This window comes from Lolliginicoccus lacisalsi, from assembly GCF_014841105.1.
GTDB classification, from domain to species: Bacteria; Actinomycetota; Actinomycetes; order Mycobacteriales; family Mycobacteriaceae; genus Lolliginicoccus; species Lolliginicoccus lacisalsi.
Map to the genome: position 1 here is coordinate 503,036 of NZ_JACYWE010000001.1, position 56,960 is coordinate 559,995.

A 56,960-nucleotide genomic window follows, 5' to 3' on the forward strand; every position below is an offset into this window, starting at 1 on the left:
CCCGTGTAGAGGCGGTGGAAAAAGCCATGCCGGGGCGCCTGCTCACTGGTGGCCTGCGAGGTTGTCATGCTGTGGCACCTTCCACGTTCGTGCGGGATCCGGCCCGGGCCTGCTCCTGCTGGGCGCGCTCGCGGGCGACATCGGTGATCGCGCCGAGGCCGTTGAGCCGCGGGTTCGACAATATCCGCGATCGGATCGCGAGGCTGAGCATGGGATAGGTGAACAGGAACACCACGAAGAGGTCGAGCACCGTGGTGAGGCCGAGCGCGAACGCGAAGCCCTTGACCTGCCCGACCGCGAGCAAGTAGAGGATCGCTGCGGCCAGGAAGCTGACCGCGTTGCCGGTCATGATGGTCCGCCGGGCACGTTGCCAGCCCCGCTCGACCGCGCTGCGGAAGCTGCGCCCCTCGCGCATCTCATCCTTGATGCGCTCGAAGTAGACGATGAACGAGTCAGCGGTCATGCCGATGCCGATGATGAACCCGGCGATGGCCGCGAGGTCCAGCGTGAAGTTGATGTACCGGCCAAGCAGCACGAGCACCCCATAGACCAGCCCGACCGCGATGGCCAGGGACAGGCCCGCGATGACGCCGAGCAGCCGGTAGTACGCGAGCGCGTAGAGAAGGACCGCGAGCAGCCCGATCGCGCCCGCGATGAGCCCGGCCTCGAGCGAGGCGAGCCCGAGCGTGGCCGAGACCGTCTGGGCCTGCGATGCCTCGAAGGACAGGGGAAGCGCGCCGTAGCGCAGCTGGTTCGCGAGGTCGCGGACCTCTTCCTCGGTGAAGTTTCCTGAGATCGAGGTGGCACTGCCTGCTGGCGTTGGATCGCGGATGACGGGAGCGCTCACGACGGCGGTATCGAGCACGAACGCCGCTTGCTGGCCGACGCTCTGGCGGGTGAAGGCCGCCCAGTCATCGCTGGCCTGTCCCTGGAAGCGGAACGACACTTCCCATCGCGCCTGCTGCTGGTTGTAGCCGCCGCTGACGCTACCGCTGTCGATCGCCTCGCCCTCGATGAGCACGGGCCCGAGCAGGTAGACGACCTGGCCGTCGTTGCTGCACGTGATCAGCGGCTTGTCGGGCAGGTCGTTGCCAGCGAGGGGGTCGAGCGGGCTGCACTCGTGCTCGGCCAGCGTCGCTGCCTGCGTCTCGGGGTCCTCGGACTGCCTGGTGCCGCGGGCCTCCTCGATCAGCGCGGCGGCCTCGTCCGCGTCTCCGGGCAGAGTGGCACGGGGCTCGTCCTCCGTGGCGGTGCCCTCGTCAGGGCTGCTCTGCTCGGCATTGGGGGCTGGTTGCGCGTTCAGGACGGGCCGGACGTACATCCGGGCAGTCTGGCCGAGCGTGCGCGCTTGGGCACCGTCCTGGCCCGGCACGGTGATGACGAGGGTCTCGCCGTCGATGAGGACCTCGGAGCCGGCGACGCCAAGTCCGTTGATGCGGGTGGCGATGATCTCCTGGGCCTGCTCGAGGGCGTCAGGGCTGGGGCTCGAGCCATCCGGCGTGATCGCGGAGAGCACGACTCGCGTGCCGCCCTGGAGGTCGACACCGAGGCGCGGCGTGTTGCCGCGGTCCCCGGTGAACATTACGAGGGTGAAGCACAGGACGACGAGCATGAGCACGAAGCTGAGTGCCCGCAGCGGATACTTCCGCCGACTGGTTGATGCCACGAGACGATCTCCTTGACGACAACTGGCCCGACAGCCAGTCACGAGGGCTGACTCTACTGGACTCCGCTATCGCGGCCGTGCGCCTCCGCGCCGCCGTTGTCGTGGTCCCGGAACTCGCCGCCCTCCTCCTCGGTGTCCTCGCGGACCACATCGCGGATGGCCAGGCGCATCCAGGTGGCGACCACGCCGGGAGCGATCTCGCGCTCCACGGTGGTGTCCTCGACCGCGAGGATCGTGGCGTACAGCCCAGAAGTGGTCATGATGCGATCACCGACGGAGAGCGAGTCCTGAAGTGCCGCTTGGCGGTCCATTTCTTTCTTCTGGCGCCGCACCGACAGGAACATTGGTACGAGCAGGAGCAGGATGAGCAGCGGCAGGAGCAGTTCCATCGGGGCGTGATTCCTCGTTGTTCGATGTGCGCGTGTGGGGCGAGCCGGCAACGGAATGCCGACCGGTACACCAGTGTGCCATCCCTGGCTCGGCTTGCCGAGTTGCCCGCGCCGCCACCGCCCGGCCAGCGGGCGATCCGGACCGGCCGGGGCCGTGCTATTCGTCGTCGTGGGGCTCGCGCGCGCGGACCGTGATGCCGCTCGCCACGGTATCCGCCGGCGGCACGAGGCCCAGGTGCTCCCACGCCGCCGCGGTGGCGATTCGCCCGCGTGGCGTGCGGGCCAGCATGCCGGCCCGCACCAGGTAGGGCTCGCACACCTCCTCCACGGTGGCCGGCTCCTCGCCCACGGCCACCGCCAGCGTGGCCGCACCGACAGGACCACCGTTGAAGCTCCGGACGAGCGATTGCAGCACGGCCCGGTCGAGCCGGTCGAGCCCGAGCTGATCGACGTCATAGACACGCAGGGCAGCGCGCGCGATATCCATGGTGACGATGCCATCGGAGCGGACCTCCGCGTAGTCACGCACGCGGCGCAGCAGCCGGTTGGCGATGCGTGGCGTACCGCGGGACCGCCGGGCGATCTCGTGGCTCGCGTCATTCTCGAGCTCCACGCCGAGGATGCGCGCGGAGCGCATCAGGATTCGCTGCAGCTCCCCGGGCTCGTAGAAGTCCATGTGCGCGGTGAACCCGAAGCGATCGCGCAACGGACCAGTCAGGGCGCCGGAGCGTGTCGTCGCGCCGACCAAGGTGAAGGGCGACACCTCGAGCGGGATGGAGGTGGCTCCGGGGCCCTTGCCGACGACGACATCCACGCGGAAGTCCTCCATGGCGAGGTACAGCATTTCCTCCGCGGGCCGGGAGATCCGATGGATCTCATCGATGAACAGGACATCGCCCTCGACGAGATTGCTGAGCATCGCGGCGAGGTCGCCGGCCCGCTCCAGCGCTGGCCCCGAGGTCAGCCGCAGCGACGTGCCCATCTCGGCCGCGATGATCATCGCGAGGCTGGTCTTGCCGAGCCCGGGCGGCCCGGAGAGCAGGATGTGGTCGGGAGCAGCGCCGCGCTGCTTGGCGCCCGAGAGGACGAGCTCGAGCTGCTCGCGAACGCGCGGCTGTCCAATGAAGTCGTAGAGGTTCTTGGGCCGAAGGCTGACCTCGATGTCACCGTCGCCGTCGACGAGGCTCGGTGACATGGGCGGCATGGATTGGTCCCGGTCTGTCATCGCGGCCCACCCAGGCTAGCGAGAGCGGAGCGCAGCAACACCGACGAGGTCGCGGCAGGCTCGGCCTCCAGCGCCACGGCAGTGGCCTGCTCGGCCTGCCCCGCAGTGAAGCCAAGGCCGGTGAGCGCCTCGACGACGGTGTCGGCAATCGTCGTTGCCGGGGCGCTGCCATTGAGCCCACCGCCAGCATCCCCGGGCATGCCCTCGACCACTCCGACCTTGTCGCGCAGGTCAACGATGAGGCGATCGGCGACGCGCTTGCCCACCCCGGGCACTCGCATCAGCGCCTTGGCGTCACCGTTGGCCAGCGCGAGCCGCAGCGCGCTCGGCTCCAGGACCGCCAGCACCGCCATGGCGAGCCGCGGGCCCACGCCTGTCACGGTTTGCAGGATCGCGAAGAGCTCGCGCGAATCATCCTCCGAGAACCCGTAGAGGGTCATCGAGTCCTCCCGCACCACCATGGTGGTGAGCAGGAGCGCCTCGGTGCCCCGGTGCAAGCCAGCCAGAGTGCCGGGCGTCGCATGGACCTTGTAGCCCACGCCCCCGGCCTCGACGACGGCGTGGTCCAGGCCGATGTGCAGGACTGGTCCGCGCACTGCTGCGATCATGATGCCTGTCCCCCGATCGAGTGGCGGCCCGTGCCGCGATCATCCTGTGCGTTCCTGCTCGCCGGGCCCCGCGATTCCGCTCTTGCGGCCGCCGCTTTCCCTGCCGCCGCTTTCCCTGCCGCCGCCTTCCGGGCATCGGCCGCCTGGGCGCGCCGGACCGCCGCGAGCCGCGCCGTGTACTTGCGCCGCGCGGCCTGCGCGGCCGCCTCGGCCTCGGCCATGCGATCGAGCATCGGGGCACGCCAGCAGTGGCAGATCGCGAGCGCGAGCGCATCGGCGGCGTCCGCTGGACGAGGCGCCTCGGCCATCTTGAGAATGCGCGTCACCATCGCGGTGACCTGCTCCTTCCCCGCGGAACCATCACCGGTCACCGCGGACTTGACCTGGCTCGGGGTGTGGAACGAAACGGGAATGCCCCGCCTCGCGGCCGCGAGCGCGACCACCCCGCCGGCCTGCGCGGTGCCCATCACCGAGCGGACGTTCTGCTGCGAGAACACCCGCTCGATGGCAACGACATCGGGGCGGTGCTTGTCCATCCATTCCTCCGCCACGGTGGCGATGCGCAGCAGGCGCGCGGACAGCTCGAGGTCGGGAGGCGTGCGGACCACATCGACCGCGATCGCAATGACACTGCGTCCCGATCCCGAATCAACGATGCCGAGCCCGCACCGGGTGAGCCCCGGGTCAACGCCCATTACCCTCACGCGCACCTCCACCCCATGCGAACAGTTGTTCGATAGTGTAGTGGATATCGCTCGCTCGGGTCGTCCGCGAGCGGCGGGCGAGTCGCGGCGACCGATCGAGCTGAATCGTCATTCGTCGAGCTGGGCAAGGACCTCGTCGGAGATGTCGATGTTCGAGTAGACGTTCTGCACGTCATCGCAATCCTCGAGGGCATCGATGAGCCGCAGCACCTTGCGGGCAGCGTCGGCATCGACGGCCACGCTCATCGAGGGCTGGAAGCTCGGCTCGGCCGAGTCGTAGTCGATCCCGGCCTCGACGAGCGCGGTGCGGACCGCCACGAGGTCGGTGGGCTCGGAGACGATCTCGAAGCTCTCGCCGAGATCGTTGACCTCCTCAGCGCCCGCCTCGAGCACCGCGAGCAGGATGTCGTCCTCCGAGAGGCCGTGCTTCTCCAGCACGACCACGCCCTTGCGGGAGAACATGTAGGCCACCGAGCCGGCGTCGGCCATGTTGCCGCCGTTGCGGCTCATCGCGGTGCGAACCTCGCCCGCGGCGCGGTTGCGATTGTCGGTGAGGCACTCGATGAGCAGCGCCACGCCATTGGGCCCATAGCCCTCGTACATGATGGTCTGCCAGTCCGCGCCGCCGGCCTCCTCGCCGGAACCGCGCTTGCGCGCCCGCTCGATGTTGTCGTTGGGCACCGAGGCCTTCTTCGCCTTCTGGATGGCGTCGTAGAGCGTGGGATTGCCCGTAGGATCACCACCGCCGGTGCGAGCCGCGACCTCGACGTTCTTGACCAGCTTGGCGAAGAGCTTGCCGCGCTTGGCGTCGATGGCCGCCTTCTTGTGCTTGGTGGTGGCCCATTTGGAGTGGCCGCTCATAAGGTCCGGTTCCTTCCGACGTCACCGATCGTTCACTGCGAGGACTTGGCTGGCGTGGGGAATGTTACCCCGGCCGACCCGCATTGTTCCGCACGCTGTCGACGAACAAGCCATGCACGCGACGGTCACCCGTCACCTCCGGATGGAACGAGGTGGCCATCACCGGCCCCTGGCGGACCGCGACCACCCGTCCCGCGGCCGGTCCGGTCTGCACGGTGGCGAGCACCTCCACGCCGGGACCGCACTCCTCGACCCACGGGGCCCGGATGAACACCGCCCGCAATGGCTCACCCTCGATGCCGTTCATTGCCAGGTCCTCCTCGAAGGAATCCACCTGGCGGCCAAAGGCATTGCGGCGAACCGTGATATCGATCGCCCCCAGGCTCACCGCGTCCGGGCGCGTGTCGAGAACGGTCGAGGCCAGCATGATCATCCCGGCGCAGGAGCCATACGCGGGAAGCCCCTCGGCCAGCGCCGCGCGCAACGGATCGAACAGGTCGAACACGGTGAGCAGGCGGCTCATCGTCGTCGACTCGCCGCCGGGGATGACCAGTCCATCAACGCTATCGATCTCCGTCGCGCGTCGCACCCGCACTGGCTCCGCCCCCACCGCTTCGAGCGCATGCATGTGCTCGCGGACATCGCCCTGCAGCGACAGGACACCTATGACGAGTCGGGATTCCACTCGCGACAGAGTAGGTCGTTGCCCGGCGAATGTCGAAACAGCGGTCAGCCAGGTAGTCAGTCCCGCGGCAGCCTGGTCAGGCCCTCCTGGACCACGGCGGCCACGAGCCTGCCTTCCGCGTCCCAGATGCGCCCTTGCGTCAGGGCGCGCCCGTGGCCGGCATACGGCGACGTCTGGTCATAGAGGAGCCACTGATCGGCCCGGAATGGCTGCATGAACCACATGGCGTGGTCCAGCGAGGCGAGCTGCACCCGCGAGCGCTCCTTGGGGTGCGGCCCCAGCGACGAGCCGAGCAGCAGCATGTCGCTCATGTAGGCGAGCGCGCAGACATGCGCCGTGGGGTCGTCCGCGATCTTGCCCCGGTAGCGCATCCACACCCGCTGCTGCGACGCGAGCCTCGGGTGCAGCTCGGTCTGGTCCGGCGGCACGATCCGCAGGTCCCAGTTGGACCACTCCCGGAGCTCCCAGCGGTCCTTCAGCTCCGGCACGTCCGCGGGATCGGGCAGGTCCTCCGCGTTGGGCACCGGCGGCACCACATCGCTGTGCTCGATGCCGGGATCACCGACGTGGAAGGACGCCGACATGACAAAGATCGCCTCGCCATCCTGCACGGCCTGGATGCGCCGGGTGCAGAACGAGCGTCCCTCGCGAATCCGGTCCACGAGGTACACCGTGGGCATCTTCGGCTTGCCCGGGCGCAGGAAGTAGGCATGCATCGAGTGCACCGTGAACGCGGGGTCCACCGTGCGCACCGCCGCGATCAGCGACTGGCAGGCAACCTGGCCACCGAAGGTCCGGTGCAGCAGGGTCTCCACGGGCTCGCCGCGAAAGATGTCCTTCTCGATCTGCTCGACATCCAGGACTTCCTCGATGGTGGCCATGATGCCCTCTCCTATTGGATCGTGATCAGTGGTGCTGGGTCACCAGCCGCGGTCAGAAAGGCGGTGCGAGACAGGGATGTCATCGACGTTGATGCCGACCATCGCCTCGCCGAGACCACGCGAGACCGAGGCCAACATATCCGGATCGTCGAAGTAGGTGGTGGCTTTCACGATAGCCGCCGCGCGCTTGACCGGATCACCGGACTTGAAGATCCCCGAGCCCACGAACACGCCCTCCGCCCCGAGCTGCATCATCATCGCCGCGTCCGCCGGGGTCGCGATGCCGCCCGCGGTGAACATCACGACGGGCAGCTTGCCCGTGGTGGCGACCTCGGCGACCAGCTCATACGGCGCCTGCAGCTCCTTCGCCGCGACGAACAGCTCGTCCTGGCTCAGCGCGCCCAGGCGCCGGATCGCGCCGCCGATCTCGCGCATATGGGTGGTGGCATTGGACACGTCTCCCGTGCCGGCCTCGCCCTTGGACCGGATCATCGCCGCGCCCTCGGTGATGCGCCGCAGCGCCTCGCCCAGGTTCGTCGCGCCACACACGAACGGCACGGTGAACTGCCACTTGTCGATGTGGTTGGCGTAGTCGGCAGGGGTAAGCACCTCGGACTCGTCGATGTAGTCCACGCCGAGGCTCTGCAGGATCTGCGCCTCCACGAAGTGGCCGATGCGCGCCTTCGCCATCACCGGGATCGACACGGCGTCGATGATCCCTTGGATCATGTCGGGATCGCTCATGCGCACCACGCCGCCCTGGGCACGGATATCGGCGGGCACCCGCTCGAGCGCCATGACCGCGACGGCACCCGCGTCCTCGGCGATCTTCGCCTGATCGGGGGTGACGACATCCATGATCACCCCGCCCTTGAGCATTTCCGCCATGCCGCGCTTGACGCGCGCGGTGCCGGTCGCATGCTCGGCGGAGTTAGTGGGACTTGAAGGGGATGCGCTCACGAAAGTCACTCCTGCATATAAGGCCATCAAGGGGTGGTCTGTTAACCCCACCATCCTAGGAGGGAGCGGCCCGTGGCGCGAAGCCGGACCCTCCCCCGCTACTGGATGGTGCGCGGCGGCTGCAGCGGCACCCGCCCGGACGCGACGCCCTCTGCCTCGGCGATGAGACCGGCGAGCTCCCGCGGGTACACCTGTTCCCCCTCCGCGCACAGCTCGCGGATCGCGGCCGCGTCGCACCAGCGGAACCCCAGCAATGCTCGTGTCTCCAGCTCGGTGAGCCCGGAGGGCACGGGCTCGAAGCGGCCCGTCAGGGACACGAAGATCTTCTCCTCGCTGCGCATCGCCGATCCATTGAACGTGAACTCCTCGGTGCGATCCCAGACCGGGCCGATCAGTTCCTCCTCGGCGAGCGCCCGGCCCGTCTCCTCAGCGACCTCCCGGCGCGCGGCGGCCCGCACATCCTCGTCGGCCTCGATCCCACCGCCAGGGGTGAACCAGAATGCTGGACCCGGATCCTCGGGATCGGTACCGCGGACGAGAAGAACGCTGCCCGCGCCATCGAGCAGCAGGACGCGCGCGGATTCCCGCCGCGGCGGCGCGGATGCCTGCGCTCCGCTGCCGGTGATGGCGCCATCGGGGCCGTGCTCGGGCGCGACGCCCCGAGCCACGGTGGCGCGCAGATGCTCCACCGGCTGCACGAACTCACGCTCGATGATGTCGAAGAACCGCGGCTGGGGGGCGGTGCCGGCCAGCCGGAGCCAGCGCACCGGCCTGCGCTGCCTCAGTGCCCGCGTGTCGCCGACGGCATCATTGTGGAAGCGCCGCGCGATCATCACGCGGGCCTCGGCATCGGCAAGCTCAGCAACGAGCGGCGAGGACAGGTCCTCGATCATCACCTGCGACAAAGCCCCGGACAGCTGGTTCTCCGCATCCTCGCGGGCATCCCTGCCTGCTCGCTCCGCGCGGTCGGCGAGGCGGGCTATGCGGGGCTCGTCGAGCGCCTGGGCGATCGCCCGCGCCCCCACGGCACGGCGAGCGAGCGAGGCGTCGAGGGACTGTCACGCCTTGTCGTACCGGATGTGGAGCCGATCGAGCCTGTTTGCAGTGGATAGTAGCCACGCCACGACCAGCACGACCACGATGGCCAGCGCGAGCGCGAGCAGCAGCACCCAGATTGGCAGCACGGCTCCCCCTTAGCTCTTCCGCGCCAGCGAGCGCGGCACCGGAGTGCCCGTACCGATGACGGCCTCGTACACGCGCAGGACCTGGCGGGAGACGACGCTCCAGTCGTAGTGCAGGACAGCGACGCTCGCCTCGGCGACGAGCTGGTCCCGATAGTCCCGATCAGTGAGCACGCGGTCGATGCCGTGCGCGAGGCTCGCACCATCATCGAGCTTGGTGAGGCATCCCGCTCGGCCGTCGCGCAGCACGCGCCGGAACGCATCGAGCTCGCTCGCCACCACCGGGGTGCCCGCCGCCATCGCCTCGACGAGCACGATGCCGAAGCTCTCGCCGCCAAGGTTCGGTGCGCAATACACGTCCGCGCTGCGCAACGCCGACGCCTTCTCCTCGTCGCTGACCTGTCCCAGGAACCGGAAGTGGCTGGCCAGTGGCCCGAGCTCGGCGCGCAAGGCAGCCTCGTCGCCGCGACCGACCACGATGACCTCGAGGTCAGGGTGGCGCTCCACGATCGAGGGCAGCGCGGAGACGAGCACCGACATGCCCTTGCGCGGCTCGTCGTAGCGACCGAGGAAGAGCAAGGTCTTGCCGGGGCGCGGATATCCCTCGAAGGGCCGGGCGGTGGCGAAGAAGCCCACCCGCACCCCGTTGGGAATCTCCACCGCATCGGAGCCGAGCGATTCGATCTGCCATCGCCGCGCGAGCTCGGACACGGCGATCTTGCCGTTGATCTTCTCGAGCAGGGGCTGCAGCACGGGCTGGACGGTGCTCAGCATCAAGGACTTGGTGGTGGAGGTATGGAACGTGGCCACCACCGGCACCTCGGCGAGGCTGAGCGCGAGCATCGACAGGCTGGGCGCGTTCGGCTCGTGCAGGTGCACGACGTCGAACTGGCCGTCCTGCAACCACTTGCGCACGCGCTGGTAGGTGACCGGACCGAAGCGCAGGCGCGCGACCGAGCCGTTGTACGGGATGGGCACCGCCCGGCCTGCCGACACCACGTACGGAGGGAGGTCCGTTCCCGGGGTGGCGGGAGCAAGGACGCTCACCTCATGGCCCATCTCGATGAGCACGCCCGCGAGCTCGACGACGTGCGCTTGCACGCCGCCGGGAACATCGAATGAGTACGGACATACCATGCCGATCCGCATCAGTGGGCCACCCCCATCCGCTCGAGGCGCGAGGCCGAGAGGTCCTCCCACCACAGCGGCTGCAGCATGTGCCAGTCCGCGGGGTGGCGCACGATGTTCAGCGAGAACGCATCGGCGAGCTGCTGGGTCGCTCGGGCCGTTCCGGCTGCCATGTCGATCTCGGGCTCGACCTTGAAGCCCCACCCCTTGCTGGTGAACCAGCAGTGCGCGGGCAGCAGCGCGGCCCCGGTCTCCGCGGCGAGCCGGGCGGGGCCGGCGGGAAAACTGGTGCGCTGGCCGAAGAAGTCCACCGGTATGCCGCTGGCAGTGAGGTCCCGATCGGCCATCAAGCACACGATTCCACCACTGGCGAGGCGTTCGCGGAGAACCTGATAGGGCGGCACCTCGCCCCCCGTGGCTGGAACGATCTCGAAGCCGAGCGATTCCCGGAAGGCCACGAACCGCTCGTAAAGCGACTCGGGCTTGAGCCGCTCAGCGACGGTGGTGAACCGGCCGTGGGTCTGCGCCAGCCAGACTCCAGCAAGGTCCCAGTTGCCGCTATGCGGAAGTGCCGCGACCACTCCCTTGCCCCGCGCGAGAGCCGTGTCGAGATTCTCCCGGCCCATCACGCTGGCATCGATGGCCCGCGCGGTCGCGGCGAGATCCATCGACGGCAGGCGAAAGGCCTCCTGCCAGTACCGGGCGTACGAGCGCATGGCGGAGCGCATCAGCACATGGGGCACGGCGATCGGGGGTACCCCCATGACGCGAGCGAGGTTGCGGCGCAGCTGTGCCGGGCCGCCGTTGCGGTTCGCGTAGTCAGCGCCGGCGTTGAACAGGCCGTCGGCCACCGCACCAGGCAGGGAGCGGACGAGCCGCCACCCGGAGGCGTAGGCGAGGTCGGCGGTCGTCTCGGAGAACGTCACGTGGCATCCCCTCCGTCGGTGAACGGGACGACGGTTGTCGCCCCCGGGGAGCGCCGGACCACCAGCACTCGCTGGACCACGGTGATGATGCTGCCCACGACGAGCAGCCACATCGCGAGATGAATGGCGAACCCGACACCAATACCGGTGAACCCGGCGCCCAGCAGCACGATCACGAGCCGGTCCGAGCGCTCCACGAGGCCCCCGTCGGCCCGTAGTCCGCTAGCCTCGGCCCGCGCCTTCGCGTAGGAGACGACCTGCGAGGCGACCAGGCAGATCAACGTCGCGATCACCAAAGTAGGCGACTCCGCGTGATAGGCGGCCCACCAGGCCAGCGACCCGAAGATCGCGCCGTCGGCGATCCGATCACCGGTCGCGTCGAGCACCGCGCCGAACGCGGTGCCACCGCCTCGCGCGCGCGCCATGGCCCCGTCGACAAGATCGAGCAGGACGAACAAGGAAATGATGATCGCGCCCCAGAACAGCTGGTCACGCGCGAACAGGATGATCGCGGCCGCGACGCTCAGCGCGGTACCGGCGATGGTGACGACATCCGGGCTCAGGCCAGCCCGGATCAGGGCGCGCCCGATGGGGGCGGTGACCTTCGATACCGAGGGCCTACCGAACACACTGAGCATGATTGCCTGTTCCCTGTTTCCGTGAGGTTTCCTGCCGCCGAGCCTATACGGTGCGCGCGCCCGCGGCGCGATGATGCGCACCGCGGGAAGCCAACTCGTGCCGCCTAGCCGGTAGCTGGCCAGGACTCCGCGAGGAGCGCGCGGGTTTGCCGCAGCAACTGCGGCAGGACCTTGGTGCCCGCGGTGACGGTGATGAAGTTCGCGTCGCCGACCCAGCGCGGCACCAGGTGCTGGTGCAGGTGCGCGGACAGCGAGCCCCCCGCCGCGCCGCCGAGGTTGAGGCCCACATTGAACCCATGCGGCCGAGAAACCTCGCGGATGGTCCGCAGGGCAGCCTGCGTGAACTCAGTGAGCTCGCCCGCCTCCTCGGGGGTGAGGTCAGTGAGGTCCGCCACGTGGCGGTAGGGCACGACCATGAGGTGGCCGGGGTTGTAGGGGAAGAGGTTGAGCACGGCATACACCGCGGCGCCGCGCGCGATGACCAGGCCGTCCTCATCCGACTTGCCGGGGATCGCGCACAATGGGCAACCCTCGTCCGGGCTCGGCCCGGTGGCCTCGGCGATGTAGGCCATGCGGTGAGGGGTCCAGATGCGATCCAGGTGATCGGGATCCCCCACCCCGCTGTCGGTCATGGCTAGGTCATCAGCGTGCACTCAGGCGCCCTGCCGCTCGCGGATGGCCTCGGCGCTCGGTGCAGCATTGATCCGCTCGCCGACCCAGCGGTTGATCACGTCCACGGCCTCGGACACGGGCACGCCATTGAGCTGGGTGCCGTCGTGGAAGCGGAAGCTGACCGCGCCCGCCTCGACGTCCCGCCCGCCGGCGAGCAGCATGAACGGCACCTTCTGCGTGGTGTGGGTGCGGATCTTCTTCTGCATCCGCTCATCGCTGGAATCGACCTCGGCCCGGATGCCCTGCCGCTTGAGCTGATCGACCACGGCGAACAGGTGATCCTGATGGTCCTCGGCCACCGGGATGCCCACCACCTGCACCGGCGACAGCCAGGCGGGGAAGGCGCCCGCATAGTGCTCGGTGAGCACGCCGAAGAAGCGCTCGATGGAGCCGAACAGCGCGCGGTGGATCATGACGGGACGCTGGCGGCTTCCATCGGCGGCGGTGTAGACGAGATCGAATCGATCGGGCAGGTTGAAGTCGAGCTGGATGGTCGACATCTGCCAGGTGCGGCCCAGCGCGTCCTTGGCCTGCACGGAGATCTTCGGGCCGTAGAACGCGGCGCCGCCGGGATCGGGCACCAGATGGAGGCCCGATGCCTGCGCGACCTCCTCCAGGGTCCTGGTGGATTCCTCCCACGCCTCGTCGCTGCCCACGTACTTGACGGGATCCTTGGTGGAGAGCTCGAGGTAGAAGTCATCGAGGCCGTAGTCCTTGAGCAGATCGAGGACGAAGTTCAACACATTCGTCAGCTCGTCATGCATCTGCTCCTTGGTGCAGTAGATGTGCGCATCGTCCTGCGTCATGCCGCGGACCCGGGTCAGGCCGTGAATCACGCCGGACTTCTCGTAGCGGTACACGGAGCCGAACTCGAACAGGCGCAGCGGCAGCTCGCGGTAGGAGCGGTGGCGGTGCCGGAAGATCAGGTTGTGCATCGGGCAGTTCATCGGCTTGAGGTAGTAGTCCTGGCCCGGCTTGCGCAGGGCGCCGTCCTCATCGTGCTCCGCGTCGATGTGCATCGCGGGGAACATGCCGTCCTTGTACCAATCGAGGTGGCCCGAGACCTGGAAGAGATCGCCCTTGGTGATGTGCGGGCTGTAGACGAACTCGTAGCCTGCCTCGATGTGCCGCTTGCGCGAGTAGTCCTCGAGCTCCTTGCGGATGATGCCGCCGCGCGGATGGAACACCGGCAGGCCCGAGCCCAGCTCGTTGGGGAAGCTGAACAGGTCGAGCTCGTTGCCCAGCCGGCGATGATCCCGCCGCTCCGCCTCGGCGAGCAGCTCGAGATGCTGATCGAGCGCCTCCTGGGTCTCCCACGCGGTGCCATACACGCGCTGAAGATCCTCGCGGCTCTGGTCGCCCCGCCAGTACGCGGCCGAGCTTCGTGTCAGCTTGAACGCCGGGATGTGCTTGGTGGTGGGGATGTGCGGGCCGCGGCACAGGTCCGCCCACACCTTCTCGCCAGTGCGCGGATCGAGATTGTCATAGATCGTCAGCTCGGCGCCGCCGACCTCCATCACCTCGGGATCGTCGATGCCGGACTTGTCGTTGATGAGCTCGAGCTTGAACGGCTCGCTCCCCAGCTCGGCGCGCGCGTCATCGATCGACTCGACCACGCGGCGCGAGAAGCGCTGCGATTGCTTGATGATCTTGCGCATCCGCGACTCGAGCTTGGTGAGGTCCTCCGGGGTGAACGGGCGATCGACCTGGAAGTCGTAGTAGAAGCCGTCGCGGATCGGCGGGCCGATACCGAGCTTCGCCTCGGGGAACTCCTGCTGCACGGCCTGCGCGAGCACGTGCGCGCACGAATGCCGGATGACCATGCGGCCCTCGTCGGACGCTGCCGGGACAGCCTCGATCTGAACGTCCTCGTCCGGGATCCACGAGAGGTCCCGGAGAGCCCCCTCGGCATCCTTGACCACGACGATCCCCTCCGCGCCCTTCGTGGGCAGGCCGGCCTCGAATATCGCCTTGCCCGCCGCCGTGCCCGCCGGCACCAGGACTCGGGCGATGGCATCTCGATCAGCGGGCGTGGTCACGACAGGGATCTCCTTGTGCTTGGGGCCCTCCGCGAGGGCCTCGTAATACCCCGCGCCAGGCATGGCGCTCGGCAGCGATTGCGGTCCAGCCGTCGCGGTCGCGGCCCAGGAGCAGCGAGGCTCCGCCGCTCCCGCGTTTCACGGCGATGGCGCTACCACACTACCGGTTCGCTAGGGAAGGAGTCCGCCGAGCCATGGCTGGTCGAACCCGAACCAACCGGCCATCAGACCGATCGCCCCCACGAACCACAGCGTGACCACGGTGATGACAAACGTCCCGACGGCCCCGGCGACGCGAACAACACCATGCTGGCGCTTGTACCAGGCCATGATCACCCGGTAGCGCTCCAGGGCCTCATGCAGGATCCGGCGGGCCCACGCGAACTCCGTGGCGAGAATCCCCAGGCCGGTGAAAACGATCAGCCACCCCGGCCCCGGATAGGGAATAGCGATCACGCCGATCACGAGGACAACCGCGCCTACCACCCCCACCGTGACCTTGTAGGCCAAGGCAACGAGCGGATGCCGCTTGAACTGTGCCCGGACGGCACGCATCGCCGCTACGGATCTGGTGGCGAGGTATCGCCGGCGCGACATCGCCACGGATTGCCGTTCCTTGGTCTGGGTCATCCCGCGCCGAGTCCCTTCCCCGGCCCGGGACCACCGGCACGCAGCGCCGGGCACCCGGCCGCTCCCCTGCGTCGCAGGGGCGCTGGCACCGCCACGGCGCGCATGGGCTGATGGCTCATGGATTCATTCTGCCGCGCCAGGACTGCATCACGCCATGAGTTCGTGGCAAGGAGCCCCATAGATTGGCCCTCCCTTTACCTGGGTTCTCCCCCAGCGAACAGGGTATTTCAGACATTCACCCGATTACGGTCATACCGGGTGGCCCTATTGGGCCAACGACGCAACACTGGAGTCATCGGTGCTCCCGTGCCGTGACATGGCGCGCGGGCATCGTGTCCATCAAGCACCAAACCCTGGAGGTAGCACCATGGGTCTCGGAGACAAGATCAGCAACAAGGCGCAGGAACTCAAGGGCAAGACGAAGGAAACCGCCGGCTCGGCCACCTCCGACGAGGAGCTCAAGGCAGAAGGCCAGGCCGACCAGGCCGAATCCGGCGTCAAGAAGGGCGTGGAGAACGTCAAGGACAAGGCCAACGAAGCCACCAAGAAGGTAACGGGCGACTAGCAAGCAGCCCGCGTCCGCCCGTGGACGACACCGCGGGCGCAATGCACGAGGAGCCCCGCACCGGAAATCGGTGCGGGGCTCCTCCGTGCGGTTATCGTGTGGTCCCGGCTGGGATCGAACCAGCGACCTTTCCGGTGTGAACGGAACGCTCTCCCACTGAGCTACGGGACCTCATGAGGTTCATGCTTGCTCGCCCGGCACGAGACTTGGTCGTGACGCGGATACCAGGATCCGCCGCGCAGAAACACACGCACGGGTGACAACGAGGTGGAACATTAGCACGCGGCCCCGAGTTCGCCAAACACGCTCGCGGGGATGCGGTCGCGGGCGTTTGCGCGGCGGCCGCGGTGCCGCTTGGACGGCGGGCTGGATGCCGGCTGGATGTCGGCTGGACGGCAAAAGCACCGGAAGTCGGCAAACGCGATAGAAATCGGCCGGGTTTTTCCACGGTTTCTATCGCGTTTGCACCCGGGCGGGCCCCACCCGGGCGGGCCCCACCCGGGCGGGCCCCAGTCGCCACCAGGTCGGCCGCCGCAAGGGCCACAGCCGGACCCGACCGCCACCCCGCCGGGCACTGCTTCCGCGAAACCAGCTGTTAACCAGCAGTCCTCCCTGCGGCGAGGCGGCCGACACGCAAGCGCCCCACCCTGGATTTGTCACTCAGCCCCACATCCGCTAATGTTCTCAACCGCACCGGCAAACGGGACTGCAAGGAACCGGGAGCAGCGGAGCGTGCGGATGTAGCGCAGTTGGTAGCGCATCACCTTGCCAAGGTGAGGGTCGCGGGTTCGAATCCCGTCATCCGCTCAAGAGGTTGGGCTTGACCCCCTACGGTGGAGTGGCCGAGTGGTGAGGCAACGGCCTGCAAAGCCGTGCACACGGGTTCGATTCCCGTCTCCACCTCTTCTCAGAGGTTCCCGCGCGATTAGCTCAGTGGGAGAGCGCTTCCCTGACACGGAAGAGGTCACTGGTTCAATCCCAGTATCGCGCACCATATGTTTCACGATCATGTGCGGGTCGATGATGCAGCTGCGAAGGATGCGGCTGAGGTCAGTCGTGTGGCTGCCATCACCTTCCCTCTTGCATGCCCGGCAGCCATGTCCCCGGCGGACATGGCTGCTTTCGTTGATCATCATCTCACCACGGAGAACTTCTCCCGATACATCGCCAGCGAGAATCATCGCGTGCTGGTGCTGCGCGAATCCTCGAGCATCGTCGGCTACGCGCTCTTCGCGCTCGACTCGCCACCGGACCCGAGTACCGCCCACCTCAGCGATCCTGCGATCAGCGAGGCCTCGGGAACGGCGGAGCTCAGCAAGTTCTACCTGCTGCCCAATCATCATGGCCGCGGCCACGCCACGCTCCTGATGCGGCATGTGCTCGCCGCCGCCCGCCCACACCAGCAGCGCATCTGGCTGGGCGTGAACCACGAGAATCATCGGGCGCAATCGTTCTACCAGCGCAACGGGTTCATACAGGTCGGTAGGCGGGACTTCGCGGTGGGCGCGAGCACCGAGCACGATTTCCTCCTCGCGCGCCCGCTCGGCCCTTGCCGCTGAGCATAGCGCCGTGATCAGCTCGTGGCGCGTGCCTGCTCGCCGAAGCGGGAGAGCGCGAGCAGCCGGGAAGTGGCGCGCAAATACTTCTTGCGATATCCGCCGGCGAGCATTTCCTCGGTGAAGATCTCGTCGAGCTTGGAGCCGGACACGATGACGGGGATGCTCGCGTCGTAGAGGCGGTCAGCGAGGACCACGAAGCGCAGCGCCACGGCTTGGTCCTGCGCAGGGTGGACGTCCTTCAGGAACACCGCGGTGACCCCATCGACGAGCTTTCCGTAGCGCGAGGGGTGCAGCGTGGACAGGTGCTTGCACAGCTCATCGAAGTCATCGAGAGTAGCGCCCTCGGTCCGCGCGGCGCGCTCCTCGAGCTCCTCGCTGGAGATCGGCTCCGGGGCGGGGGGAAGGTCGCGGTGCCGGTAGTCGGGGCCGTCGATGCGCACGGTCTCGAACACCGAGGCGAGCTTGCGGATCTCGCGGAGGAAGTCCTGGGCCGCGAACCGACCCTCGCCGAGCTGGCCGGGCAGGGTGTTGGAGGTCGCGACGATCGATACGCCTCGCTCCGCGAGCTCGGTGAGCAGGCGCGAGACGAGCATGGTGTCACCGGGATCGTCGAGCTCGAACTCGTCGATGCACAGCACTGAATGGCCCGAGAGCTCCTCGACGGCCTTCATGAATCCGAGCGCCCCGACCACGTGGGTGAGCTCGACGAAAGTACCGAACGACTTCGGCTCGGGCACCTCGTGGTAGATCGACGCGAGAAGGTGGGTCTTGCCCACGCCGAAGCCACCGTCGAGGTAGAGCCCCGCGCCAACGGTGTTCTTCTTGCCGAAGAGCTTCTTCTTGCCGTTGCGCTTCTGGTTGACGGTCCGGGCGAACTCGCGCGCGGCATCGACCGCTTCTGCCTGCGAGGGTTCCGCGGGATCGGGGATGTACGAGTCGAAGCTCACCTCGTTGAACATCGCGGGCGGCACCAGTTGGGCCACCAGTTGGTCGGCGGGGATCACCGGTTTGCGGTCGACAAGGCGTGCGGTCATTGCCAAATCCTATCGACGTGGGCAGATTGGCAGTGTGCCCACTCCCCTTTCTGCGATCCAGTTCACAGCATCGAGCGCCGCGCCGGACCTCCCACGGCTCTACCAGTATCCCGAGAGTCCTTGCCTGCGAGTCAACTTCGTCTCCAGCATCGACGGCGCCGCGATGATCGACGGAGCGTCGGCTGGATTGTCCAGTCCGCTCGACAAGAAGATCTTCGGGCTGCTGCGCGAGCTCGCGGACGTGGTGATCGTGGGCGCGGGCACGGCGCGCGCCGAGGGCTACTCCGGGGCACGGATCGATTCCGGAGCGCGGCAGCTGCGCGTCGAGCGGGGCCAGCAGCCGGTACCCCCGATCGCTGTGGTGACGGGCCGGGCCGACCTGGACCCGGAGCACACCTTGTTCACCAGCACCGAGGTGCCGCCGATGGTGCTCACCAGCAGCGAGGCCGCCCACGGTAGGAAGCAGCGCCTCCGGGACGCGGGCGGCGACGTCATCGAGCTCGAGCCCCGCGAGGGGCATGCGGTGCACCCGGGCGATGTGCTGGCGGCGCTGCGGGAGCGGGGTCTCGGGCGCATGCTGTGCGAGGGCGGGCCGTCCCTGCTCGGAGCGATGCTGCGCCATGACCTCGTGGACGAGCTATGCCTCACCATCGCGCCCGTGCTCGTGGGCGGGGACGCGCCACGGATCGCGGTGGACACGACGGCTGTGGCGCACCGGATGCGGCTCGCGCATACCCTGGCAGACGGCGACGGATCATTGTTCACGCGATGGGCGCGCGCGGACCAGGAGAAGTAGGGAGCATCGTGCCAACTAGGCATTCACTGATCGCGGTGGCACTCGTCGCGAGCTGCGCGCTGGTCACATCGTGCGGCTCGGTCCCCTCGGAGCGCCCGCCGCTCGCGATCGATCGGGGCGCGGCGCCAGCCGCAGGCAGCGTGGACGGTCCAGTCGCTCCCCCAGGCCTGTCGGTACCGGACAGCGACCTGGCCTGGACGGAGTGCGGCGGCGAGATAACCGCCACGCATGAGCTGCCGCCGCTGCCACCCGGCGTCCAGCTCGACTGCGCCACCCTCATCGTTCCCGTTGATCACTCCGGCAGGCTTGGCGAGCCGATCGAGCTGGGCCTCGCGCGGGCCCGCCTCGAGGGGACGCCGATCGACGCCGCGCCGCTGGTGCTGACCACCAGTACCGCGCAAGCATCCTCCCGCGCCCTAGCGACGATGGCCGCCGACTCCTCGCCCCTGATCGCCTCCCGCCCAGTGGTTGCCGTCGATCGGCGCGGCACCGGGCGCTCCACGCCGATCAGTTGCCTCAGCCAGGGGCTGATCGAGGAGCACATCGACCTGACGCGCGATGCCGAGGACATCGCGGACCGCACCGCCGCGGTCGCCCGGATCAGCCGGGAGTCCACGCTCTCCTGCACCGATCAGCTCGAGCCGATGGAGACGTTCTTCACGGTGGAGAACGCAGCACGGGATCTCGAGCTGCTGCGTGCTGAATGGGGGCTCGACAGGCTCGCCCTCGTCGGGTCCGGGGACGGCGCGACGCTCGCGCTCACCTACGCCGCCTTGTTCCCGGAGAACGTCTCGCGGCTCGTCCTCGACTCGCCCTTGGCGATGCCTGCCACACCGCCTTCGATCCCGGGGAGCGACAACCTCGCCCGCGCCAAGCAGCAATCCGAGGGCGCCGAGGCGGCGATGGGAGCGTTCGCCGCGCACTGCACCGCCACCGATTGCGCGCTCGGCGCCGATCCGATCGCCACGATCGAGGAGATGATCGCTGACGCCCGCGCCGGCAGGCTCGGCTTCGTCACCCCAGGAACGATCATCAGCACCACCATCGGGCTGCTCGGCGACAGCAATGGCACCGCCGAGCAACGCATGGACACCCTTGCCGGTGCGCTCGCGCAAGCACGCAACCGGCAGCCCGCGGAGCTGCTGCGCCTGAGCCTGATCCAGCATGCCGCGGCCTCCTCCGACGGCCAATACATCGGCCAGTGCAGCGACACCCTTTCCCGGGCCACCGCCGCGGACGTCCAGGAGCGCGCGGAGCAGTGGCGCATCGACCATCCGATCGTGGGCGATCAGTTGCTGCTGCGCACGTTGCTGTGCACGTCCTGGCCGACCATCGAGCTTGTCCCCACCGAGCTCGAGGCACCGTTGCCGACGATGCTGCTCGAGGGGACGCGGGATCCGCGATCAGGGGCAGGCACCATTCGCGAGCTGCGCGGGCAGCTCCTCGCCAACGGTTCCTCCGTGTCCAGCGTGACCTGGCAGGGCATTGGTCATGGCGCGGTGATCAACTCCGCGTGCGCGGCAGAACAGATTGCGTTCTTCGTCACGGATGGGCAGGGTCCAGCTGCGACGACCTGCCCCCGATGACCCCGCCACTGGGTGTCATGCAGCGAAGCACGTCCGACTTGGGGTAGTTTACCTGCGTGTTTCCCTCACAGTTGACGTCACGAACTCCCCTGACCACGGCGGGCATCATCACGATGGTGGCATGGCCCTTTGCGGTCCTGACGGTGATCCACCGGACGATCATCCTGGCGTTCAACGGTGCGGTGACCAACGACTTCCTGCCGATCTATACCGCCGCGACGAACTTCCTCAACAACCGCGATGTGTATCTCGACAATTTCAACTGGACGCATCCGCATTACCTGTATCCACCAAGCGGAACACTGATGATCTCGCCGCTCGGGTACATGGACTATGACATCGCGCGGCGCACCTACATCATCATTAATGCTGTCGCGGTGCTGATCGCGGCGTACTACCTGCTGAAGCTGTTCGGCTTCGGCATCCGGTCGGTCGCGTTCCCCGTGACGGTGCTCGCGATGTTCAGCACCGAGTCCGTGTCGAATACCTTGATCTATACCAACATGAATGGGCTGATCTTCCTCGCCGAGGTCCTGTTCATCAAGTTCCTCCTCGAGCGGCGCCTATGGTGGGCCGGCGTGCCGATGGGCCTGACCATCGCGATCAAACCGATCCTGCTACCGCTTCTCGTTTTCCCCTTCCTCAAGAAGCAATGGCAACCATTCATGGGGGCCCTCGGAATACCCATCGTGCTGCTCACCATCGCCTGGCCGCTCTCAAAGGATCCGGCGCGCTTTGTCCGCGAGACCGCTCCCTACCTCGCGGAGTCGCGCGACTACTTCAACAGCGCCATCTCCGGCAATGCTGTCTACTACGGCCTGCCGGATTGGCTAGTGCTCGGGCTGCGCGGCGGAATGTCCGTGATCGTGCTCATCTCGCTGTGGCTGCTCTTCCGCTACTACCGCCACGAGGAACTGTTCTTCCTCTGCACCGCGGCCAGCGTGATCCTCACCGCGCAGTTCCTCATTGGATCGCTCGGCCAGATGTACTACTCGATGCTGATCTTCCCGCTCCTGATGACCGTGGTGATGCGCAACTCGGTCGTCCGCAACTGGCCGGCCTGGCTCGCCGCCTACGGATTCCTCACGTTCGACATGTGGTACTCGGTGCCGTGGCGGCACTTCGGCGAGGCGGCGCAGTTCCTCCGCACCACCTTCGGCTGGTCGCTCATCCTCATCGTGGTGTTCGTCGTGCTCATCAACCGCTGGCTTGACGCCCGCCGCCTCGGCACGCTCCACGAGGGACTCGATCCGCCGTACATCCGCGACGATGTCGAGTACAGCAAAATCCCGGAACGCTACCGGTACCCGGAGGGGCGGCCCGGCGACAAGGCTGACGTGGCGGAGTAGCTGGGCATCCCCCATACGGTTGCGAAGGGCATGCCGTGAAGGCATAGCGCGGGCACATTTGGATACAGGTTTCGTGACCACAATACTGCAGCTGATTGCCCTGAAATTCGAAATATCGCACGCAAACGTGCTCCTGCCCCGCTAGCCGCCTGGCCATCGCTCGCCAAATCTGATGACGGCTGGCCGCAACGCCGGGCCGCGGGGCAATTCCAGTTCTCCCCGGAAACTGACAAGGAGTGGCCCGAACCCCACCGCGCGTACGGAGTTCATGGCGCGATCGTTTCCTAAACCACTAACCGCAAAAACCGCTGCAACTTTCACCTAGCCACGCCTCACCACTGAGACCCTCCGAACATCAAAAAGTGGCGCAGATTCGACTTCAGGACGCTAGCCCAGATTCGTACTTCTTGATGTCCGGAGGGTATGACTGTGCAGCAAGCCGAATCAAATAGTCCATTGCGAAGTTTCGCAAGGCTCCCCAACGTTCGGTGCGCTGTTTCCTGGCAGCAATCCGCAGCAACAAAATTGCAGGAATAAGCCCAAGAAGTCCATGCATGAATTCATTACTCCAATAGCTGCCAGCATAGAAACCGGTCAACGCCACAGGAACAGTAGCTGAAACGAGAACATTTATGTCCACCTCAATCGCGCGAAGCGACATGTCTGGACAATATCTCTGGAGCCAAAATTTGCAATACTCAAATACATCGAAACCCAATGTTGGCTCGTTCCCGCCACCCACCGATCTACTACCACCAGAAGCGTCGGAATCATACTTCTGAAGCACGGGGTGCAAATTCACTATATCACTAACAGCGCTTGCAGAAAACAGACGAACCAGATCCTCCAGGTTAGTCTCGCCCAAGGAAGTCGACGACTTCGACTTTGCTGGATCTATATTGACGCCGTCTGAATTACTGTTGCTTAGCCCCACTTTGAGCCATCTCCACAGGTCACACAATTTGCGAACTATAAGTGCGCCCATCCATCTTACAAATTTACGAACCCCTACGTAATAGCGCAACATGGAGAACGCCGCCGACCGTGATGCGTAACCTACAATATATGCGGAACTCAGCGAAACTAGCGCTGCCGCAATGAACGCCGCACCACTTATTCCACTGAGGTAGTTCAGCACTTCTGTAATATCCGCCAACGGCGTGGAGGTGGTTGCCGTCTCCTCGACCGCCGTGCCGTTGCCGGCACCCTCGCTCAATCCCTTCACCAGCAGAAGCACGAGAACGGACATGGTGCATATACCAGGAATGAGAACACTGACAACCTGGAGCAAAACGTGATAGGTGAGGCGCTGCGAAGCCTTGTCGCTAGCCGAAAGTATTCCTGATAACGAAAGCATCCCGGACCCCATTCTCTTAGGCTAACAACAGCATGATCGTCAAGCAACAGTTTGAGGGCTAATCTTGAGACTATGCTTGAAGCTCAGAGTAGACTCTTTCCACAAGGGAATACTTCAACAATACTGCCTCTATCTATTCTTATGCGTAATGGGCGAGATCTGGCAGTATCGATTGCAATATCGGCCCTTTAACTGATATAATTAGGGCGCGTGCGTCGATATCTCCAATCCTCGCAGCAGCAAGCCGATGCGTACCATCTAGCAGCAGCATGCGATCTTGCAGACTATACACTGGAAGCAAGAGAATCGGCGGTTCTTTTGCGCTCGAGAATTCTGACGTTAGAAAGTCGATACGCGCTAGCTTTTCCGGACTGCATCGCACTCGGTTAGCAACGACATCAGATATTGCAAGTGGATGCGCGTCTACACCGTCCCACTCGGATGGGTTTCCGCTTGAATCTGCATACCAGACGGTAAACGCAGGGTCAAGATTCCCGACGTTGGATTCTAGGATCATCTCAATATCCGGATTGATTAGTTCTAGCGCTGTCCAATCCAGATTGACTCGAACACTAGGTTCAAACAGATCGCGAAACATAGTGAAATCCAATTCATCTCCTCATGCCTGATCCGAACCCACTGTCGCCATCAGATTGTCACAGCGCACATGGGCGAACTCAGAAGCTCAACCTGATTCCACAGACTACCGGACCTGACCTAGGTTCTGTGGGCCATCACGTGGCATAGGTCACGGATTGGAGGGTGAACGCTTCGGCGGCAGGATAAGAACCGCCAAACTACAATAGCTTGTCCACCGCACGCTGCCGTTGGTGGCTAGCAATGATGCCTGCTGCAACGGTGCGACTAACACTCCATCGCACACGCTGATGGAGATAGCGGGCGCTTGGAGCAGTAGGTGCTTAGCTTCCGAAAGTTTGGCGAGACTAGCCTCCATGACTAACCGAGCGCTTCAGCGACCCATCCCCTGCAGCCTCGGCCACAATCGCGACGCGAATCTAGCAGGTTCGATGAATCTGGATCTGGTCGACAGCCTTACGCATGCCTATCGATGTCATCATGACCATTTCCAGCGCGCTCCCGCTAGAACAGGTCGACACCCTCGCGCGCGATGCGGAAGCCCGCGCCGGAACCGAGGTCAGTACACGTGACCCCGCTGGCTTCGCTCGCGCACCGCACCCCCTGCGCGGTGAGGTGCTGTCCGTACTCGAGCGCCGCGGACGGTCCCGTTGGAGCGATGGCCCCGTTGGAGCATGTGCCCTTCATCGCCTCGCCGTCGAGGAGCACCGCGGAGAGGTACCACGCGATGTTCTCGTCGCAATGCTCGGGGCGCGGCGGCCGGGGCTCCTCCGCGCTCTTGATCTGGCAGGCAACCGCCGGGGAGTTGCGACCCTCCGGACCGTGGGAACCTGCAAGGCGCGGGCCGAACCAGCAGAGGATGTTTCCCGAGGGCGATTCGAAGCTCACGACCTCCCCATCGGTGAACGGATCGAGGGACGCGACAGCAACGGTGCCCTGCTCGGTCGGCGAGCCCTCCTGCTGGACCGGTTCGCTGGTGGCGGGGAGGTCAACAGCATTCGTTCCAGGCGCAGCGCTCGCCGTGGGTCCCGCGGAGTCCGCGTCGCCGCCCATGCCATTGGCGCATCCGACGAGCATGATGCACGCCAGCGCTCCCCCAGCCACGCGACCGATTGTGTTCTTCGCCATGCCGAGCAGTGTACGCATACCGTTTTTCCGGCCCGCGGAGCCGCATGTGACGCCCGTCATTGCCCCGACGGCAAACTATCCGGTACACATTGACCAAGACAACTTCGAGGTTGTTCGGCGCAACGCAGCGCCCCATAGACGGCAAGCCCACTCCGCGGCGAGAGCCGCGACACCATCCGAAGGGATACCAACGTTGCTATCCAGCACCGCTCCAACCACATACACCACCCGCACCCTGATCATCGGCACCGGATTCTCCGGCATGGGCATGGCCATCCAGCTCCTGCGCTCCGGCCAGTCCGACTTCCTCATCATCGACAAGGCCGATGATTTCGGCGGCACCTGGCGCGACAACACCTACCCCGGGTGCGCCTGCGACGTGCCCGCGCACATGTACTCGTTCTCGTTCGAGCCCAACTCCCGCTGGAGCAAGCTGTGGGCCGAGCAGCCCGAGATCTTCGACTACATGAAGTCCGTCGCGGCGAAGCACGACCTGCAGCGCTACACCCACTTCGGCCGCACCTTCACTGGGGCAGAGTGGAACGAGACCAGCCAGACCTGGACGGCCACGACAGCCGAGGGCGACACCTACGAAGCGGAGTTCCTCGTCTCCGGCGTCGGCGCTCTCCACATCCCCAGCATCCCCCGGTTCACCGGGGACGAGGAGTTCACGGGCACCTCGTTCCACTCCGCGCGCTGGGACCACAGCGTCGACCTGCGCGGCAAGAAGGTCGCGGTGATCGGCACCGGCGCGAGTGCCATCCAGTTCATCCCGCAGATCGTCGACGACGTGGCAGAGCTGCATCTCTACCAACGGACGCCCGCGTGGGTGCTGCCCCGCACCAACGTGCCGATCCCCGCCCCGGCCCGCGCCGCGATCACCCGGGTACCCGGACTGCGGAAAGCAATCCGTGGCAGCCTCTACAGCATCCAGGAGTCGCTGGCGTTCGGGCTCAACGGCAACGCGAACGTCATGAAGCCCCTCGAATCCCTGGGCAAGTGGAACGTGGCGCGGTCGATCAAGGACCCCGAGCTTCGCAGGAAGCTGACGCCGGACTACCGGATCGGCTGCAAGCGCATCCTCGGCTCCTCGACGTACTACCCTGCTCTCGCCCGCGAGCACACCACGGTGGTCACCGGCGGCATCGAGCACTTCACCGCGACCGGAATCGTCGGTGCGGACGGTGTCGAGCGCGAGGCCGACGTCATCATCTACGGCACCGGCTTCCACGTCACCGATTCGATGGACAGCGTCGACATAATCGGGCGCGACGGCCTGAACCTTGGCGAGCAGTGGCGTGACAAGGGCATGAAGACCCATCTCGGCATCACCGTCAACGGGTTCCCCAACGCGTTCTTCCTGCTCGGCCCCAATACCGGGCTTGGCCACAACTCCGTGGTGTTCATGATCGAGCAGCAGATCGGCTACATCCTGGAAGCCATGCGCATCGCCAACCAGCGCGATTCCGCCGTCGAAGTCACCGTCGCGGCGCAGCGCGCCTTCAACGACGAGATCCAGGAGAAGCTCGCTGCCGGCGTTTGGTCAACGGGTGGCTGCAAGAGCTGGTACCTCGACGCACAGGGCGTGAACCGCACCATCTGGCCCGGCTACACCTTCCAGTACAAGGCCCGCACGAGGAAGGTCAACGTGTCCGACTTCGTCGTGCACAAGAAGCGCGAGGACTCGCTCCCGGCTGCAAGCTGAGCACCGCGACTGCGGGGGTGGCCCGAGATCGGGTCACCCCCGCAGTCGCGTTCGTCTCGCTTTGGTCTCGTTCTCCCCAGCGAAACACCGGCAACCGCAGCGAATGGTGTGATGCACGGAAGGACTGCGGGCAGCACCGGGCACTCCCGTCGAGAAGGATCCCAGGCCCGGATCACGTGCAGGAGAACAGGGGCCATGATCGTGACCATCTCCACCACCACACCCAAGCCTGGCCGCGGGCCACGGAACCGGTGGCCGCGGGCGGTCACACTGCTGCTCGCCCTTGCCACTGCCCTGGCGTTCGCCGTGCTGCCGGCCTCCGCGGACACTGTCACCGCCACGATCCCCGTCGGCGACTTGCCGCGATCAGTGGCGATCCCCCCCGACGGCACCCGCGCATATGTCACCAACCAGATTGGGCCCTCAGTGTCGGTGATCGACACCGCCACCAACAGTGTGGTCGCCACCGTCCCCATCGGCGGCAGCGGTCCGTTCGAGGTGGCCATCACCCCCGACGGCACCCGCGCCTACGTCACAACGGTCTCTACTAGCCCTAGCAACTCGGTGTGGGTGATCGACACCACCACCAACACCGTCATCGACAGCATCGCCGTCGGCGTCCCCCAGAGCGATATTGCAATCTCCCCTGACGGCACCCGTGCCTACGTCACGCACTCGAACGGTGGGGTGGTGCTGGTGATCGACACCGCCACCAACACTGTTGTCGGCGACCCCATCCCTGTCGGCTCCGTGCCGCGCGGGGTGGCGATCACCCCCAACGGCGCCCGCGCCTACGTCGCCAACTTCAATGGCGCCTCGGTGTCGGTGATCGACACCGCCACCAACACCGTCGTTACCACCATCGGAGTCGACAACAATCCGAACACTGTGGCCATCACTGCCGACGGCACCCGCGCCTACGTCGCCAACCAAAGCGGTTCGGTTTCGGTGATCGACACCGCGACCAACGCCGTGATTGACACGATCTCCGTCGGAGCCGCCCTGTTCGGGGTGGCGGTCACTCCTGATGGCACCCGCGTCTACGCCACCCGGATCTTCAGTAGCTCGGTCTCAGTGATCGACACCGCCACCAACACCGTTATCCAGACCGTCGGAGTCGGCAACACCCCGATCGGGTTGGCGATCACCCCCGACGGCACCCGCGTCTACGTCGCCAACCAGATCCAGTACACGGTGTCGATGATCACCATCGAGGTTGCGCCGACGATCGCCGGCACTCCCCCCGCCGGCACCGTCGGGCTGCCCTACAGCTTCACCTTCACCACCACCGGACTTCCTGAACCGATGGTCTTTACCTCCGACCCACTGCCCGCCGGGCTAGCACTCGCCGGCGACGGCACGATCTCGGGCACCCCCACCGAAAGTGGCTCGTTCCCGATCACTGTCACCGCCACCAACGCGATCGCCCCCGACGACACCCTCAACGTCGTGATCGAGATCGCGCCGCAACTGTGCATCGGCTCGATCTGCCTGCCACCGGGATCATTGGGCAGCTAGGCCATTCCTGACGTGGGCGCCCCGGAGCGCTGCGAGCTCGTTTCATGCGTTGTCCCCACGATCTTGGTGCTGCCATGGCAGCATCAGCCCCCGCACCACTGTCCGTTTCACGGCAGGGCGAGCCAGCCCCCTATGCAAGGATCGCCAGTGCCAGCAACCACAGGCAAGCCCCGAAACCGGTGGCTCATCGCCGCCCGAACGATCGTCCCGACGGTCATCGTTGCCCTCGCTGCGGCGCTGCCAGCCTCCGCCGCCGCAGACACCGTGATCGACACCATCACCGTCGGCGACGGCCCGACCGGGCTGGCCATCACCCCCGACGGCGCCTTCGTCTACACCACCGACCAAAACAGCGACACGGTGTCGGTGATCAACACCGCCACCAACGCCGTCACCCGCACCATCACGGTCGGCGACGGCCCGGCTGCGGTGGCGATCACGCCTGACGGCGCCCAGGCTTACGTCACCAACAGGCTGGACGACACGGTGTCGGTGATCAACACCGCCACCAACGCCGTCACCGGCACCATCACCGTCGGCGACGGCCCGGCTGCGGTGGCGATCACGCCTGACGGCACCCAGGCGTACGTCACCCACGCGAACGATGGCACGGTGTCGGTGATCAATCCCGCCACCAACGCCGTCACCGATACCGTCACCGTCGGCAGCCCCCCGATCGGTGTGGCAATCACGCCTGACGGCACCCGCGCCTACGTCACCAACCTCGGCGGCAATAGCGTGTCAGTGATCGACACAGCCAACAACGCTGTCACCGACACCGTCACCGTCGGCACCGGCCCGCGTGGGGTGGCCATCACCCCCGATGGAACCCGCGCCTACACCACCAACCAGAGTGGCTCAGTATCGGTGATCGGCACAGCCACGGATTCTGTCATCGACACGATCACCGTCGGTTCATCCTTGGCCGAAGTGGCGATCACGCCCGACGGCGCTCGCGTCTTCGTTACCGGCATCTTCACTGGCTCGGTGAGGGTGATCGACACAGCTAGCAACACCCTCGTCGACACCATCACCGTGGGCAACTTCCCGGTCGGAGTGGCTATCTCCCTCGACGGCACCCGCGCGTACGTCGCCAACTCGATCGACGACTCAGTATCGGTCATCGCGATCGACGTTGCCCCAACCATCACCGGCGCACCCTCCGCCGGAACACCAGGCGAGCCCTACACCTTCGCCTTCACTGTCTCGGGCTCCCCGGAACCTGCTGTCACCACCGCCGACCCGCTGCCCGCCGGGCTGAGCCTCAACTCCGATGGCACCTTGTCGGGCACCCCCACCGAGACCGGGACCTTCCCCATCACCGTCACGGCGTCGAACGGCATCACCCCAGACGCCACCACCAACGTGGTGATCGAGATCGCCCCCGCCGAGTGCTCCGGCTCGATCTGTGGGTCTACAGGGTCCTCGGGCAGCTAGGCCCCGCTAGCGGCACGGGACCGGAAAACCTATTAGCGTTGTGGCATGGGTTCTGATCAATTGCCACCGCCGCGCTTCGAGCTTGCTGATGCCGAGTGGCGGAAGAAGTTGTCATCCATCGAGTACGCGGTACTGCGGCAGGCCGGGACGGAGCGCCCGTTCACCGGCGAGTACACCGACACCACCACCGAGGGCATCTACGAGTGCCGGGCGTGCGGGGCGGAGTTGTTCCGCAGCAGCGAGAAGTTCTCCTCGCACTGCGGCTGGCCGTCGTTCTTCGATCCGGCCGACTCGGATGCGGTCCTGCTGCGGGAGGACCGCTCGCTGTTCACGCGCCGCGTGGAGGTAGTGTGCCGCAACTGCCATAGCCACCTGGGGCATGTGTTCGAGGGCGAGGGCTATCCCACGCCCACCGACCAGCGGTACTGCATAAACTCGGTTTGCCTGCGGTTGCGGCCCACGGAGTAACCGCGCACGCGCCGGGCTCAGCCCCGGAAGCGTTACCGTTGGCACCCTCCCGCGGCCGTGCGAGGGTGCAAAACCGCACACAACGCGGCAATCGAGGCGCGGCCACCTCGTGCCAGCGCGCAGCGTCAGGGCAGCGCCCGCACCAATGCCTCGGGCTCCACGCGCGGACCGGGGTAGAAGGGGATCTCCTCGCGCACGTGCAGCCGCGCCTCGGTGGCGCGCAGGTCACGCATGAGATCGACGATGCGGTGCAGCTCGGGCGCCTCGAAGGCGAGGATCCACTCGTAGTCGCCGAGGGCGAACGAGCTCACGGTGTTCGCGCGCACGTCGGGATAGCCCCGGGCAGCCTTGCCGTGATCGGCGAGCATGGTGCGGCGCTCGGCGTCGGGCAGCAGGTACCAATCGTAGGAGCGCACGAAGGGGTAGACGCAGATGTAGTTGCCGGGGTCCTCTCCGGCGATGAACGCGGGGATGTGGCTCTTGTTGAACTCGGCGGGCCGGTGCAGGGCTGCGACGCTCCATACGGGGCTGCTCGCGCGCCCGAGGATCGTGGTGCGCCGGAAGTCCTGGTAAGCGGCTTGCAGCTGCTCGATGGTCTCGGCGTGCGTCCAGATCATGAAGTCGGCGTCCGCGCGCAAGCCCGAGACGTCGTAGAGGCCACGGACGATCACGCCCCGCTGGTCGAGGTCATCGAGGTAGCGCTGCAGGTCCGCGCGCGCGGCCTCACGGTCCTCGCCGAGGAGGCCGGGCTCCACCCGGTACACGGAAAACATGAGGTAGCGGATGGTGTCGTTGAGCGCCTTGTAATCGAGCCGTGCCATGCGCCCTATCCTGCCACGCCCGAGAGTGCTTGCGCGACGGCGGCGTCGGCGGTGGCGATGCAGGCGGGGACGCCCACGCCATGGAGGTAGGCCCCGGCGAGCGCGAGGCCGGGCATGGGCGCGACGGCCTGCTCGATGGTGGTCACGCGCTCGGCATGGCCTGGCTCGTACTGGGGCAGCCCGTCCCGCCAGCGCTGCACGCGCGTGGCGAGCGGTTCTTCGGCCACTCCGGTGACGGTGCTCAGGTCGGCGCGAGCGATGTCGATGATCCGCGCATCTGGCTGGTCGAGGATGCTGGTGCCGGGATCATCTCCGAACCGTCCGAGGGAGACGCGCACGAGGTTGCGGTGCGCCTGGTGGGTCCACTTGCGGCTGGTGAAGGTGAATGCCTTCGCGGCAAGCTCCTCTCCGGTGGCGACGAGCACGCCGGAGTGCTGCGGGATCCCGGCGTCGAGCGGCAGGTCGAGGGTGACCAGCGCCGCGGATGCGTGCTGGATGCGGGCTAGCTCGTGGGATGCTTCCGGGGCTGCCTGCGCGAGCAGCCGGCCAGCAGCGTGCGCAGGCGTGGCGATGACGACGATATCGGCGTGCCCCAGCACTCCTGCGTCCCATCCTCGGCCGTCCGCGCGCAGGGGCCGGTCGAGGAAGTCCTGCGTTCGCTCAGCGCGGGCCGCACGCTCGAGAGCGTCGATGAGGATGCGATAGCCGTCGCGGAAGGTGGCGAACACCGGTCCTGCCGGTCCGGGTCGCAGGGCCGAGCGGGCGGCGGCGGTGATGCTGGTGGCCCCGCGATCGAGCGCGGCAGCGAGCTCGGGCGTGGCTGCCCGCACGCCGATGTGCTCGGTACCGCCGCCGTAGACGCCCGCCATCAGGGGATCCACGGATCGCTGGACCACGCGGGGGCCGAAGCGCTCAGCGAGGAGCTGCCCGAGGCTGGCATCCTGGCCAGGCTTCCAGTCCAGGGGCAGGCCCGGCTCGGCGGCGATGCGGGCAAGCGTCGTGTCATCAACGAGGCCTTCGAGGGCCTCGGGGCCCAGGGGAATGCCCATGAACGTGCCCGCCGGCATGGGGTGGAGCTCATGCCCGGCCCAGATCGCGGGGCGCAACCCGGACGGGTGGACGAGCTGTTCAGCGATGCCGAGCTCCGCCGCGAGGCTCGTCACCTCGGGCCGGCGGCGCACGAATGCCTCCGCGCCCAGCTCCACCGGTCCCCCGGACTGCCCGACCTCCCCGGTGCGGAGCTTGCCGCCGCTACCAGGTTCAGGGTCCGCGACCACGATCGTGGCGGCATCGCCGAGCTGCTGACGCAAGCGGTAGGCGGCGAGGAGCCCGGAGATGCCCGCGCCGAGCACGAGAGCACGTGGCGAGCCGACCATCAGAGCGAGTGCACCAGCTCGACGACCCGGGTGATCACGGTCGGGTCGGTATCGGGCAGCACGCCGTGGCCGAGGTTGAAGATGTGCCCGGTCGCACCGGCTTGCTTCGCGGCATCGGCCTCGCGGATGATGCGCCGCACCTCCCGCTCGATCGTCGCCCAGTCCGCGAACAGTACCGCGGGATCGAGGTTGCCCTGGATCGCCTTGCCGGGACCGATCCGTCGCACGGCCTCGTCGAGCGGGACGCGGAAGTCCACGCCCACCACGTCCGGCCCGGCCTCGCTCATCGCGCCGAGCAACTCGCCGGTGCCCACCCCGAAGTGGATGCGGGGCACGCCGGTGGAGGCGAGCTCATCGAGGATGCGGCTCGAGTGGGGCAGGACGAACCGGCGGTAGTCCGCGAGCGACAACGCGCCTGCCCAGGAATCGAAGAGCTGGATCGCATCGACCCCGGCGCGGACCTGCGCCTGCAGGAAGACGATGGCGATGTCGGCGAGCTTGCCGAGCAACGCGTGCCAGGATTCGGGATCGCTATGCATCAGCGCCTTGGTGTGCTCGTGGTTGCGGCTCGGGCCGCCCTCCACGAGGTACGAGGCGAGGGTGAACGGGGCACCGGCGAAACCGATCAGCGGGGTATCGCCGAGCTCGTTGACGAGCAGCCCGATCGCATCGGAGACCGCGCCGACCTCCTCCGGCCGCAGGCGCGGGAGAGCGGCGATGTCCGCGGCCGTGCGCAACGGGTTCTGCACGACGGGGCCGCGGCCAGCAACGATGTCGAGATCCACCCCGGCAGCCTTGAGCGGCACCACGATGTCGGAGAACAGGATCGCGGCATCCACTCCGTGACGGCGCACCGGTTGCAGGGTGATCTCCGCGACAAGCTCGGGCCGGAAGCAGGACTCGAGCATCCCGATGCCCTTGCGGAGCTCGCGGTACTCGGGGAGGGAACGGCCTGCCTGGCGCATGAACCACACGGGGCGCTGGCTCGGGCGGGAACCAGTGGCGGCGGCGAGGAACGGGGCAGCGGGGAGCAGGCGGCGGCGGGTCGCGCCCGCCAACCTCGGCAGTGAGTCACTCATGATGCCTCCATCCTCCCACGGCTCGCGTCGTGCCCGGTGCCACATCGGAGCGAGATCGTCGGCACGTGGCGCGAATCATGCTTCCCAGGCATTCATCTCAGCACAGAACGGTTTCAGACCGTCACGAGCAACGGCGCGCCTCCGCGTTGTGCCGGCGTGTCACCGATACCGTCCGATTCGTGACGACTCAAGGGCCACCAAGCGAACCGGAACCGTTCCGCACTGCGGTCGAATCCATGACAAGCGCGGCCGTGCGCCCAGAGATCAAGCTGGGCCCCATCCGGCCGCCCCAGCGGCTCGCGCCGTTCAGCTACGCGCTCGGCGCGGAGATCAAGCACTCGGCCAGCGAGCCCGTCGGGGAGTACTCCGATGGCGACGCCTTCGGTCGGCTCATCCTGCTCTACGATCCGCAGGGCGATGAGGCCTGGCAGGGCACGCTCCGGCTCGTGGCCTACATCCAGGCCGACGTGGATGCCGCGCTCGCCGAGGACTCGCTGCTGCCCGAGGTGGCGTGGAGCTGGCTGCACGACGCGCTCGAGGGCCGCACGGCCGAGTACGTGGCGCTCGGCGGCACCATCACCGCGACCACATCGGTCCGGTTCGGCGAGATCGCCGGGCCCCCGAAGGCACACCAGCTGGAGATGCGCGCCTCCTGGACGTCGCAAACGTTGATGATCAAGCCCCAGGTCGAGGCATTCTGCGAGGTGCTCGAGTACGCGGCCGGACTGCCCCCGGTCGGTATCACGTCCATCAGCAACCGCTTCCCCACCGCATGATCACGGCCCGGGCCGCGCATGCCGTCCGCCCCACGCGGTGATCGCGTAGCCTTGCCATCCATGGGCGCATCACTGGGCGACAATCCCCCCGAACCCGACACATCGCCACCCGTCCCCCTGCTCGCGCCCCGCGACGGCGCGCCCACGCTGGTATCCACCCCGGATGCTCTCGCCGCCGCGGTCGAGGCGCTGGCCTCCGGCAGCGGGCCCCTCGCCGTCGATGCCGAGCGCGCCTCCTCATACCGCTACTCCGCCCGCGCCTACCTGGTGCAACTGCGCCGCGCGGGCTCGGGAACGATCCTCATCGACCCGATCGGCCTCGAAGGCGAGTTCGATGATCTCGCCGAGGTCATCAATCCGCTCGAGTGGATCCTCCACGCCGCGGACCAGGACCTCCCGGGCCTCGCCGAGCTTGGCCTCCGGCCAGCGCGACTCTTCGACACCGAGCTCGCGAGCAGGCTCGCCGGCTTCGAGCGGGTCGGCCTCGCTGCGGTCACCGAGCGGCTCCTCGGCCTCAGCCTCGCCAAGGGCCACGGTTCCGACGACTGGTCGCGCCGCCCCCTGCCCGCGCCCTGGCTCAACTACGCCGCGCTCGACGTCGAGATCCTCATCGAGCTGCGTGACATCCTCGGCGACGAGCTCGCCGAGCAAGGCAAGGCAAGCTGGGCGGCGCAGGAGTTCGAGCACGTGCGCACCCGCGAGCCCGCGCCACCCAATCCGCAGCGGTGGCGGCGCACCACCAACATTCACACCGTGCGCGACCGCCGGGGCCTCGCCATCGTCCGCGAGCTGTGGCTGCAGCGCGACCGGATCGCCGCCGGAGCCGACATCGCTCCCAAGCGGCTCCTTCCCGATGCGGCACTGGTCGCCGCCGCGAACGAGCAACCAGCAACGGTCGCGGAGCTCCTCGGGCTCCGCAGCTTCAACGGTCCCCGGCAACGGCGCCGCGCCTCGTCCTGGTTCGCCGCGATCCAGCGTGCCCGGGCCGTCCCGGCGAGCGAGCTGCCCCCCACCCGGCTGCCGGGTGACGCCAGCGGCCGCGGCGGCACCCCGCGGCCGCGCACGGGCACGGATGCCGCGCAGCGCTACACCGCCATGCGCGAGGCCCTCACCGCGATGAGCACCACGCACGCGGTGCCGGTGGAGAACCTGCTGCCGTCCGATCTCGTGCGCCAGCTCGCGTTCGACCCACCCGAGCCGCTCGATGTCGCTAGTGTCCGAAGTGCACTGATCGCTGGTGGTGCTCGGGACTGGCAGGCAGAACTGGTGGCCGAGCCCATCGAGAAAGCACTCCAGGCGGCGTTCCCGCCGGAGGACAAGGAAGTGGGAACCCCGTGACACGCCCCCAGTTGGCTCGCTCGGTGGCCGCATGCTGCGCCGCGCTCGTTGCCCTTGGCCCGGCAGCGGCCTGCTCCGGCGGGATCCTCGGCAACCGCGGCGGCGATACAACGTGCGCTGACTTCCTCAGCCAGGACGAGGAGGCGCAGCGCGAGACCATCCGCGTCTACCTCGAGGAGCGCGAGGGCAACGAACCGATCAATCTCGAGATCGCCACGACACGCGTGATCATCGTCGGATACTGCACGACCTTTGCCCGCGACAGCGACCCGATCCGGTCGATCGAGGGGTAGGCCGCCACCCGGCGCGGCTGATCTCAGGCTCCGGGCGCGCCGGATGCCTTGGCGTTCAACTCATGGACCGCTGCGGCGGGCGCATCGTCGGCATAGCCGTTGCGCAGCGCCACTGGCTCCTCGCGCGCGATCCAGCCCGTCACCTGCCGGGAGACGTCCTGCGCCGCGAGGCCCAGCTCGGCAAGGATCTCGCTGCGCGACGCATGGTCGAGGAAGCGCTGCGGCACACCGATCTCGCGGAATCGCGTATCCACCTCGGCGGCGCGCAACGCAGCGGCAAGCGCGGCGCCCGCCCCGCCGTGCACCCCGGAATCCTCCAGCGAGACCACGAGCCTGTGCCGGGTCGCGAGCTGCACGATGCTCGCCGGCACCGGCAGCACCCATCGCGGATCGACGACCGTAGCGGTGATGCCCTGGCCGCGGAGCAGAGACACGGCCTCGAGGGCGAGCGCGGCGAAGGGCCCCACTGCCACGAGCAGCACATCCGCGGGCTCGCGCGAGGACCCAAGCAGCACGTCGACGCCATCCCGGAGTCGCTCCGCCGCGGGGATGGCGTCGCCAACCGGGCCCTTGGGGAAGCGCAGCGCGGTCGGGCCGTCGTGGACGAGCAACGCCTCGCCCAGTTCCTCGCGCAACGTCGCGGCGTCACGCGGGGCCGCGACGCGCATGCCGGGGATGATGCCGAGCAGCGACAAGTCCCACATCCCGTTGTGGCTGGCGCCATCGGAGCCGGTGATACCTGCGCGATCGAGGACGAGCGTCACGGGCTGGCCCAGCAGCGCGACGTCCATGAGCAGCTGGTCGAACGCGCGGTTGAGGAACGTCGAGTAGACCGCCACCACCGGATGCATGCCGCCCATGGCGAGGCCGGCGGCCGAGGTCACGGCATGCTGCTCGGCGATGCCGACATCGAACATGCGATCGGGGTAGCACTTGCCGAATGCCGCCAGGCCGGTCGGTCCCGCCATCGCTGCGGTGATCGCGACGATGTCCTGGCGCTCGCGGGCGCGCTGGATCAGCTCGTCGGAGAACACGGACGTCCAGTCGACGATCGGCTTGCTCATGGCCGCGCCGGTCAACGGATCGATCACCCCGGTCGCGTGCATCTGGTCCGCCTCGTGCGTCTCGGCGGGCCGGTAGCCCCGCCCCTTGCTCGTCACCGCGTGCACGATCACCGGACCACCGAAGTCCTTCGCGAGCCGCAGGGATGCCTCCATGGCGTGGAGGTCATGGCCATCGACGGGGCCGAGGTACTTCACGCCCAGATCGGAGAACATCGTCTGCGGGCTCACCGCGTCCTTGATCCCGGCCTTCATCCCGTGCAACATCGCGTAGGCAGTATCACCCACGAGCGGGATCCCCTTGATCGCCTTGCGGCTGCTGTCGAGGACCTTCTCGTACCCGGAATGCAGGCGCAGCGCCGCGAGATGCTCGGCGAGCCCCCCGATAGTCGGGGCGTAGGAGCGGCCGTTGTCATTGACGATGATCACCACAGGCCGGTTGGCGCTCGCGATATTGTTCAGCGCCTCCCAGCACATGCCGCCGGTCAGCGCGCCATCGCCCACGATCGCGACGACATGCCGCACGGGGCCGCCGGAAAGCTCGAACGCCTTGGACAACCCATCGGCGTAGGACAAGGCCGCGGAGGCATGCGAGGACTCCACCAAGTCATGCTCGCTCTCCGCGCGGCACGGGTAACCCGAGAGGCCGCCGCGCTTGCGCAGCGTATCGAACTGGTCCGCCCGGCCCGTGACGATCTTGTGCACGTACGCCTGGTGCCCCGTATCGAACAGGATCGCATCATGCGGGGAGGCGAAGACCCGGTGCATCGCTAGCGTCAGCTCGACCACGCCGAGATTCGGCCCGAGATGACCTCCGGTCGCCGCTACCTTCCGCACGAGGAACTCCCGGATCTCCCGGGACAGGGCGACGAGCTCGCCCTGGTTGAGGTCCCGCAGATCACTGGGTGTTCGCACACGATCGAGAAGCCCCAACGAGACACTCCATTCGTCTTGTGGCATCCGCTTTCCGGGGCCGCCCTCGCGGCCACGGTTCCTCCTAGTCTACGGATTCCACCCCGCGGTTCCATTCGATAGCCGGGATTGCCACGTCATCGCTGCAGCAGCGCCACGCATTCCATGTGGTGGGTCAGCGGGAATGCATCGAGCACGCGCAGGTCCGCGAGCTCGTAGCCTTGCTCGGCGTACAACGCGCAATCCCGCGCGAACGCGGCGGGATCGCACCCGATGTGGATGATCCGGTCCGGCCCCGCGGCAGCGACCCGCTCGATCACCTCGCGGCCCGCGCCCGCCCGTGGCGGATCCAGCACCACGACGGTGGGGCGCTCCGCGAGCTCCGGGAGCGCGCGCGCCGTGGGCATGGCGTGGAAGCGGACCTGGGGCAGCCCGGCGAGCGCCTGCTCCCCCGCGGCGACGGCACGCGCGTCCGCCTCCACGGCCTCCACCCGTCCGCCGGGGCCGACCTGGCCAGCAAGGACATGCGCGAACACGCCCGCGCCGCTGTAGAGGTCCCACGCGACGTCGCCAGGACCCGCCGTGCTCCACTCCCGCACCACGGCGCTGTACCGCTCGGCCGCGTGCCGGTGCGCCTGCCAGAATCCTGTCGCCGGCAGTTCCCATGCCGCATCGCCTACCACCTGGGCAGTGTCGCCGGAGCCCTCGAGGATGCGGACCTCGCTCCGGTGCGCCGCGCGTGCCCGCCGCGACGCAGCACGTTGACGGGAGCCGCCCTGCGACCCGCTCGCCCGGCCCCGCGAGTCGGGGGCGGTGACCGTCTCCACGATGTGCCGCTGGCCGGACGAGTCAGCGACCACCAGGAGCTCGCAGCCCGGGCGCCACCCGCGATCGCCGATCCCGTCGAGCAGCCCGGCCATCGCCTGCGGGCACCGCAGGTCCGCGACCACCTCGCTGCCCCGGTACCGGCGGTAGCCGGCGTTGCCCTCCCGGTCCACCGCCAAGCGCACCCTGGTGCGCCAGCCAGTAAGCTCCGGCTCGCCGTCCTCATGCAGCGATTCCACTCGCACAGCACGCTCGATATGGGCGATGCGGCGCAACTGGCCCTCGACCACGCGCGCCTTCCAGTCCCGCTGCGCTGCGGCATCCATGTGGGACAGGTCGCAGCAGCCAGCGCCATTGCTCGACGCGGCATCCCCCTCGCTGCCCGTCGCCACGGGGCACAGGGGCTCCACCCGGTGCTCCGAGGCCTCGATCACCTCAGTCACAACAGCGAAGCAGTATCCGCCACCCCGGTCCTCGGTCACCCGTGCCAGCACGCGCTCGCCCGGGATGCCGTGGCGCACGAACACCACGCGCCCCTCGTGCCGCGCGACGCAGAAACCGCCGTGGGCAGGATCGCCAAGCACCACATCCACCTCGCGGCCCACCCAGCCGGGGTCACGCGGCTCGCGTCGCTGGTCGTGGTCGCTGCCCTGGCCGCCCGGCCCGGATCGGCGCGTCATGTTTCCGTCCTTTGCTCATCATCAAGGGATGCCTCCTGCTCGAGGACGCGATCGGCGCGCCGCACAGCAAGCACCGTCACCACGAATGCCAGGGCCGCGAGCGGCCACCCCATGGACAGCCGCGCGAACGCGAGCCAGCCCGTCTGGTCCGTGTCATACAAGTGGGCCTGAACCAGGTAGCGGGCAGCGAACACCAGCACCCACGCCCCGGTCGCGAGGTCGTAGTAGCGCCGCGCGGCCTTGCTGCGCCGCCACTGCGTGCCCTTCTCGCTCAGGAAGCTCCAGATCACACCCACCAGCGGCCATCGCAGCAGCAGCGACAGGGCGAACACCGACCCATAGGCCAGGTTGGTGTAGATGCCGAAGAGGAAGAATCCCCGGGCCTCGCCCGTGCGGTGCGCGATGAACGCGGCGATGCCCACGCCAATGAATCCCGAGATAGCAGGCTGGATCTGGTCCCGGCGCGCGAGGCGCCAGGCGAGCACGGCCCCCGCCGCCGCGAGCGCCACCCACAGCGCGACCGTGAGGCCCGCGATGGTGTTCACGACGATGAAGACCACGATCGGCACCGTCGACTGGACTAGTCCGCTCGCGCCACCGAGTTGCTCCATGCGCGATTGCCGCTGCTCTTCCATCACCCTAGAAGGGTGCCATAGATGCAGCGCGCGTCCTATCTGCCGCCTCTCGCGCCAAACGATGTTTGTAGCGACGGCAATCCGGGCATACTGCAAATCGACATAGCCCACGACCATCGCCGAGAACGGGGAAGAACATGACCCTCAAGCTCAACCGCCGCCTGCGCACGCTTCTCATCGCGGGTGCCGCTGCCCCAGTCCTAGCGATCGCCGGATGCGCGGGCAACTCAGGAGGCGATACCACCTGCTCGGAGTTCGCCGAGCAGTCGCAGGAGGAGCAGCGCGAGACGATCTCCACCTACGTCCAGGAGCAGTCCGGCAGCGATTCCGAGCCAGCAGCGCTAGCCGTGGACGCCGCGATGGTAGCGGTGACGGCGCTGTGCGCTGTCGAGAACAACGGGGATACCCCCATCCGCGAGGCCGACCTCGACCCCAACACGAACTCCGGCGACTAGCTGGGACGCTGCTCGACCTCGAAGTCGAACAGCACATCATCGCCATTGACCTCGGTGACCTCTACGAGCACATCGTAGAGGTCACCGTCGTCTGTGAGGGTGCAGGTTAGCGTGGCGCCCACCTCCGCGTCGAGGTCATCCGGGCACTCCACGAGCTCCGGCTCGCGACCCACCTGGGTAGCGAGCTCCGCGCTGATCTGGCTGGCCACTTCCTCCTGGTCAACGACCTTGCCGCCGATGCTCAGGCTGCCGGAGCAGGCGGTGAGGGCGCCGAGCGCCACGAGCGATGCCAGGCCAGCGGCCACACGAGTGGTCGCAATACGAGATCGAGTCATGACGCTTCCTCCGAATCGGGCGATCAGCCGTGATCAGTCTTGCACACGCAGCTGGGCCGTGCGGGCCAACGATTCGGCAGGGTCCGGCGGTGCTCGCAAGCCCGATCGGGCCCAGCGCGCGAGACGCGCATTCGCTCAAGAATTGGCCTGAGGCCCCCGAGGGAGCGTGATCAACCTCGGGGGCCTCGCGTCGTTAACCCTACAGCCGTCTCGTTAACCTGTTGGACATTGGGGGTGCCCGTGTCGCGCCGTGGCTTCCCAGTGGCTCACGGGACCGTCGGCACCGCTCGCAGGAAGCTGCCCGACATCGCGACGGCCGGCGCCGAGGAGTCCGCCCCCACCACCAGCGTCGCGAACGCGATGTCTTCGGTCAGCCCGATGAACCACCCATTCGCCGGCGCTCCCGCGACCTCGGCGGTCCCGGTCTTGCCCCCGAGCCCGGCGATGTCCGCGAGCGCTGTCGCTGTTCCGCTGCGCACGGTCTCGCGCATCATGTCGCGGATCGCCTCCGCCACCCCTGGCTCGAGGCGCGTCGGGGTGCTATCGCTGGTCGTGGTCTCGCCGTCGATCAAGGAAGGCACCACCATCTGGCCATCGTTGCTCAGCGACGCCACCGCGAGTGCCATGCCGAAGGGGCTCGCGAGCACCTCTCCCTGCCCGATCGCGGCCTCCACGCGCGCCGGGCCGCCCTCGGTGACGGGAACGCTGCCGGTGATGGTGGTCAGGCCGGGGATCCCGAGATCAACTCCCAGGCCCAGCGATCGGGCCGTGCTGGTCAGCGCATCGGGAGCGAGCGCCACGGCGAGCATCGCCTGCGTCGTGTTGCAGGATCGGGCGAACGCGGTGCGCAACGGAACCTCGCCCAGGTCGAACTCCTCGTCATTGGGGATGGTGCGGCCCTCGATAGTCGCGATGCCGGGGCACGGCAGCACCTCGCTGGGCTCGGTGATGCCCGCCGCCAATGCCGCCGAGGTGGTGACGATCTTGAACGTGGAGCCTGGCGCGTACAGTCCCGTGAGGGCGACCGGCCCCTCGGCGCTCGCTGACTGGTTCTGCGCAACGGCGAGCACCTCGCCCGTACCGGGCTCGAGCGCGACGATCATGGACGGCAATCCGCTGCTTTCCACCGCGTCCTGGGCGGCCTGCTGCACGGCGAGGTCAAGGGTCGTGGCGATCTCGGGTACCTCGGCGGGATCCTCTCCGGCCACCTGGATCGTCTCGTCGGGATTGTCGATCGTCACCGACCATCCGCTGTCCCGCTCCAGGATCTGCTCCCAGGCCTCCGGCAACCCCTGGTATGCCGGGGAGGCCATGCCACGGCGGGCGGTGAGCAGCCGGGCCTGATCGGCAAGCCCCACGCCGTCGACGCCAGCGAGAGCCTCCCGCACTGGCGCGATGTCCTCGTCCCGCCGGGTCACCACGACGTAGTTGCCCGCAGCATCCGCGAGCCCGTCGGCGATCGATCCCGCCGTGATCGAGGGCACCACCGGACTGACCAGGGCCGCCACCCGGGCTGCGACATCCTCGGTTCCCGACGTCTCGGCGGCCTCCCGGTCGATCGAGACAACCGTGACGGGCTGCCAGGTCATCACGGGCTCGCCGGAACGATCAACGATGGGGGTGTCGAGGTCAAGCACATCGGAGTACAGCAGGCGACCCCCTGCCGCCAGGCGGGAGTCGAGGACGGCAGGAGACCAGTCGATGCGCGCGCCCGCCGGGGTGTCGACAGCGGTCGCCTCGCCCTCGGTAGTGACGACGCGCCCATCGGCGAGGTCCCACACCGTGACAAGGGCACCCGCCCCGTCCGCGACCTCGATGCTGGCTCGCAGCGACTCGGCGCTCATCCCGTCGAGGCTCGCTCGCAGCGCCTGCTCCGCCGCAGCCGGATCGGTGGTCAACGCCGCTGCCGCCGCCGCGTCCCCGGTGCCGAGCGCCTCCGCGAATGCCTCGAGCGCCTCGGCCTTCTCATCGGTGAACAGTCCGCACGACGTCACGAGCATGGCGGTTGCGGCGATCAGCGGCACCACCGGCGCCCAGCGTCGTCGCGCCTTCATCGGCTCTGCTGGCATGGATCAATAGCAGCACGTCGCAGCGCTGCTGTCGACCTCGATCGCCATCCTCCCCGGAATTCCGGTAGCGTCTCTCAGCGTTGCGCGCCCGCGCGGATGTCCGCGTACGGCCTCTCGTCCTCGCGCAACGCGCAGACAAGACCGGAGGACACGATGCTCGCACGCTGGGGCACCACCCTGGTACACCGACGATGGCTCATCGCCATCACGACCACCATCGTCGTGCTCGCGGGCGGCGTCTGGGGCATCGGCGTCTTCGCCAAGCTCTCCCAGGGCGGCTACGAGCCCGACGGCAGTGAATCCGTCCGCGTCGCGGCAATGCTCGGCGACACCGGCCTCGTCGAGCATGCCGACCTCGTGCTCGTCTACACTGCCCCCTCGCCCCGTGGCATCAACAACCCCCGGCTGGCCGATCGCATCAACACCACCCTGGACTCCCTTCCCCCCGAGCGGGTTCGCGGTGTCACGTCCTACTGGTCGGTGCAGCGCGAGCAGCAGGAAGCCCTCAGCGCGATGATGCGCGCACAGGTCGCCGGGCAACCGCAGCCCGTGGCTCCCGCCGAGCGTGCTGCCGCCGCCGACGCGCTCGCCGCCTTCTCCGACTCCGAGCAGCAGAGCGGCGTCGCCACGATCAAGCTCGCCGGCGACTCCGTGGAGGACCTGTTCGCGAACTACGCGGCCATCCGGGACTCCCTTCCCGTGGAGGGGGCAGAGCTCAGCATCGGTGGCATGGTCGCGATGGGCGAGGCCATGAACGCCCGCGCGCAGAAGGACCTCGCCATCGCCGAGGCCACCGCCATCCCCCTCACGCTGATCCTGCTCGTCATCGTCTTCGGTGGGCTCGCTGCCGCGTCCCTTCCCGTCGTCACCGGCGGCCTGGCCATCCTCGGCTCCATGGGCATCCTTCGTGTCATCTCGTTCAGCACCGAGATCAGCGCCTTCGCCCTGAACATGTCCATCCTGCTGGGGCTCGGCATGGCCATCGACTACAGCCTCTTCCTCGTCTCCCGCTTCCGCGAGGAGATCTCGCGCGGCCGGGACATCCCCGCCGCGGTCCGCGCCATCGTCGCCACCGCCGGGGCCACAGTGCTGTTCTCCGGCTCGCTGCTCATCCTCGCGCTCGCTGGGATGCTGCTCTTCCCGCAACCGTTCATCCGATCGCTCGCGCTCGGCGGCATGGCCTCCGTGGCCATCGCCATGCTCCTCGCCCTCACCGTGATCCCCGCGGCCATGGCCATCCTGGGCACCCGGATCGCCAGCCACCGCCTCCAGCGAACCACCAACCACGGCGCGAGCGCGAGCTACGAGCGGCTCGCCCGCTGGGTCATGCGCCGGCCCGTTACCATCGCCGCGCCCATCCTGCTGGTGCTCATCATTGCCAGCATCCCCGCGCTCGCGATCAACTTCGGCGAGTTCAGCGCCCGCTCCCTGCCGAAGAACGAACCGTCCCGCATCGCCACCGAGATGCTCGCCGCGGAGTTTCCCGCCATCACCGCGAGCAACGCCTACGTGCTCGCCCGCTCCACCAGCGCCAGCGAGCCTCCCCCGCCTGGCCAGACCGACCGCGTAGCCACCAGCCTCGAGCAGCTCGACGGCATCACCACGGTCCGCTCGCGCGGAAGCCACACCAACTACACGGTGCTCGTGGCCACCCTCGCCGAACCACCAGGCAGCGAAGCAGCCCACCAGACCATCCGCGACATACGCGGAATCGCCCCGCCCGACGGCATCGAGATCCTCGTCGGCGGTTCGGACGCACAGGCCGCGGACTCCGTCGACGCCACCCGCGCCACGCTGCCCATCATGCTGCTCGTCATCGCCGGCGCCGCGCTCGTGATCCTCTTCCTCGCCTTCGGCTCCCTCGCGCTGCCCGTCAAAGCCGTGCTGATGAGCCTGCTCAGCCTCGGCGCCTCCCTTGGCATCGTCGTCACGATCTTCCAGTTCGGCTACGGCGCTGATCTGCTCGGCGTCACCCCCGCGCCGCTCGACGTCGGCGTCACCGTCATCATCATCGCCGTGCTGTTCGGGCTCTCCACCGACTACGAGGTCTTCCTCGTCTCGCGCATCGCCGAGGCCCGCCGCCGCGGCGCGAGCACCGAGGACGCCATCGCTACCGGAGTAGCCCACACCGGGCGCATCATCACCACGGCCGCGCTGCTGCTCATCCTGGTGATCGGGGCGTTCGGCATCTCCAGCATCCCCATGATGCGCATCCTCGCCGTCGGCATGGTGACGGCCCTCGTGCTCGACGCCACCGTCATCCGGCTGCTGCTCGTGCCCGCGGTGATGAAACTGATGGGCGAATCAAGCTGGTGGCTGCCACGGCCCGCGCGCGCCATCTACCAGCGATTCGCCATCAGCGACCACTAGCGCGGGACACCCCGCGCGAGCAACGGAGGACAATCATGCGGATCGCCGCACTCCTGCCAGGGACCGGCTCGCGGGCCGCGTTCGTGCAGCGCGCGTTCGCCGGGCCGCTCGCGGCCGCCGGTATCACCCTCGTCGCCATCGAGCCGGACCCGACGAACCTCATCGAGTCCGCGCTCACCGAGCTCGACACCCTCGCCGCGACTGCCTCCGAGCTGCTCGTCGGCGGCATCTCCCTCGGTGCCGCGCTCGCCACGACCTGGGCCGCGCGCAACCCCGGCCGCGCCACAGGCATCCTCGCGGCCCTTCCCGCCTGGATCGGCAGCTCCGCGGGCGCACCGGCCGCGCTCAGCGCGACGATCACCGCGAACGCGCTCGACAAGGACGGGCTCGAAGCAACCATCGCTGGCATGCGCGCCACGAGCCCGGCCTGGCTCGCCGACGAGCTCGAGGCCTCCTGGCGACAGCTCTGGCCCGGCCTGCCCGGCTCACTGCGCGCAGCCGCGGCCTTCGCCGACCTCGATGCGCAGGTGCTCTCCCGCGTCGACTGCCCCGTTGGCATCGCTGCGGCCACCGACGATCCGATCCACCCGCGCGCGGCAGCCGAGGAATGGAGCAAGCACCTGCGTCGCTGCCACATCGAGACGCTCCCCCTCGCCTGGATCGGCGAGGATCCCGCAGCGCTCGGCACTGCTTCGCTCGCCGCGCTCGCCGCGCTCGGAGGCCGGTAGCTCGGCTGGCGTGGTGGCGGTGGCCGCGGCGGTGGTGGGCGGGCCGCGGCGGTGGTGGGCGGGCCGCGGTGGTGGGGGACGGGCCGCGGTGGTGGTGGCCTGACCGCAAAAGCACCTGAAACTGCCAAACGCGATAGAAAACGGGCCGGCTATCCAGTGGTTTCTATCGCGTTTGCGGCGGCGGCAGAGGCGGCGGCAGAGGCGGCGGCACAGGCGGCGGCGAAGGGGGAGACCCCACCCGGCCGCGGAGGCGCCCGCTGGTCCTAGACCCGCAGCGAGACGAAAGGCTCGACGGGAATATTGCGGGCAATGAACCACGCCAGTACCACGCTGAGAACGAGCAGGGGCGCCCACCGCAGGTGCTGCCAGCTCCGCACGAACCGCCCGCGCAGCAGGCCCGCCGTCCATGCGCCGTAGCTCCACAGCACCAGGATCAGCGCAGCGACGCCGAGAGCGTTGTACGCGATAGCACCACCAAGATCACCGCGGATCAGCGAGTACACCATGCGGGTGGAGCCGCAACCAGGGCAGTTCACTCCGAACAGGAGCTTGCTCGGGCATTCCGGGATGATGCCGCCTGGCGTGGTCGGATCCGCCCAGTTGATCGCGATGCATCCCGCGCTCGCCGCAAGCGCCACTCCAGCGGGGGCAGCCAGCGACCGGGCAGTGTCCAGCACGGCCCCCCGCCGGCGCCGCGAGGCAGGTCTTGCCTCCCCCATAGGCCGTGGGGCTGACTCGCTGGCCGACACCTCGGTGCCCGTGTCCTCGCCAGCGCGCGGGAGCAGAGTCATGATCAGTAGGTCGCGTAGCCCGACGAGGCGGTTGCCGCGAACAGGAACACAAACATCACGACGTAGAAGACCACGATCAGCGCGTAGAACACTCCGCCGACGATCGCACCGATCTTGGCCCACCTGCGCGCCTCGGCCGCGGCCTCATGGGCCGCCGCATACTGGCCCATCGCCCAGAGACTGTTGACGTTCGAAGCCTTCACGATGGACACGATGCCCAGCGGCAGGCAGCACAGCACCGTCACCAGGATGCCCCACACGAGTCCGTTGTCGGGCGGCGCGCCATAGTTGCCGGGCGCCTGTCCATACGGCGCCTGTCCATACTGGGACTGGCCATACTGGGACTGGCCGTACTCGGGCTGGCCCTGCGGGTAGCCGCTGTGGTCGCCTTGCCCGCCCGGGTAGCCATACGGATCCTGGCCTGGCGCGCCGTGGGCGTCATCGCGCGGGTATCCGGAATTCGCGGATTCGTTGCTCATCGTTCCCCCTGGTGACCGTGTGCCGCTCCACGACGATCGCCTTGATCCAGGGTCTCGTCGCGCGGGCACCCATTCGATCGTGGCCGCTCCCCCTCCAGGTGCCGCCACGAGATTTTCCAGGAACCATAGCCGACGACGCTCGGCCGGTGATAGCAGCTATGCGATTCACCACATGGCTCCACCATCCGTAGTTCGATCCCATCGGCTAGCCGGCGCGATCCGGGCGCCGATCAGGCCTGCGCCTGTCCGCCTGCCTGGTCTCCTGCTGGGGCCTGAGCGCCACCAGCCGGGGCCTGGCCACCGGCCGGGGCCTGAGCGCCACCAGCCGCCCGGCGCTTGGCGGCCTGTTCTGCTTGTTGCTGCTGCATCGCGATGAGTTGCTCGTGCAGCGCCTTCGGCAGCGTGATTGGCAGTGGCGTCCTCACTGGCAACGGCGCATCGCCCCGAGTGACGACCGTGCCCCGCAGGACCTCGCGGGCGAGGCCAGCGAGGTTCCCATCCGTGTCGCCCGTGCCCGAGGGCCCTGCGGCGACGAGCCGGATCATCCAGCGGGGCCCATCGACACCGATGAAGCGGATGTCAGCCTTCTCGGTGCGAGCAATTACCTCGGCACCCCATGGCCCATCCTCGGACTCGATGGTGGCGCCCTCGGTGGCGAGGGACGCGGCAAGCTCGTCGCAGACAGTCAGCCACTGCCCGGAGGATCGCGGCGCGGCATACGCGATGACCGTGATGCGGCCATGCTGGGTGGCCAGGTGCACGCCTTGCACCTCTCCGCCCTGGCCCATCTCGACCTGCACCTGCCCGCCAGCTGGGATCGGCAAGGAGACAGAGCCGAGGTTCAATCGCTGCGGATCATCGGCAGCGAACTCCTTCTCCGATACGTCGAATGGTCCATCAGATCGGTCCGACTGCTGGTCCACGAGCTCGGGAGCGGCCGAGCCGGCAGCCTCGGCCGCGGTTGCCTCATCGTTGCTATCGGAGTTCTTGCTGCGGCGTAGAAAGCCCACGTGAAGTCCCTTCCTGGGATCGCCTTTGCTGCCCTGCGGGGCGGCGCGATAACGGTCGCCGCGCCCACGCTGGCCATGCCCGCCAGCCTACGCGGGCCCGTCCAGGCTCGCGTGGCCCCCGCTGGAACCATAGCCGCCCGCGCCGCGCGTCGTGTCATCGAGCGAGGCAACCTCCGCGAACTCCGCCAGCTCGACGCGCTGGACGAGCAACTGAGCGATGCGATCGCCCCGCCGCACATGGATCGGCTCGCGCGGATCGAGGTTGATCAAGCACACCTTGATCTCGCCCCGGTAGCCAGCGTCCACGGTCCCAGGGGTGTTGACGATCGATAGCCCGGTGCGTGCGGCGAGCCCCGACCGCGGGTGGATCAGCCCGACCGTGCCCACGGGCAGCGCCACAGCGATGCCAGTACCGACGAGAGCACGCTCGCCGGGCTCGATGACGATATCAACGGTGGAGCACAGGTCCGCTCCGGCATCGCCATGGTGGGCGCGGCGCGGAACCGGGATGCCTGGGTCGAGACGACGCAGCCGAACGACGATATCCGTGCGGCTGCCTGCTGGGGTTTCGGTGTCCACGACCGGCGAGACTACCCTGTAGGACGTGCCGAGCAATGAATCCCCGGGACGCGAGTCCCGCGCGCCCCACGAGCCCGCAGCGAAACGCGACGACAGCGGTTCGATCCCGCCCGCCGGGAGCTACCGCGAGCTCCTGTGGGTCCCGTGGTGGTGGTGGCCGCTCGGCGTGGCCGCAGCAGCACTGGTGGCCATGCAGTTTGCCATCGGTATCCGCAGCTTGCCCCCGGTGCTGCCGTTCCTCATCCTCGCGCCGGTTCCGCTGTGGCTCCTGTGGCGGATGTCACGCACGGAGGTCGCGGTCGTGGCTGGTGCTGATGGGGAAGCGATGCTGCACGCCGGGAAAGCGCGCCTGCCGGTCTCGGTCATCGATCGTGTGGCTGCGATCCCGCCATCCGCGAAGCAGGCCGCTATGGGCCGCCAGCTCGACCCGTCGGCGTATGTGGTGCACCGCGCATGGATCAGTGCGCTAGTCCTCGTGGTGCTCGATGATCCCGAGGACCCCACTCCGTACTGGCTCGTCAGCACCCGGAATCCGGATGCGCTGGTCGCCGCCTTGGAGGGTCACCGCTCCCACGAGTGAACACGGCGGCAGCGCCGGGCTGAGGCGGTCAGCTATCGACCCGCTACGCGCGGCGCTCGGGCATGCGGCTTCATGTGCCGCGCTGCCAGGGCTTAGATGCAGTCCTGGCAGATCATCTGGCCGCCCTCGGTGCTCGCGAGGCGGCTCCGATGGAACACAAGGAAGCAGCTCGAGCAGGTGAACTCGTCGGCCTGCTTCGGGACGACCCGGACCGAGAGCTCCTCCCCGGAGAGGTCAGCACCGGGCAGCTCGAACGACTCCGCGGTGTCTGCATCGTCGATATCGACCACTGCGGATTGTGCTTCGCCACGGCGCGACGTCAGCTCGTCCAGCGAGCCGTCGGACAGTTCGTCCGCGTCGCTGCGCCGCGGCGCGTCGTAATCAGTAGGCATCTTTCACATCCCCTATCCAGTTGCGCTGTTTCCAGACGCTGGTGCCCGCACCCCGTGCAACACATGAGCACGGCCACTCATTTCCGCAACGCATGCCCTGCGCTGCTCCCGCGACGAGCATGCCGTCGCCATGATCGGGCACAGAGTACGCGCGTGGTGGAAGAACGCAACATCCGGACGATTTATGCCCGGTCGCGCCTCACCACGTGTGATCCACGCCTCGTCCGTGCGCCGCACGACAAGTGTTGGCCGCCAGACAATAGCCGACAACCCGCCCGATTGCCGAGCAATTCCGCGACATGCGCCCGATTGCCCGGAGAAGTCGCCACGAGCCGGCACCGGCACAGCACCCACGGGCCGATGCGCGGCTACACTCGCGATGCCAGCACTCGGTGCCGGCACACCAGGTCGGCTGCGGAAAGGAACCCAAGCACCGTGGTCTCACAGATCACCGAAGCCCACTCCACCGACCCCAACGGCAGGCCGTACAAGCATCGACGCCGCATTCCCGCGCTCGTCGTGCTGATCCTGCTGCTCGGGGCCGTTGCCGTGGTATGGACCAGGGCCGTCTCGCTCGAGGAGCCACCGGTCAATGCGATCGATTGTCCCGCCCCGCCCCCGGGCGGGCCCGAGCTCGGCGAGCCGTTCTCGCGCAATGAGCTCGCCCAGGTCCCGCCCGCGCCCCTGCGCCTGACCCAGGTCCGCGTGTACAACGCCAATGGCGAGGTCGGACAGGCATCGGCCGTGGCCGCGCAGCTCAGCGAGCTCGGCTACCAGCCTGCCGCGGACGTGCAGGCTGGCAACGATCCCCTCTACACCGACCAGAACATGCAATGCCACGGCCAGATCCGGTTCGGCCCCGAAGGCCGCGCCGCCGCGAGCGCGCTGTGGCTGGCAGCACCCTGCGTGGAGCTCATCGAGGACGCTCGCCCGGACAACACCGTGGATCTTGCTCTCGGCACGTACTTCGGTGATATCTCCCCCACTCCCGAGGGCGAGGCCGTGATCCAGCTCCTCCGCTCGGGCGACGGCGGTGGACCCACCACCGATCTCGTGGAGAAGGCGCGCGCGGCCCTGTGCTAGCGGGCTAGCGTGGTTGCCTGGGCCTCGCGGGCAGCATGGGTTCAAGGCGACGGGGGCGCGAGCGGGCGCGAATGTGCGCGAGCGGGCACGAGTGTGCGAAAAACGACCGCGTTTCCCGCGATCGCTGTCATTTCGCGCACTGTCACCCGGCAAGGCACCCGCGCACTGTCACCCGGCAAGGCACCCGCGCACTGGCACCCGGCACGGCACCCCCGCTCACGGCACCGCACACCTCGCCCGGCGCATCTCGCCATCTAGAGCGCCCGCAGCGCCCCTGCCTCGCCGAGCAGCCCCTGGAACGCCTCCGCGACCCCGGGCGCAGCTCCGATGGTGACGATGCCGTCGGAGCCGGAGGAGTCCGCGGGCGGGATGGCGAGCACTGCGCCGGCCTCTTCCGCGATGAGGCTTGCCGCGGCCCAGTCCCAGGGGTGGAGACCGTGCTCGTAGTAGGCGTCGACACGCCCGGCCGCGAGCAGGCAGAGGTCGATCGCGGCCGAGCCGATGCGGCGGATGTCGCGGACGTGCGGCAGCACCTGCGCGACGATACTGCCTTGCGCGGCGCGCCGGGCCGGGTCGTAGGCGAAACCGGTGGCGACCAGCGTGTGGCCAAGCCTGGTCTCGGTGGTGCAGCGCAGCCTGATCGGCGCTGCTCCCGGGCTGTGCTGCCAGGCCCCGTGGCCGCGCGCGGCGGAATAGATGCGATGCCCTGGCACGTCGGCGACTGCTCCGGCCAGGGTGATGCCATCGAGCTGCGCGGCGATGGAAACGGCGTAGGCATCGATGCCATAGAGGAAATTGACGGTGCCATCGATCGGGTCGATGACCCATCGGATCCCGGTGGTGGAGGTAGCACCGCCGCCTTCCTCCCCGAGGATGGTGTCGTCGGGGCGCAGGGTGGCGAGCCGCGCTCGGATGAGGGCCTCGGATTCCTGGTCGACGATGGTGACGGGGTCGGTCGAGGTGGATTTGGTGCTGACGGCACCGCCCGGGGCTGCTCCCTCGATCACCTCGGCGCGGCGGCCTCGCACGAGGTCAGCGGCCTCGGAGGCGAGCTGCTCAGCGATGACGCGCAGGGATTCCGCATCATCGCGCGCGGGCGCGTGGGTCTTGTGGCTGCTGGGTTCCGGCACAGTGACCATCGTGCTTCATCGCACTGGTCCGCGCCACCGGGGGGCCTGCCCGGATACAGTGATCCCCTGGAATGTTCCGCCCTCTTGCCGCCCTCTTGCCGTCCGCACACCGGGAGCCAGACCATGCACGATCATGCTCGTCAATCCACGCCTCCCCCGGGCTCCGCAGACCGACCGGAGGGGGTGGCCGCGGGGCTGGGCGGGCGCGATCTAGGGCTCGGTGTTGATGTTGGCGGCAGCGGGGTGAAGGGCGCGCTGGTCGACCTCGCCACTGGCGAGCTCGCTTCGGAGCGGCACCGGATCGACACGCCGCAGCCAGCGACGCCCGAGGCGGTTGCGGCGACGATCACGGAGATCGTGGATGGTTTCGACTGGGGTGGCCCGGTCGGGGTGGCGCTCCCCTCCGTGGTCAAGAACGGCGTCACGCGAACAGCGGCGAACATCGATGCGGCCTGGATCGGCCTGGATGCCCGCGCGGTGCTGAGCTCGGCTCTCGGTGGCCGCTCGGTGACGCTGCTCAACGACGCGGATGCCGCGGGGCTCGCCGAGCAGCAGCTCGGTGCTGGCCGGGACGCGCGGGGCCTGGTGATGATGCTGACTTTTGGGACGGGCATCGGTTCGGCGCTGCTCTACAACGGCGTCCTTGTGCCCAATACCGAGCTCGGGCATCTCGAGGTGGGCGGCGCCGAGGCAGAGCATCGCGCCGCAGCCTCGGTCCGCGAGCGCACGAAGATGTCATGGGCGGAGTGGTCGGTCGAGGTCACAGCGGTGCTACGCGCCTACGAGGCACTGTTCGCGCCTGATTTGTTCATCGTGGGGGGCGGCGTGAGCAAGAAGGCCCACAAGTGGTTGCCACTGGTCGAGGTGGCGACGCCCATCGTTCCCGCGGAGCTGCGGAACACCGCTGGGATCGTCGGGGCGGCGCTCGCGGCACGCCTGGATTCGGCCTTGTAGGCGTGGCGAATCGCCATCGAGCACCGTTCCACCTGATGGAATCGTTACAATGGAACGCGTCTCGCTATCGCGGACTCATTCACATGGACTTTTCGCCAGCCTGATCCCGCTGAGGATCGCCTGGCTTGCCGCCGCACGACGAAGTCACGAAAGGGCGTACGTGGCATCTACTGAAACCACAAGTTCTGCCGATCCCGCATCCGGTTCCGGCACGGCACCAGCGTCGGCGCCTAAGCGCACCGCGGCCCGGAAGGCCCCGGCCAAGAAGGCTCCCGCGAAGGCCGCGAAGCGCTCGGTGGCCAAGAAGGCCGCGCCCGGTGCTGCCGCTGATGCAGCCACGATCGCTGCGGATGCGCCCGTGCGGCCCGCGGAGGATCCTGCCCAGCCCGCGGCAACCGGTACCGCGAGCGAGGTCGGCGCGACGGAGCCGGCGGCACCGGTGAAGCGCGCGGGCCGCGCCCCGGCGGCGCGCAAGGCTCCCGCCCGGAAGGCGACGACTGCTGCCGCCAGCGAGCCTGCTGCCACCGATGCGGGCGAGGCGCCCGAGGACGGCGTGGCGGCGGCTGCTCCTGCCCGCAAGACGGCCGCTCGCAAGTCTCCGGCGAAGAAGGCCGCCGCCAAGCGCGCGCCCGCCAAGAAGGCCGCCGCCAAGGCTGCCCCGGCAACTGCGGAGGCCGCTCCGGGCGCGACGACCGTTGGCGACGAGGACGCGCTCGAGGCTGAGCCCACCGACGACATGATCAGCGAGCCGGACCTGGCGCACGTCGAGGAGCCCGCGGCCCCGAAGCGGCGCGCGACCAAGCGGACCGCCGAGAAGGAGGAGAAGCCGACGGAGACCGATTCGGACTTCGTCTGGGACGAGGAGGAGTCCGAGGCCCTGCGGCAGGCCCGCAAGGATGCGGAGCTGACGGCATCGGCGGATTCCGTGCGCGCCTATCTCAAGCAGATCGGCAAGGTCGCGCTGCTCAACGCCGAGGAGGAGGTCGAGCTCGCCAAGCGCATCGAGGCTGGCTTGTTCGCTGCGGAGAAGCTGCGCCGGTCCGCGGAGGCGGGCGAGCGCGTGAGCCCGCAGGCGCGGCAGAACCTCAGCTGGGTGCTGCGCGACGGGAACCGGGCGAAGAACCACCTGCTGGAGGCGAACCTGCGCCTCGTGGTGTCGCTGGCCAAGCGCTACACGGGCCGCGGCATGGCGTTCCTGGACCTGATCCAGGAGGGCAACCTGGGCCTGATCCGCGCGGTGGAGAAGTTCGACTACACCAAGGGCTACAAGTTCTCGACGTATGCGACGTGGTGGATCCGCCAGGCCATCACCAGGGCGATGGCTGATCAGGCCCGGACGATTCGCATCCCCGTTCATATGGTGGAGGTCATCAACAAGCTCGGCCGCATACAGCGCGAGCTGCTGCAGGACCTTGGACGGGAGCCCACTCCCGAGGAGCTCGCGCGGGAGATGGACATCTCCCCGGAGAAGGTGCTGGAGATCCAGCAATACGCACGGGAGCCCATCTCGCTCGATCAGACGATCGGCGACGAGGGCGACAGCCAGCTCGGCGACTTCATCGAGGACAGCGAGGCCGTGGTCGCGGTCGACGCGGTGAGCTTCACGCTGCTCCAGGACCAGCTCCAGTCCGTGCTCGAGACGCTGTCCGAGCGAGAGGCGGGAGTGGTGCGGTTGCGCTTCGGCCTGACCGATGGCCAGCCCCGCACGCTCGATGAGATCGGGCAGGTGTACGGGGTGACGCGCGAGCGGATCCGGCAGATCGAGTCGAAGACGATGTCGAAGCTGCGCCATCCGAGCCGCAGCCAGGTACTGCGCGACTACCTCGACTGATCCATCGCGCGATGGGCGAGGGATCCCGGCCCGGGCACCACTGCTGCGTGTGCGCCACATCACACACAAGGGTGGTCCGGGAACAATGCGGGCTTCCCGTTCGTCTAACCCTATGACAGGAGATGCGATCCCGCGATTCCTCTTGGGGTCCACGATCGCATCGCCGAACCCCAGGTGCCCCCGGGCTCCGGAATGGAGGAGACATGACCGCACCAGCTACCACCGTCCGGCTCACCGCTACCGACCGTTGCGATCGCTGCGGAGCCCGCGCGCGCGTGCTGGCGACACTCCCCTCCGGGGGCGAGCTCCTGTTCTGCCAGCATCACGCGAACGAGTTCGAGGCGCGCCTGAAGGACATGGATGCGCTCGTCGTCGCCGCGGCGGACGAATCCTGATCGACCACCGACAGCAGCGGGGCCCGGGCTTGAAGCCCGGGCCCCGCTCGCGTTCCCTGGGTGCTGCCACCTCGCGCAGGGTGCCTACCCGTTGCGCAGCAGCGCGATCCGATCCTGGAGCTGCTCCGCGGTGGCCGCTCCTGTCGCTGGCCCGCCACAGGTGCGACGCAGCTCGCCGTGGATCGCGCCGTGGGGCTTGCCGGTGCGGTGATGGTGCATCGCCACGAGCTTGTTCAGCTCGCGGCGCAGATCGGCGAGCTGCGCGCCCGTAGTCGCTGGCCGGGGCGGCTCCGGGCGCGCCTCCTTCTGCACTGCCTCCTTCTGCACTGCCTCCTTCTCGGCGGCCTCCTTCTGGGCGGCGAGCTGCTCGGAGCTTCGCTGGACCTGCTCGGCCTGGCGTTGCCGCAGCAGTGCCCGCATCTGCTCGGCATCGAGCAAGCCGGGGAGCCCCAGGTAGTCAGCCTCCTCGTCGCTGCCCGAGAACGTCGCCGAGCCGAACGAGGAACCGTCATAGATCACCTGATCGAGCTCGGCCTCCGCGCCTAGCGAGGTGAACGCCCGCTCCCGGTCACCCGGCTCGTCCTTGGCCTGGTTGGCCTGGGCGAACAACTCGTCGTCGAAGCCATCCTTCTCGCGGTGCGGCTTGCCCAGCACATGGTCGCGCTGCTTCTCCAGCTTCGCGGCGAGATCGAGCAGCACGGGCACCGAGGGCAGGAACACGCTGGCGGTCTCGCCCGGGCGGCGGGCACGTACGAAGCGCCCGATTGCCTGCGCGAAATACAGCGGCGTCGAAGCACTGGTGGCGTACACGCCCACCGCGAGGCGGGGCACGTCCACCCCCTCCGAGACCATGCGCACCGCCACCATCCAGGCGCTCGTGCCGTCGCCGAACTCCTTGATGCGATCCGATGATCCCGGGTCGTCGGAGAGCACCAAGGTGGGCTTCTCGCCGGTGATGCGCTCCAGCGCCTGCGCGTAGGCCCGGGCCATCGTCTGGTCCGAGGCGATCACCAGGCCGCCCGCGTCCGGCACGCCACCGGCTCGAAGCTGCCCGAGCCTGGTGTGGGCGGCCGTCAGGACGGAGGGGATCCCCTCCCCTGCCGGATCCAGCGCGGTGCGCCACGCCCGTGCGGTCTGGTCGGCATTGAGCGGCTGTCCGAGCCGGGCCGTGAACTCCTCGCCGGCGCTGGTGCGCCACCGAGCCTCGCCGGAGTACGCGAGGAACACCACGGGCCGCACCACGCCGTCGGCGAGCGCATCGGAGTAGCCGTAGGAGTGGTCGGACTTGGAGCGCTTCACCCCGCCCGGCTCCGGCTCATAGGTGACGAACGGGATGGGGCTGTCATCGCTGCGGAACGGCGTGCCGGTCAGCGACAGCCGCCGTGTGGCGTCGGAGAATGCCTCGGTCATGGCATCGCCCCAGCTCTTCGCATCACCGGCGTGGTGGATCTCGTCAAGGATCACCAGGGTGCGGCGCGCCACCGTGCGGGCGCGATGCTTGAAGGGGTGCGACGCCACCTGTGCGTAGGTGACGACGACGCCGTGAAAGTCCGAGGATGTCTGCCCGGCCGTGTTGGTGAAATTGGGGTCCAGCGCGATGCCCTGTCGCGCGGCGGACTCGGCCCACTGGTGCTTGAGGTGCTCGGTCGGGGCCACGACGGTGATCTGGTCGACGGTGCGGTCCTTGAGCA

The 56,960-nt window shown here is 68.0% G+C and carries 55 protein-coding genes, 4 tRNA genes and 1 pseudogene (2 of these 60 running past the window's edge); 23 read left to right on the forward strand and 37 right to left on the reverse strand.

The features are described 5' to 3' along the window. The 18 genes and pseudogenes from secF to HT102_RS16105 all read right to left on the reverse strand — a co-directional run. Positions 1–68, reverse strand: the start of a protein-coding gene (gene secF / locus HT102_RS02285; protein WP_192037773.1) for a protein translocase subunit SecF. It extends 1,108 nt beyond the left edge of the window; only the first 68 of its 1,176 coding nucleotides appear in the window; it begins with the start codon at positions 66–68; its stop codon lies beyond the left edge, outside the window. Further along, the gene (gene secD / locus HT102_RS02290; RefSeq protein WP_333473240.1) at positions 65–1,666 is read right to left on the reverse strand and encodes a protein translocase subunit SecD; all 1,602 of its coding nucleotides are present in this window, start codon (positions 1,664–1,666) and stop codon (positions 65–67) included. Before secD ends, secF begins: the two co-directional genes overlap by 4 nt. Before the next feature lie 53 nt (positions 1,667–1,719). Then, complete coding sequence (gene yajC / locus HT102_RS02295; protein ID WP_192037774.1) at positions 1,720–2,055, reverse strand: preprotein translocase subunit YajC; 336 nt, start codon at positions 2,053–2,055, stop codon at positions 1,720–1,722. 157 nt (positions 2,056–2,212) lie between these two features. Continuing rightward, the gene (gene ruvB / locus HT102_RS02300; protein ID WP_192037775.1) at positions 2,213–3,280 is read right to left on the reverse strand and encodes a Holliday junction branch migration DNA helicase RuvB; all 1,068 of its coding nucleotides are present in this window, start codon (positions 3,278–3,280) and stop codon (positions 2,213–2,215) included. After that, positions 3,277–3,888, reverse strand: coding sequence for a Holliday junction branch migration protein RuvA (gene ruvA / locus HT102_RS02305; RefSeq protein WP_192037776.1), 612 nt, complete (start codon positions 3,886–3,888; stop codon positions 3,277–3,279). The genes ruvB and ruvA overlap by 4 nt, the downstream gene beginning before the upstream one ends. Then, complete coding sequence (gene ruvC / locus HT102_RS02310; protein ID WP_192037777.1) at positions 3,885–4,592, reverse strand: crossover junction endodeoxyribonuclease RuvC; 708 nt, start codon at positions 4,590–4,592, stop codon at positions 3,885–3,887. The genes ruvA and ruvC overlap by 4 nt, the downstream gene beginning before the upstream one ends. Before the next feature lie 108 nt (positions 4,593–4,700). Continuing rightward, entirely contained in the window at positions 4,701–5,453 is a 753-nt protein-coding gene (locus tag HT102_RS02315) for a YebC/PmpR family DNA-binding transcriptional regulator (protein ID WP_192037778.1), read from the reverse strand. A gap of 64 nt (positions 5,454–5,517) precedes the next feature. After that, positions 5,518–6,138: a pyridoxal 5'-phosphate synthase glutaminase subunit PdxT gene (gene pdxT / locus HT102_RS02320; protein WP_192037779.1), complete on the reverse strand. Its 621-nt coding sequence runs from the start codon at positions 6,136–6,138 to the stop codon at positions 5,518–5,520. A 56-nt stretch (positions 6,139–6,194) separates the two neighbouring features. Then, positions 6,195–7,019, reverse strand: coding sequence for an acyl-CoA thioesterase (locus HT102_RS02325; RefSeq protein ID WP_192037780.1), 825 nt, complete (start codon positions 7,017–7,019; stop codon positions 6,195–6,197). A 39-nt stretch (positions 7,020–7,058) separates the two neighbouring features. Beyond that, entirely contained in the window at positions 7,059–7,979 is a 921-nt protein-coding gene (gene pdxS / locus HT102_RS02330) for a pyridoxal 5'-phosphate synthase lyase subunit PdxS (RefSeq protein ID WP_408611288.1), read from the reverse strand. A 98-nt stretch (positions 7,980–8,077) separates the two neighbouring features. Further along, a pseudogene (locus HT102_RS02335) lies at positions 8,078–9,163 on the reverse strand (NUDIX hydrolase). Positions 9,164–9,172: 9 nt separating this feature from the next. After that, entirely contained in the window at positions 9,173–10,309 is a 1,137-nt protein-coding gene (locus HT102_RS02340) for a glycosyltransferase family 4 protein (protein WP_192037782.1), read from the reverse strand. Then, positions 10,309–11,214: a phosphatidylinositol mannoside acyltransferase gene (locus tag HT102_RS02345; protein ID WP_192037783.1), complete on the reverse strand. Its 906-nt coding sequence runs from the start codon at positions 11,212–11,214 to the stop codon at positions 10,309–10,311. The genes HT102_RS02340 and HT102_RS02345 overlap by 1 nt, the downstream gene beginning before the upstream one ends. Then, positions 11,211–11,852, reverse strand: a complete 642-nt coding sequence (pgsA, locus tag HT102_RS02350) for a phosphatidylinositol phosphate synthase (protein WP_192037784.1) — start codon at positions 11,850–11,852, stop codon at positions 11,211–11,213. The genes HT102_RS02345 and pgsA overlap by 4 nt, the downstream gene beginning before the upstream one ends. 104 nt (positions 11,853–11,956) lie before the next feature. Continuing rightward, a complete protein-coding gene (locus tag HT102_RS02355; RefSeq protein WP_192037785.1) occupies positions 11,957–12,484 on the reverse strand; it encodes an HIT family protein in 528 nt (175 codons plus the stop codon). A gap of 21 nt (positions 12,485–12,505) precedes the next feature. Continuing rightward, positions 12,506–14,563, reverse strand: a complete 2,058-nt coding sequence (gene thrS, locus HT102_RS02360) for a threonine--tRNA ligase (RefSeq protein WP_192037786.1) — start codon at positions 14,561–14,563, stop codon at positions 12,506–12,508. Between the two features lie 171 nt (positions 14,564–14,734). After that, positions 14,735–15,193, reverse strand: a complete 459-nt coding sequence (locus tag HT102_RS02365) for a TIGR02611 family protein (RefSeq protein WP_225443059.1) — start codon at positions 15,191–15,193, stop codon at positions 14,735–14,737. Then, positions 15,190–15,312: a hypothetical protein gene (locus HT102_RS16105; protein WP_269902737.1), complete on the reverse strand. Its 123-nt coding sequence runs from the start codon at positions 15,310–15,312 to the stop codon at positions 15,190–15,192. Before HT102_RS16105 ends, HT102_RS02365 begins: the two co-directional genes overlap by 4 nt. A gap of 248 nt (positions 15,313–15,560) precedes the next feature. On the opposite strand from HT102_RS16105, the gene HT102_RS02370 reads away from it, so the two are divergent. Next, positions 15,561–15,758 (forward strand): CsbD family protein, encoded by a 198-nt coding sequence (locus tag HT102_RS02370; RefSeq protein WP_192037787.1) that lies wholly within the window; start codon positions 15,561–15,563, stop codon positions 15,756–15,758. 99 nt (positions 15,759–15,857) lie between these two features. On the opposite strand, the gene HT102_RS02375 is transcribed toward HT102_RS02370, so the two are convergent. Next, positions 15,858–15,929: transfer RNA gene (locus HT102_RS02375), tRNA-Val, on the reverse strand. 563 nt (positions 15,930–16,492) lie between these two features. Here HT102_RS02375 and HT102_RS02380 point away from each other — a divergent pair. The 4 genes from HT102_RS02380 to HT102_RS02395 all read left to right on the forward strand — a co-directional run bounded on the left by HT102_RS02380 (position 16,493) and on the right by HT102_RS02395 (position 17,317). Continuing rightward, a tRNA-Gly gene (locus HT102_RS02380) sits at positions 16,493–16,565 on the forward strand. A 25-nt stretch (positions 16,566–16,590) separates the two neighbouring features. Continuing rightward, positions 16,591–16,661 (forward strand) — tRNA-Cys (locus tag HT102_RS02385). A gap of 16 nt (positions 16,662–16,677) precedes the next feature. After that, a tRNA-Val gene (locus tag HT102_RS02390) sits at positions 16,678–16,752 on the forward strand. A gap of 103 nt (positions 16,753–16,855) precedes the next feature. Continuing rightward, positions 16,856–17,317: a GNAT family N-acetyltransferase gene (locus HT102_RS02395; protein ID WP_225443156.1), complete on the forward strand. Its 462-nt coding sequence runs from the start codon at positions 16,856–16,858 to the stop codon at positions 17,315–17,317. Between the two features lie 14 nt (positions 17,318–17,331). On the opposite strand, the gene zapE is transcribed toward HT102_RS02395, so the two are convergent. Beyond that, complete coding sequence (gene zapE, locus HT102_RS02400) at positions 17,332–18,351, reverse strand: cell division protein ZapE (RefSeq protein WP_192037789.1); 1,020 nt, start codon at positions 18,349–18,351, stop codon at positions 17,332–17,334. Positions 18,352–18,385: 34 nt separating this feature from the next. Between zapE and HT102_RS02405 the strand changes: the two genes are divergently transcribed. The 3 genes from HT102_RS02405 to HT102_RS02415 all read left to right on the forward strand — a co-directional run bounded on the left by HT102_RS02405 (position 18,386) and on the right by HT102_RS02415 (position 22,082). Beyond that, positions 18,386–19,147, forward strand: coding sequence for a pyrimidine reductase family protein (locus HT102_RS02405; protein WP_333473241.1), 762 nt, complete (start codon positions 18,386–18,388; stop codon positions 19,145–19,147). An 8-nt stretch (positions 19,148–19,155) separates the two neighbouring features. Then, on the forward strand, positions 19,156–20,733 hold the full coding sequence (locus HT102_RS02410) for an alpha/beta fold hydrolase (RefSeq protein ID WP_192037791.1): 1,578 nt from the start codon (positions 19,156–19,158) through the stop codon (positions 20,731–20,733). Between the two features lie 113 nt (positions 20,734–20,846). After that, entirely contained in the window at positions 20,847–22,082 is a 1,236-nt protein-coding gene (locus HT102_RS02415) for a glycosyltransferase family 87 protein (RefSeq protein ID WP_192038017.1), read from the forward strand. A gap of 379 nt (positions 22,083–22,461) precedes the next feature. Here the strand turns inward: HT102_RS02415 and HT102_RS02420 are convergent, their stop codons facing one another. Both HT102_RS02420 and HT102_RS02425 read right to left on the reverse strand, forming a co-directional pair. Continuing rightward, positions 22,462–23,331 carry a hypothetical protein gene (locus HT102_RS02420; protein WP_192037792.1) on the reverse strand — a complete coding sequence of 290 codons (870 nt, stop codon included), beginning with the start codon at positions 23,329–23,331 and terminating at the stop codon, positions 22,462–22,464. A gap of 1,209 nt (positions 23,332–24,540) precedes the next feature. Then, complete coding sequence (locus HT102_RS02425; protein ID WP_192037793.1) at positions 24,541–25,164, reverse strand: DUF6636 domain-containing protein; 624 nt, start codon at positions 25,162–25,164, stop codon at positions 24,541–24,543. 193 nt (positions 25,165–25,357) lie between these two features. Here HT102_RS02425 and HT102_RS02430 point away from each other — a divergent pair, with 193 nt between their 5' ends. The 4 genes from HT102_RS02430 to msrB all read left to right on the forward strand — a co-directional run bounded on the left by HT102_RS02430 (position 25,358) and on the right by msrB (position 30,292). Next, positions 25,358–26,869, forward strand: coding sequence for a flavin-containing monooxygenase (locus tag HT102_RS02430; protein WP_225443060.1), 1,512 nt, complete (start codon positions 25,358–25,360; stop codon positions 26,867–26,869). A gap of 195 nt (positions 26,870–27,064) precedes the next feature. Continuing rightward, positions 27,065–28,387, forward strand: a complete 1,323-nt coding sequence (locus HT102_RS02435; protein ID WP_192037795.1) for a beta-propeller fold lactonase family protein — start codon at positions 27,065–27,067, stop codon at positions 28,385–28,387. A gap of 147 nt (positions 28,388–28,534) precedes the next feature. Further along, a complete protein-coding gene (locus tag HT102_RS02440; RefSeq protein ID WP_333473242.1) occupies positions 28,535–29,824 on the forward strand; it encodes a beta-propeller fold lactonase family protein in 1,290 nt (429 codons plus the stop codon). Between the two features lie 45 nt (positions 29,825–29,869). Further along, positions 29,870–30,292 carry a peptide-methionine (R)-S-oxide reductase MsrB gene (msrB, locus tag HT102_RS02445; RefSeq protein ID WP_192037797.1) on the forward strand — a complete coding sequence of 141 codons (423 nt, stop codon included), beginning with the start codon at positions 29,870–29,872 and terminating at the stop codon, positions 30,290–30,292. Between the two features lie 125 nt (positions 30,293–30,417). Here msrB and hemQ read toward each other — a convergent pair whose 3' ends face one another. From hemQ to hemE, 3 genes are read right to left on the reverse strand one after another with little or no spacing between them, the layout of a single operon-like run. Then, a complete protein-coding gene (gene hemQ, locus HT102_RS02450) occupies positions 30,418–31,113 on the reverse strand; it encodes a hydrogen peroxide-dependent heme synthase (RefSeq protein ID WP_192037798.1) in 696 nt (231 codons plus the stop codon). 5 nt (positions 31,114–31,118) lie between these two features. Further along, complete coding sequence (locus HT102_RS02455; protein WP_192037799.1) at positions 31,119–32,489, reverse strand: protoporphyrinogen oxidase; 1,371 nt, start codon at positions 32,487–32,489, stop codon at positions 31,119–31,121. Next, on the reverse strand, positions 32,489–33,568 hold the full coding sequence (gene hemE, locus HT102_RS02460; protein ID WP_192037800.1) for a uroporphyrinogen decarboxylase: 1,080 nt from the start codon (positions 33,566–33,568) through the stop codon (positions 32,489–32,491). The genes HT102_RS02455 and hemE overlap by 1 nt, the downstream gene beginning before the upstream one ends. A gap of 179 nt (positions 33,569–33,747) precedes the next feature. Here hemE and HT102_RS02465 point away from each other — a divergent pair, with 179 nt between their 5' ends. Genes HT102_RS02465 through HT102_RS02475 form a run of 3 tightly spaced genes read left to right on the forward strand, consistent with a single transcriptional unit; the run spans position 33,748 to position 35,975 of the window. Beyond that, on the forward strand, positions 33,748–34,344 hold the full coding sequence (locus HT102_RS02465; protein ID WP_333473243.1) for a DUF3000 domain-containing protein: 597 nt from the start codon (positions 33,748–33,750) through the stop codon (positions 34,342–34,344). Positions 34,345–34,404: 60 nt separating this feature from the next. After that, positions 34,405–35,682 (forward strand): HRDC domain-containing protein, encoded by a 1,278-nt coding sequence (locus tag HT102_RS02470; RefSeq protein ID WP_192037802.1) that lies wholly within the window; start codon positions 34,405–34,407, stop codon positions 35,680–35,682. Next, on the forward strand, positions 35,679–35,975 hold the full coding sequence (locus tag HT102_RS02475; RefSeq protein ID WP_192037803.1) for a hypothetical protein: 297 nt from the start codon (positions 35,679–35,681) through the stop codon (positions 35,973–35,975). The genes HT102_RS02470 and HT102_RS02475 overlap by 4 nt, the downstream gene beginning before the upstream one ends. 23 nt (positions 35,976–35,998) lie before the next feature. On the opposite strand, the gene dxs is transcribed toward HT102_RS02475, so the two are convergent. The 3 genes from dxs to HT102_RS02490 all read right to left on the reverse strand — a co-directional run bounded on the left by dxs (position 35,999) and on the right by HT102_RS02490 (position 40,091). Beyond that, entirely contained in the window at positions 35,999–37,969 is a 1,971-nt protein-coding gene (dxs, locus tag HT102_RS02480) for a 1-deoxy-D-xylulose-5-phosphate synthase (protein ID WP_192037804.1), read from the reverse strand. 116 nt (positions 37,970–38,085) lie between these two features. Next, positions 38,086–39,453 (reverse strand): class I SAM-dependent RNA methyltransferase, encoded by a 1,368-nt coding sequence (locus HT102_RS02485; protein WP_192037805.1) that lies wholly within the window; start codon positions 39,451–39,453, stop codon positions 38,086–38,088. After that, entirely contained in the window at positions 39,450–40,091 is a 642-nt protein-coding gene (locus HT102_RS02490; RefSeq protein WP_192037806.1) for a DUF3159 domain-containing protein, read from the reverse strand. The genes HT102_RS02485 and HT102_RS02490 overlap by 4 nt, the downstream gene beginning before the upstream one ends. Positions 40,092–40,225: 134 nt before the next feature. Here HT102_RS02490 and HT102_RS02495 point away from each other — a divergent pair, with 134 nt between their 5' ends. Beyond that, positions 40,226–40,543, forward strand: a complete 318-nt coding sequence (locus HT102_RS02495; protein ID WP_192037807.1) for a hypothetical protein — start codon at positions 40,226–40,228, stop codon at positions 40,541–40,543. On the opposite strand, the gene HT102_RS02500 is transcribed toward HT102_RS02495, so the two are convergent. Further along, positions 40,540–40,878, reverse strand: a complete 339-nt coding sequence (locus tag HT102_RS02500; RefSeq protein WP_192037808.1) for a DUF4333 domain-containing protein — start codon at positions 40,876–40,878, stop codon at positions 40,540–40,542. The two genes, HT102_RS02495 and HT102_RS02500, sit on opposite strands and share 4 nt — an antisense overlap. A gap of 266 nt (positions 40,879–41,144) precedes the next feature. Beyond that, on the reverse strand, positions 41,145–42,947 hold the full coding sequence (locus HT102_RS02505; RefSeq protein ID WP_225443062.1) for a penicillin-binding transpeptidase domain-containing protein: 1,803 nt from the start codon (positions 42,945–42,947) through the stop codon (positions 41,145–41,147). A 153-nt stretch (positions 42,948–43,100) separates the two neighbouring features. Here HT102_RS02505 and HT102_RS02510 point away from each other — a divergent pair, with 153 nt between their 5' ends. After that, complete coding sequence (locus tag HT102_RS02510) at positions 43,101–45,317, forward strand: MMPL family transporter (RefSeq protein WP_192037809.1); 2,217 nt, start codon at positions 43,101–43,103, stop codon at positions 45,315–45,317. A 35-nt stretch (positions 45,318–45,352) separates the two neighbouring features. Further along, a complete protein-coding gene (locus tag HT102_RS02515) occupies positions 45,353–46,045 on the forward strand; it encodes an alpha/beta fold hydrolase (protein WP_192037810.1) in 693 nt (230 codons plus the stop codon). Between the two features lie 263 nt (positions 46,046–46,308). Here HT102_RS02515 and HT102_RS02520 read toward each other — a convergent pair whose 3' ends face one another. The 4 genes from HT102_RS02520 to dut form a co-directional block, all read right to left on the reverse strand. Continuing rightward, positions 46,309–46,764 (reverse strand): DUF2752 domain-containing protein, encoded by a 456-nt coding sequence (locus HT102_RS02520; RefSeq protein WP_192038019.1) that lies wholly within the window; start codon positions 46,762–46,764, stop codon positions 46,309–46,311. Between the two features lie 74 nt (positions 46,765–46,838). Continuing rightward, the gene (locus HT102_RS02525) at positions 46,839–47,315 is read right to left on the reverse strand and encodes a CD225/dispanin family protein (RefSeq protein WP_192037811.1); all 477 of its coding nucleotides are present in this window, start codon (positions 47,313–47,315) and stop codon (positions 46,839–46,841) included. A gap of 230 nt (positions 47,316–47,545) precedes the next feature. Next, positions 47,546–48,325, reverse strand: a complete 780-nt coding sequence (locus HT102_RS02530; protein ID WP_192037812.1) for a DUF3710 domain-containing protein — start codon at positions 48,323–48,325, stop codon at positions 47,546–47,548. Positions 48,326–48,412: 87 nt separating this feature from the next. Then, positions 48,413–48,868, reverse strand: coding sequence for a dUTP diphosphatase (dut, locus tag HT102_RS02535; RefSeq protein ID WP_192038020.1), 456 nt, complete (start codon positions 48,866–48,868; stop codon positions 48,413–48,415). 139 nt (positions 48,869–49,007) lie between these two features. Between dut and HT102_RS02540 the strand changes: the two genes are divergently transcribed. Continuing rightward, entirely contained in the window at positions 49,008–49,484 is a 477-nt protein-coding gene (locus HT102_RS02540) for a DUF3093 domain-containing protein (RefSeq protein WP_192038021.1), read from the forward strand. A gap of 92 nt (positions 49,485–49,576) precedes the next feature. Here HT102_RS02540 and HT102_RS02545 read toward each other — a convergent pair whose 3' ends face one another. Continuing rightward, positions 49,577–49,876 (reverse strand): DUF4193 domain-containing protein, encoded by a 300-nt coding sequence (locus HT102_RS02545; RefSeq protein WP_192037813.1) that lies wholly within the window; start codon positions 49,874–49,876, stop codon positions 49,577–49,579. A 435-nt stretch (positions 49,877–50,311) separates the two neighbouring features. Here HT102_RS02545 and cei point away from each other — a divergent pair, with 435 nt between their 5' ends. Beyond that, positions 50,312–50,959, forward strand: coding sequence for an envelope integrity protein Cei (cei, locus tag HT102_RS02550; RefSeq protein ID WP_192037814.1), 648 nt, complete (start codon positions 50,312–50,314; stop codon positions 50,957–50,959). Positions 50,960–51,213: 254 nt separating this feature from the next. On the opposite strand, the gene HT102_RS02555 is transcribed toward cei, so the two are convergent. Next, complete coding sequence (locus HT102_RS02555; protein WP_192037815.1) at positions 51,214–52,098, reverse strand: inositol monophosphatase family protein; 885 nt, start codon at positions 52,096–52,098, stop codon at positions 51,214–51,216. A 114-nt stretch (positions 52,099–52,212) separates the two neighbouring features. Between HT102_RS02555 and ppgK the strand changes: the two genes are divergently transcribed. The 3 genes from ppgK to HT102_RS02570 all read left to right on the forward strand — a co-directional run bounded on the left by ppgK (position 52,213) and on the right by HT102_RS02570 (position 55,269). Beyond that, the gene (gene ppgK, locus HT102_RS02560) at positions 52,213–53,043 is read left to right on the forward strand and encodes a polyphosphate--glucose phosphotransferase (RefSeq protein ID WP_192037816.1); all 831 of its coding nucleotides are present in this window, start codon (positions 52,213–52,215) and stop codon (positions 53,041–53,043) included. Between the two features lie 49 nt (positions 53,044–53,092). Next, the gene (locus HT102_RS02565) at positions 53,093–54,874 is read left to right on the forward strand and encodes an RNA polymerase sigma factor (RefSeq protein ID WP_225443064.1); all 1,782 of its coding nucleotides are present in this window, start codon (positions 53,093–53,095) and stop codon (positions 54,872–54,874) included. A 203-nt stretch (positions 54,875–55,077) separates the two neighbouring features. Further along, the gene (locus tag HT102_RS02570) at positions 55,078–55,269 is read left to right on the forward strand and encodes a DUF7455 domain-containing protein (RefSeq protein ID WP_192037818.1); all 192 of its coding nucleotides are present in this window, start codon (positions 55,078–55,080) and stop codon (positions 55,267–55,269) included. Positions 55,270–55,353: 84 nt separating this feature from the next. Here HT102_RS02570 and HT102_RS02575 read toward each other — a convergent pair whose 3' ends face one another. Then, positions 55,354–56,960, reverse strand: partial view of a DEAD/DEAH box helicase gene (locus tag HT102_RS02575; protein WP_225443161.1) — the 3' portion only. 166 nt of this gene lie beyond the right edge of the window; only the last 1,607 of its 1,773 coding nucleotides appear in the window; the start codon falls outside the window, past its right edge; its stop codon occupies positions 55,354–55,356.

Coding starts and splice junctions, on each gene's coding strand:
- HT102_RS02525 (WP_192037811.1), bottom strand. CDS start 47,315: ATGAGCAACGAATCCGCGAATTCCGGATACCCGCGCGATGACGCCCAC.
- HT102_RS02315 (WP_192037778.1), bottom strand. CDS start 5,453: ATGAGCGGCCACTCCAAATGGGCCACCACCAAGCACAAGAAGGCGGCC.
- yajC (WP_192037774.1), bottom strand. CDS start 2,055: ATGGAACTGCTCCTGCCGCTGCTCATCCTGCTCCTGCTCGTACCAATG.
- pgsA (WP_192037784.1), bottom strand. CDS start 11,852: ATGCTCAGTGTGTTCGGTAGGCCCTCGGTATCGAAGGTCACCGCCCCC.
- HT102_RS02500 (WP_192037808.1), bottom strand. CDS start 40,878: ATGACTCGATCTCGTATTGCGACCACTCGTGTGGCCGCTGGCCTGGCA.
- HT102_RS02365 (WP_225443059.1), bottom strand. CDS start 15,193: ATGACCCAGACCAAGGAACGGCAATCCGTGGCGATGTCGCGCCGGCGA.
- HT102_RS02470 (WP_192037802.1), top strand. CDS start 34,405: ATGGGCGCATCACTGGGCGACAATCCCCCCGAACCCGACACATCGCCA.
- ppgK (WP_192037816.1), top strand. CDS start 52,213: ATGCACGATCATGCTCGTCAATCCACGCCTCCCCCGGGCTCCGCAGAC.
- HT102_RS02370 (WP_192037787.1), top strand. CDS start 15,561: ATGGGTCTCGGAGACAAGATCAGCAACAAGGCGCAGGAACTCAAGGGC.
- HT102_RS02520 (WP_192038019.1), bottom strand. CDS start 46,764: ATGGGGGAGGCAAGACCTGCCTCGCGGCGCCGGCGGGGGGCCGTGCTG.
- msrB (WP_192037797.1), top strand. CDS start 29,870: ATGGGTTCTGATCAATTGCCACCGCCGCGCTTCGAGCTTGCTGATGCC.
- HT102_RS02495 (WP_192037807.1), top strand. CDS start 40,226: ATGACCCTCAAGCTCAACCGCCGCCTGCGCACGCTTCTCATCGCGGGT.
- ruvB (WP_192037775.1), bottom strand. CDS start 3,280: ATGACAGACCGGGACCAATCCATGCCGCCCATGTCACCGAGCCTCGTC.
- HT102_RS02565 (WP_225443064.1), top strand. CDS start 53,093: ATGGAACGCGTCTCGCTATCGCGGACTCATTCACATGGACTTTTCGCC.
- HT102_RS16105 (WP_269902737.1), bottom strand. CDS start 15,312: ATGAGCCATCAGCCCATGCGCGCCGTGGCGGTGCCAGCGCCCCTGCGA.
- HT102_RS02485 (WP_192037805.1), bottom strand. CDS start 39,453: ATGACGCGCCGATCCGGGCCGGGCGGCCAGGGCAGCGACCACGACCAG.
- hemQ (WP_192037798.1), bottom strand. CDS start 31,113: ATGGCACGGCTCGATTACAAGGCGCTCAACGACACCATCCGCTACCTC.
- zapE (WP_192037789.1), bottom strand. CDS start 18,351: ATGACCGCACGCCTTGTCGACCGCAAACCGGTGATCCCCGCCGACCAA.
- HT102_RS02415 (WP_192038017.1), top strand. CDS start 20,847: ATGGTGGCATGGCCCTTTGCGGTCCTGACGGTGATCCACCGGACGATC.
- HT102_RS02355 (WP_192037785.1), bottom strand. CDS start 12,484: ATGACCGACAGCGGGGTGGGGGATCCCGATCACCTGGATCGCATCTGG.
- HT102_RS02395 (WP_225443156.1), top strand. CDS start 16,856: ATGTCCCCGGCGGACATGGCTGCTTTCGTTGATCATCATCTCACCACG.
- HT102_RS02545 (WP_192037813.1), bottom strand. CDS start 49,876: ATGCCTACTGATTACGACGCGCCGCGGCGCAGCGACGCGGACGAACTG.
- ruvA (WP_192037776.1), bottom strand. CDS start 3,888: ATGATCGCAGCAGTGCGCGGACCAGTCCTGCACATCGGCCTGGACCAC.
- HT102_RS02570 (WP_192037818.1), top strand. CDS start 55,078: ATGACCGCACCAGCTACCACCGTCCGGCTCACCGCTACCGACCGTTGC.
- HT102_RS02340 (WP_192037782.1), bottom strand. CDS start 10,309: ATGCGGATCGGCATGGTATGTCCGTACTCATTCGATGTTCCCGGCGGC.
- HT102_RS02435 (WP_192037795.1), top strand. CDS start 27,065: ATGATCGTGACCATCTCCACCACCACACCCAAGCCTGGCCGCGGGCCA.
- HT102_RS02515 (WP_192037810.1), top strand. CDS start 45,353: ATGCGGATCGCCGCACTCCTGCCAGGGACCGGCTCGCGGGCCGCGTTC.
- HT102_RS02425 (WP_192037793.1), bottom strand. CDS start 25,164: ATGGCGAAGAACACAATCGGTCGCGTGGCTGGGGGAGCGCTGGCGTGC.
- HT102_RS02455 (WP_192037799.1), bottom strand. CDS start 32,489: ATGGTCGGCTCGCCACGTGCTCTCGTGCTCGGCGCGGGCATCTCCGGG.
- hemE (WP_192037800.1), bottom strand. CDS start 33,568: ATGAGTGACTCACTGCCGAGGTTGGCGGGCGCGACCCGCCGCCGCCTG.
- HT102_RS02510 (WP_192037809.1), top strand. CDS start 43,101: ATGCTCGCACGCTGGGGCACCACCCTGGTACACCGACGATGGCTCATC.
- HT102_RS02505 (WP_225443062.1), bottom strand. CDS start 42,947: ATGCCAGCAGAGCCGATGAAGGCGCGACGACGCTGGGCGCCGGTGGTG.
- HT102_RS02325 (WP_192037780.1), bottom strand. CDS start 7,019: ATGGCCACCATCGAGGAAGTCCTGGATGTCGAGCAGATCGAGAAGGAC.
- HT102_RS02555 (WP_192037815.1), bottom strand. CDS start 52,098: ATGGTCACTGTGCCGGAACCCAGCAGCCACAAGACCCACGCGCCCGCG.
- HT102_RS02420 (WP_192037792.1), bottom strand. CDS start 23,331: ATGTCCGTTCTCGTGCTTCTGCTGGTGAAGGGATTGAGCGAGGGTGCC.